Source organism: Shewanella sp. AC91-MNA-CIBAN-0169 (assembly GCF_040310165.1).
Taxonomy (GTDB): Bacteria; Pseudomonadota; Gammaproteobacteria; order Enterobacterales; family Shewanellaceae; genus Shewanella.
Genome location: NZ_JBEOPM010000034.1, coordinates 1 through 46,392, shown reverse-complemented (window position 1 = coordinate 46,392; position 46,392 = coordinate 1). Strand labels below are relative to the sequence as shown.

The following is a 46,392-nucleotide window of genomic DNA, read 5'->3' as shown; positions in this document are numbered from 1 at the left end:
CTGCTAGATTATCAAATGTCAGTGCATTAATGTTATTCCATCGCAGATTAATAGAAACCGGCCTGTCACGCCGGGGGTCGCGGGTTCACTGTTTCAACATCAGCGTCCGATCAGCCAAATAAGAAAAAGCCTCTACAGAAATATAGGGGCTTTTTTCTTATGAAAAATTACCAGAATTGGTGATTCAGCCTAGGATGCAATACCTGCTAGATTATCAAATGTCAGTGCATTAATGTTATTCCATCGCAGATTAATAGAAACCGGCCTGTCACGCCGGGGGGCGCGGGTTCACTGTTTCAACATCAGCGTCCGCTCAGCCAAATAAGAAAAAGCCTCTACAGAAATGTAGGGGCTTTTTTCTTATGAAAAATCAAAATATTTGGTGTTTTTACTTAGCCAGAAACCAGCCATATGAGCTAATGTTAGTGTATTTATGTAATTCCATCGCAGATCAATAGAATCCGGCCTGTCACGCCGGAGGTTGCGGGTTCACTGTTTCAACATCAGCGTCCGCTCCGCCAAATAAGAAAAAAGCCTCTACAGAAATGTAGGGGCCTTTTTCTGTCTTAACATCAGCAAAATTGCTGTTTTAGCCTAGCCAATAATGTGGTACACATTACTGGCCATATGCTTTATGACTTATAGCTGGTTAACTAGAACGCGTAACTGACATTTAATTCTAGTGAGCGACCCGCACCAGCGATTTGTTGAAAACGGTTACTGTTGTCAGCCTTATATTCAGCAATACTCACACCGCCAAGTGGCAGTTGATAATACTCATCCAGTAAATTTTTCACTGCTATAGTCATTGTGGCATTTTGCCATTGGATATTACTGCTTAAGTTAAGCAGTGTGTAACTGTCAGCTGTGTTTTCTAAATGCTGTTCATCCACGCGGTCTTTACTCGCAACCCATAGCCAACTGAGACTATTTTGCCAATCGCCTAGCTGTTGTTGTAAAGCTAGCTTAGTTTGCAAAGGTTTTATTTGATACAGCGCTTGGTCATTGTCATCTCTTTCGCCGCGCGTGGCACTGATATTAGCGTTAAGGAGCCATTTACCACTGCGGTTTTCTGTTATTTGATATTCAGCATCTATGCGTGCACCAAACAAGGTCGCGTCCACATTTGCAAACTGTAAAATATGACGACGATTACTATCGATGCTTGTGCGATTAAAGCTGCTGACCACATTAGCGTCAATATAATTATTGATGTCGCTATACCAAGCTGTTGCAGTAAATGCTAAATCATCTTGTACTCGCTTGTAAGCCATACTCAATGTATGTGCAGTTTCTGCACTAAGGTCTGGGTTACCTATGTAGCCGTTTGCATCGCCGTACCAGCCAATCATCGTTGTCGACATGGTGCTTTGGCCCCAACTGTATCGCTCATATAAATTTGGGGCGCGGTTCTTTCGGGCTAAACCAAGTTCTATCACTTCAGTATCACTGAGTTGATAGCGAGCTAGAAGGGTGGCATCGATGTTATTGTCATTGTGCTTTCGATATAGGCCATTAAATTCATCTGCGGCCATGGCATTAACATTGGTCATGCCCATCATACTCATAGTGTTATAAGGTTGAACCTCACCTGTGCTGGTTGATACGTATTCATAACGAACACCTGCAGACAGCCACCAACGAGTATTAAGTGTTTGTTGCCACTCGCCATAAAGTGCAGCACGTTGGCGTTTGCCATCATTGATATTGACGTAGTCATTGGGGCCCATCATGGTAGAACCTTCAATCGCTGGCCATGTATCATCAAGCTGATAAACATAATATTCTTGACCAATTAATAATGTACTGTCTGAACTGATTGGCAGCAGCCAATGCAGTTGGTAACTGTAATCTTTACCCTTAGTTTCCATTGGCATCATGCCGGTTTTTTCATCGCTAAAGAAACCCATTTCATGCTCGACATTGTGCCAGTTCGCTTGGGCAGTGAACTCGCCTTCGTTTTCAAGTGTTCGTTGATAGCGCACTAATGCGCCATAACTGTCATTATTCGTCATGTCCATATACTGGTTAGCGAAACCTTGAAAGGGGATATGTTGATGGGTCAATTTGACAGCAATTTGTTGGTTGTCATCTTGCCAAGCAGCAATTAATGCATGATTTTGTGATTGGTATAAGGTGTCTAGTACTTTATCGCCGTGGCCGTCGGTATAGCTGTTAGCGTCTTCAAATGATCCTTGGTAACTAAAGCTTAATGTTTTATTTGCAACAGTGGCATTTACACCTGCGAGAATAGCGTCGTTGGTACTTCGGTAACCACTAGATATGTTACCACTTTGCCATGTCACATTGTCGCTATCGGTAAATACAGGGGTTAAGCTATTGACGTTAATTACGCCAGCAATGTTATCGCCACCGGCGCTCACCGGAGATACTCCAGCAACCACTTGGGTCGAACTAATGTGATTGGCTGACACATATGAAAGTGGCGGGTTCATCTGGTTTGCACATGATGAGGTAATATCACTGCCATCAATGAGCACCTTAATGCGATCGCCCATCATGCCATTTAAAATGGGTAATGCCGATACGCCACCCGCTTCAGAAAAGTCTACTCCTTGCTTTTCAAGTAAGCTTTGGGCTGAGCCGAGTAAGTCTTTGTTAGTCGTGTTTTGTCCATGTACTTCAACCCGCTCAATGCCTTCACTATTTTGCTTATCGTACTGCTCAGCCATTACTTGAGGTGTAATAGCAAACATTACAGCCAATGAAATTGATGAGTAAACCCATGGGTAATTTGTATTTAATTTAATGGTTTGGATTGCTTTATTTGCCAACGTCATCACCTTTATTGTTATTTTTATCAACCTTTGATGAATATATTTCAAAGGTGTTTGTCAGTTTTTTGAAATTATAACCTGCTAATAAATATGATGAATGCGACATAGTGTCGCACCTTGATAAATACCTGTCTGAGGTGATGGATGAACCATGGGGATATCAATAACCTCATATTAGTTTCTGGTATGTGGATTGATGACTTTTGTATAAAATGATTATTTTAGTGCTTGTTATTTAGCGACAAGCTTGCTTATACTGCGTGACATCTTGTCGGAGTGCCATTATGGCTGAGACCGTTTATTCGGGATCCGTTGAACCTGATCAGGCTAGAACCTGCGAAGGAAACAAGCGTAATAATCATGATTGTTGGGAAGATAAATAACGTAGTAACAAGACCGTAAATGGACGTTTACCTCCGAGTTTTTTATCGGTTTATATATCCAGTTACGTTATTACTTTAGTATTTTTCTATGTGATTATTGACGTAAGCAATAGTATTTTTATTGTTTACTGCTGCTATCAACACCTCTCCAGACAAGCAACTCTACTCTTAATATTGAGGTTGCTAATGTCAAATCCAAACCGTCGTCAAACTCGAGCTAACGCTCAACAATTTATTGATACCCTTAAACCGTTACAACATCCTAATTCTGAAAAAGTCTATTTAACGGGTAGTCGAGCTGATATCAACGTCGCTATGCGTCAGGTTAATCAAACTGAAACCGTGATTGGCGGCACCGATGCAAAACCCATTAAACAAGCCAATCCGCCTATTATGGTCTACGACTGCGCGGGTGCTTATTCTGATCCCCTTGCTGATATCAATGTGCGTGAAGGCTTACCTAAAATCCGTCAAGCATGGATTGATGAGCGCCAAGATACAGAGCAATTAACGGGTGCAAGTTCGGGTTTTACCCAACAACGACTGGCCGACGATGGACTCGATCATTTACGATTTGACGCCCTTGTCGCGCCTAAACGTGCCAAGTCGGGCAAATGCGTGACCCAAATGTATTATGCACGCCAAGGTATTATTACCCCTGAAATGGAATACATTGCCATTCGTGAAAACATGGCTCGTGCTGAAGTAACCGACACCGTATTAACCCAAAAAGCGCCTGGAGAGGCTTTTGGTGCGCATATTGGTCAGCTGATCACACCTGAGTTTGTCCGTGATGAAGTCGCTCGAGGTCGAGCGATTATTCCGTTGAATATTAACCATCCTGAAACCGAACCTATGATTATTGGGCGTAATTTTTTGGTGAAGGTGAATGCCAATATTGGTAATTCAGCGGTGACATCTTCGATTGAAGAAGAAGTTGAAAAACTGGTGTGGTCAACCCGTTGGGGTGCTGATACGGTCATGGACTTGTCGACCGGACGTTATATCCATGAAACGCGTGAGTGGCTTATCCGTAATTCGCCAGTGCCAATTGGTACCGTGCCGATTTATCAAGCATTAGAAAAGGTTAATGGCGTTGCCGAAGACCTCAGTTGGGCGGTATTTAGAGATACATTGATTGAACAAGCCGAGCAGGGCGTAGATTATTTTACGATTCATGCTGGGGTGTTATTGCGTTATGTACCCATGACCGCTAAACGCCTTACCGGCATTGTGTCACGTGGCGGTTCAATTATGGCTAAGTGGTGTTTAAGCCACCATCAAGAAAGTTTCTTATATGAACATTTTCGTGATATTTGCCAGATTTGTGCCCAATACGATGTGTCATTGTCGTTAGGCGATGGTATGCGCCCCGGTTCAATTGCCGATGCCAATGATGAAGCGCAATTTGCGGAATTAGAAACCTTAGGTGAATTGGTCAAAATTGCATGGGAATATGATGTGCAAACCATCATCGAAGGCCCTGGTCATGTGCCAATGCAATTGATTAAAGTCAATATGGAAAAGCAATTGGCCCTTTGCGACGAAGCTCCATTTTATACCTTAGGCCCACAAACAACGGATATTGCGCCGGGCTATGATCACTTCACCTCTGGTATCGGCGCCGCCATGATGGCTTGGTACGGCGTGGCGATGTTGTGTTACGTCACCCCCAAAGAACACTTAGGTTTGCCAAATAAAGAAGATGTAAAACAAGGCTTAATTGCCTACAAGATTGCAGCTCATGCTGCTGATGTCGCTAAAGGTCATCCAGGTGCGCAAGTACGTGATAATGCGTTATCAAAAGCCCGCTTTGAATTCCGTTGGGAAGATCAATATAACCTAGGTCTTGATCCTGATACCGCTCGTGCTTACCACGACGAATCGTTACCACAAGAATCGGCCAAAGTGGCTCACTTTTGTTCAATGTGTGGGCCTAAATTCTGTTCGATGAAAATAACCCACGAAGTGCGTGAATATGCCGCGAATCTTGAACAAGCTGAAGCACTTAAGATTGAAGTCTCTTCCGCTAGTGCTTATCAAGCTCAACATACGGCTCAAGCCATAAATCCGGCGGAAGCGATGGCACAAAAGTCGGCAGAGTTCAAAGCGTCGGGATCGGCGCTTTATCATGACGTCAAATCTGTCGCACAAGTTGATACTGACTTAACGGTTGAGGTGGAATAATCGCCATGAATTCATCGACATTTGTCAGTGAATCCATAACGCAAACCCCACCCATTGTCTGGACCATAGCGGGTTCAGACAGTGGTGGTGGGGCGGGGATTCAAGCTGATTTACTCACCATACAAGACTTGTCGTGTCACGGGTGTAGCGTGATAACCACTTTAACCGCACAGAACTCAGTCAGTGTGAGTCTTGTTGAAACCGTTTCTGAATCCATGTTGTTGGCTCAGTTCAGCAGTTTACTTGTCGATCTGCCGCCAGTGGCGATTAAAATTGGCCTGTTGGCATCCCAAGCACAAGTAGACATATTAGCTGGCTGTTTAGCTCAAATGCGTGCTACTCAGATGATGGTACCTTTTGTGGTGCTTGATCCTGTCATGGTCGCCAGTAGTGGTGCGAATTTTAATCCTATCGATCTCGATTTTAGCTCTCTCATTGGCTTAATTGATTTACTAACGCCAAATCAGCACGAATTGAAACGTTTATGTTCTCAGTATGCGTTCGCGCAATATTGTGATGTCGATAACAAGGTTGCTCAGCAACAGCAAATGATCTGCGATGCCAAATTGTTATCCGATACATTTAAATGCAATGTTCTCGCTAAAGGCGGTGATGCTCAATGGCAGCAACAATATGCAATAGATGTATATGTGAGTAAAAACGTTAAAGGTGCCAGTATTACACACAGTAATGCGGTGTTTATGCTAAGTAGCCAGCGGATAGCAACCACCAATAATCATGGCAGTGGTTGCACATTATCATCTGCAATAGCGTGTTTTATTGCCCATGAGTTCGTGATTCATGATGCTATTGTGCTGGCAAAAGCCTACGTCAATAAGGGACTCACTTTAGGCGTAAGCCTTGGTCAAGGACCTGGTGTCTTAGCCCGTACTGGTTGGCCTGATGATTTAGGCATGATGCCATCAATCAAGTTGGTATCTTCTGAGCATCTCGCTGATGATTCGTGCAAGCAAGCTGCACCGAATGGTTTTAAATCGCTGCATCAACCCTTGGGGATTTATCCTGTTGTAGCTGATATAGATATGCTTAAAAAATTGTTAAAAGCGGGCTGTAAGACGGTTCAATATCGTGCCAAGTTAGCTATTAATATCGATACTGATGACAGCCATGTATTAGAACGATTAACACTCGAAGCCAATATCATTGAGGCCATCAAACTCGGTCGCGAATTTCATGCTCAGTTGTTTATTAATGATCATTGGCCACTGGCGATTAAACACGGTGCGTTTGGGGTTCATTTAGGCCAAGAAGATATGGCAACTGCAGATTTAACCGCGATAGCGGCAACAGGAATGGCGTTAGGGTTATCGAGTCACAGTTATTTTGAAGCCTTATTAGCCCACCAATGTTCGCCTTCATATATTGCTCTTGGGCATATTTTTGCTACCACGACCAAGCAAATGCCTTCCGCGCCTCAAGGGCTCAGTAAACTTAAACGTTATGCCAGTTTATTTGCGCGCCATTATCCTACCGTTGCTATTGGCGGGATCGATCTCAGTAATTTGGCGTTGATTGCTGCTACAGGCGTTGGTGATGCTGCCGTTGTAAGAGCGGTGACTACTGCTGACGATCCGGCGAAGGCTTATCGAACGTTGCATCATAAATGGTTGCAGCTTACCCGAGCTTTACCTAAAGCCAATTTATCTCAGGAGGGTGTATGAGTACTTTATCTGATCGGGATTATATTCAGTATTCGCGCACCATGTTACTGAGCGATATTGGAGAAGCAGGGCAGCTTGCCATTATGAATAGCGCTGCAGTGATCATCGGTGTTGGAGGTTTAGGGCATTTAGTGGCGCACTATTTAGCAGCCGCGGGTGTTCAGAAAATACTGTTAATTGATCATGATGTGGTTGAATTATCCAATCTACCAAGGCAACTCCTGTTCAGGGCCGCTGATATTGGCAAAGCCAAAGTCAGCATTGCAAAAAATGTGCTTAGTAGCGCTTACCCTGAAATCACCATCGATGTGTTAGCACAACGAGTTACATCAGCGCATTTTAATCAGCTTGTTAAACAATTTACCGTAAAACCTGTGGTGTTTGATTGCACTGATAATGTGAGTGCGAGGCAACTGATAAACCAAATGTGTGTACAGCATCAGTTAACCTTGGTTAGTGGTGCTATCAGTGCATATCAGGGGCAATTATTTTGTATCGATTTTTCCCACACACATTCGCATTCATACAGCGGTTGCTATTGTTGTTTATATCCACTTGATACCCCCATTATGCAAAATTGTACTCAAACTGGAGTGCTAGGGCCTGCTGTGGGTATTATCGCCAGTATGCAAGCGCTGGTGGGCCTTCAGCACATCTGCAATACCTTTACCCAATACGGTGTTCTACATCGATTTAATGGTAAGGATTTACGCTGGCAGCATGCCCAAATGAGTCAAGACCCACAATGTGAAGTATGTCATCAATATCCATTAACTGATCATCAGGAGCGGTCTAATGTCACAAACTGATCCCCTCGAGCTAATAACCCTGCACCTTAATGGTGTCGAGCAACATGTTCGGGCCAATTTGAATTTGGCTGAACTACTTCTACTCAGCGATTTACCCACTCAAGGAGTGGCTATCGTGGTCAACGATACTGTTGTGCCTCGAAGTCGTTGGATGCATATAGTGTGTCAAGCCGATGACAATATCACCGTCTTTTCTGCCGTTGCTGGAGGTTAATGATGTTAACGATAGCCGATCATCAATTTTCGTCTCGGTTACTCACCGGAACAGGAAAATTTTCAGATCACAATACAATGTTACAAGCGATAGCAAGTTCTGGGTCGCAGTTAGTCACCTTAGCGATGAAGCGGATTGATTTGACTCGCGGCCATGACAATTTACTCGGTCCTTTGCAAAGTATGGGGGTTAAATTATTACCCAATACCGCTGGTGCGCGTAATGCCAAAGAAGCCATTTTTGCTGCTGAACTCGCTTATGAAATGTTGGGCACTAAATGGATTAAACTTGAAATTCATCCCGATCCCAAATACCTCATGCCCGATCCAATTGAAACATTGATTGCGGCTCAATATTTATGCGAACAAGGCTATATTGTTATGCCTTATGTGCATGCCGATCCAGTATTGTGTCGGCGCTTAGAAGAAGTTGGTTGCGCTGCGGTTATGCCACTCGGCAGTCCAATAGGCAGTAATCAAGGCTTAGCGACGGAAACATTCTTAAGCATTATTATTGAACAGGCCAATATTCCGGTAATAGTAGATGCCGGCATTGGCGCACCTTCACAAGCTTGTAGAGCTATGGAAATGGGCGCAGCAGCAGTATTGGTAAATACCGCGATTGCAAGTAGTGCCAATCCCCAACAAATGGCTAAATGTTTTGCTGAGGCAGTTGCAACAGGAAGACAAGCATATCTTGCTGGATTAGGGGCAGTGAACAACCATGCTAACGCGACCAGTCCTTTGACCGGATTCTTGTCAGAACCATCAATCAATTCGCTTGCAAAGTCAGTGAATGGTAAGGGGGGCTAGCATGACGTATTCAAGCGTATTTTCGCAATTAGCCCCCGATGCGTTATCGATGAAGCTGTATTCGACTACCGCCAAAGACGTTGAGCGGGCTTTGAAAAATCCAAGCGGTAATCTTGATAGCTTGTTGGCATTATTATCTCCAGCCGCAATGGCATATATTGAACCGATGGCGCAGCAAGCCGCTCAGCTGACTCGGCAGCGATTTGGTGCCAATATCGGTCTTTTCTTACCCTTATATTTATCAAACTTATGCGCCAACGAGTGCGATTATTGTGGCTTTAGTATGAGTAACAAGCTCAAGCGTAAAACCCTTAATAGTGATGAACTAGCAGCCGAAATGGCGATTATTAAACAACGAGGCTTTGATTCGATATTATTAGTGTCTGGTGAGCATGAAACTAAAGTTGGAATGGGGTATTTTGAGTCGGTGTTACCACTCGTTAACACGGCTTTTAATTATGTAGCAATGGAAGTTCAACCATTAGAAACTGAACAGTATCAGCGTCTTGGGGAATTTGGCGTTGATGCCGTTATGGTATATCAAGAAACCTATCGTCCACATACTTACGCTCAACATCATACACGCGGTAAAAAACAAGATTTTATCTATCGTTTAGATACCCCAGACAGAGTTGCTCAAGCGGGAATTGATAAAATTGGCCTAGGTGTATTACTTGGGTTAGATGATTGGCGACTCGATGCATTGTTAATGGGGCATCATCTTGATTATTTAGAAAAAACCTATTGGCGCAGTCGCTATAGTATTTCATTACCTCGTTTACGTCCGTGTACTGGCGGTATTACACCAAAAGTTGAATTAACCGATGCAGGATTAGTGCAAATGATCTGTGCGTTTAGATTGTTTAACTCTCAACTTGAAATCAGTTTATCAACGCGTGAGCTGCCGTCGCTGAGGGATAATTTACTGCCATTAGGGATTACCCACATGAGTGCAGGAAGCTCAACTCAACCTGGTGGTTACATGGCACCTGACAGTCAACTTGATCAATTTGAAATCAGTGATAACCGCTCTGTTGAACAGGTTATTTCACAAATTAAATTACGAGGGATGAATCCAGTATGGAAAGATTGGGAGATGGGTTGGGTTAACGGCTAACTTTTGTTTGAAAACTGTACATATTAGTCGGTTTAGGCCATAATAAATCGACTTTTTTAAAATCAGGAGTAGTATTATGCAAGTTCAATCAGCCTATGCGTCAGGTATGCAGGGATTGCAAAGTGCTCAACAAGGTTTAGCGCAAGCAACAACATCTGTTGCGATGCCAGATCAACAAAAACCGGCTGTGTCTAATTCACCAAGCCAAGATACTGTGACCTTAAGTTCTCGTGCTGTTGGGCAAACTGACACCACATCAGCTTTAGTGTCTGCGACTGAATCATCCAACCAAGCTCAAGCATCTGCTAAAGTGATTGAAGTAGCTTCTGAGACTGTTGGCAGTTTGATTGATATTGAAGTGTAATCATGAATGCGGCGATGGTTTCTGCAAACACTGGGTCAGTTAATAATACTGCCCAACTTAACCACCGCAATTCATTGTCCACGCCGCAAGCTCAACCACATGCACAAGCAATCAATAGTGCTCAAACAACAAATAGCATTCAAGTCAGTAACCCTCGATCTGACCCCACTATTGCTGTAGACATTCAATCTGGAAATATCCAGTCAGGTTCAGTTAAAAACAGCTCGCTCAAATCCAGTTCATTTCAAACTACGGTCTCATCAACAGCGGCGTTTAAGGTACCGATAGACCTTAAACCCACTATAAGCACAGATACTCAGCATAACTCTACATCTAGCTTAACTGCGAGCAATGAAACCAAGTCTCAAAAAATCATTGTTGCTGATACATTCAATAGTTACAGCTTAAAAAGTGGTCCACTTAATCTTACTGGAGTATTAAATCGTTCACCTACTCCAATCCAAGCAAGTGATACCGTTGCTGGGACATTTGTGAGTACCGATACACCAGCCGCAACGAGTCATGGTGAAGCCGTTAATGCTCAACAGCCAGTAGTTAATATTTTTACTCAGCCATCTGATACTTCAGCTGCAGCAATAAATAGTACGGACCAAAATTCAACAGTGGATGATCCGTCAGTCAATGCAGAATCTCAAACATCAAACCGTCAAGCTGAAACAGCAGCTCAACAAGTTGAGCAACAGGTAAAAGACAAACAACAACAAATTGAACAAGCTGAAATTAAACAAATTGATCAACTGGCACAACGAGATACCGAAGTTAAAACCCACGAACAAGCCCACGCAGCAGTGGGAGGAAGTTTGGCACAAAGCCCGAGTTATCAATATGAAAAAGGCCCCGATGGACGTCGCTATGCGGTGGATGGTGAGGTCAATATCGATGTGTCTACTGTTGATGGTGATGCGCAAGCAACGTTAAGTAAAATGCAGAAAGTGTATGCCGCTGCGATGGCGCCAGTACAGCCGTCAATGGCTGATATTCGTGTGGCGGCGCAAGCATTACAAAACATGAATGAAGCAAAGAAAGAGTTAATAACAAGTAATTCAGATGCTTTGTCATCAACAACAACAACGAATACTTCCATATCGCAAAACAGTCAAACTTTAACCAATGATCCTCTTAATGCTGATGATTCAAACATGAGTTTATTGTCTCCAAATCGTTCATTATCAGCAGAACAGCGTCATTCTACTATGGCAAACGACACTGCAGCAGTTGACGATTCAACTAGTCAGTCTCTACCTTTCCCAGAACGTTATTCACAACAGCATCAATCCATCGAAATCTACGTGTAGTTTTTTTCGATGTCTCCGCAGTATGCATTCAACACTCACTAAATTCGATAATTTAGCGATGGTAAATTATCTGAACTCGATATTAACGACTTAATCAGAACTTGGCTGAACGCATCCTAGTATCGCAAGCCAAATCATAATGCCCTATGTATATTTTGCCAAATGAGCTAATTTATATGGATGCTAAGATGTTTAATTGAAAGTGCAGGGAACAATGATTTTTCAGCGATTTGTGCAAGATAAGGATTCACGAGCATGACAAAAATCATGTGTTATGTAGAAGCTGACTTGAATAAGTCGCCATATTGATTAAATATCTACAACACCAAATCTAAGTAAATTTTTTTATACTGATAATCAGCCATTAAAAGGTAAGTTATGCTGTTTTAAAATTAAGCTTTCTAATAACTTACAAGCAGGGCCTTGCTGATCGCGATTAGGGACAACCAGATTCAATATTGCTTTTCGATTATTACCTCCACGCAAATGAAGACGGATGAGTTGTTTATTTTGCAATTCTTGCTGCACAACAAAGTTCGGGATCCAACAAAAGCCAATGTTACGCGCTAAAATCGATTTTGCCTCATGAAAGTTTGATACCGTCCAACGTTGTTCCGCTTTAAGCCAACCAATATCATTGGTTGCATTTATTCCCGTATCTTTAATCACAATTTGTAAATGCTGGGCTAACTGCTTGTCATCATCAATGCGTTCTAATTGCGCAAGCGGATGGTCTGGATGACACACAAGTTCAAAATTTAATTCACATAATGGCTCTGCAATATGGCCTTTGGGTGGTGTAGCGCAAATAGCAATGTCGACTTCATTATTAAGCACAAGTTCATGAGTACCAGTGATCACCGAGTCGATAATCGTTACCCTTGTACCACGACTTTGAGGTAAAAATTCGTCTAGAGCTGCCACTAGAGTGTCCATCGGATAAATGATTTCTCTGGCAATGGTAAGGTTAGGTTCCCAACCTTGTCCTAAATTTGAGGCTAATTGTTCTAGCTCTTCAACCGATTGAGTTAAATGACGAGAACGACGTAATAACACTTCTCCTTGCTCGGTTAAATAGGCTTTGCGGCCTTTTACTTCGAGTAAGTTAATCCCCAGTTGATGCTGCAACTTGGCCACCGCATGGTTTAGTGACGATTGGCTCTTGTTGAGCTTTTCTGCAGCCTGAGCATAGCCTCCAAAATCAACGACAGCTTGGACAATTCGCCATTGTTCTAAGGTTGATTTAGCTCGGCTCATTAAGTGTTCTCTTTATTGTTGAGTAAAAATGACGGAAAATCATAGCTTTGTTTGAAATAAAAAAGGCAAATGCACTGCATTTGCCTCAAACGTATCACTGCTAATATTTAGTGTGATTTAGCATCGTTCATAGACGCTTTAGGCTTAACAAGTTTTGGTAAGTATTTCTTGGTACTAGAAATATTATTTAAATATGGTCCTTTATGTAACGTTTCAGGCCACTCTAATAACATCATTGCTAATACGTTTCTGTGTTCACCAGAAGATAATTCAACTTTGCCATGTGGTGAGGGGATCATCATTGTTTTAGGATCGTAAGCCGCAATCACATGCTTTTTCACTTTCTCTACAACTGGGTTATCGCCGTTACCAGTAATTAAGAAACTAATACCCACTTCAGTAATAATATCTTCAGTAGTATCGGTTAAAATGCGATCAATGTTGTTTTCAAAGTAATCTAAAATCCACTGATACTCTTTTGGATCGACTGGATGTTGATAATACTCGCTAGCTGAAAAAATAAAGTGAGTCATACCATAAACTTTGTTTTTATATTGGCCTTTTTTGAGCTTATCATCATTACTATCTGGATAGGTTTTAATGAAAGCTTGTTTGTAAGCTTGGTAATAGTCGCCAACACCGATTTGCTTGGCCCAATATACATAGTTGATTAACTGCGCGGCCCAAGCTTTGATCATTTTTGGATCAGTGAAAGCGGGTTCTAAATTAGCACTTTTTAGGGTTTTTATCATTAAATCATGACAAGGTCCGGTAAAGCCAAACTCATCGACTCGACTGGCATAGCGCAATAGCACATCGGTATATAACATAAAGTTAGGGTAAGGAGCGATGGCTTCCTTACGGGCGGTAGCCCGTGGGCCAGAGCCTAATTTATCCGCTTCAATTTTTGATTCACTTTTAATAAAACCGGGTTTATCCAGATTACAAGAATAGTATGCTTGGCGTTCTGCAATGGTGAGCAAATCGATTAATGAACCGTTAGCGTATTTTGCTTCCCCAGTCATACGGAATTGACGTATAGCATAATGGCCTTGTACACGAGGCGGTAATGAATAAAGATTAGTTTCTAAATTGGTTTTAATGCCTTGATAAACTTGGTCAGCAGTTAACTTATGTGGTGTTTTTTCAACGGACTCTTTTGCGAACGCCACACTACTAAACAACGTAGCTGATAATAGTAAGTACGAGAGTGTTTTACTCTTGCGTAGTTCCAGCATGTTTAAATCTCCTGATAAGTGAATGTGGGTCTATTGGTGGGCCAATAAGCTGCTCAAGTTGATCGTCTAAAGTTAAATGTGTTTCGTTTACAACCAATAAATTAAATATCGCGCGAGTCGATATATTGGTCGGTGTGTCAGCAATGATTAATTGAGTCAATGCGGTTTGCCATAAAGGAAGATAATGATTAATTCCTTCATTAGCAATAGCTTGATAACTATATATTGCGTCCGTTGCATTTGGCCATGGTAGGCCAAAGCTTTGCTCAAAAGCCACTGATAGTGGTTGATTATGACTTAACCAAATATCCTGCTGTGTACCTTTGAAATTACCTTTATATTGATAAAAAGCCAGTGAAATCTTTGTCCTAAATACCCATAATTGCTGTTGATATTGTGCTGCTAATTGGTGTCTTTTAGGCAATTGGGATAAGTTCAGCTGTTGTGTAATGTAGTGTGCTAACCACTGTGTTGCAATCGCATGGGCATCAGTGTTTTGTGCTCTATTGGTAATAAAATAAAACTGCCCACCTTGCGCCAAGGATACTATTGCTTGGCTTAATCTGTTAATTAATTTTTGTTGTTGTTTCACATGGATTAATTGCGATGGAAAACTTAGCGAATATTGGCCAAATTGATGACCGACAACAGTTTGTTTTATCAATTGACCATCTATATTTAATGGATTGTGCTGCTTATCTTGTGGGTAGGTGAAAATTTCACCCAGTAATCGCTGTTGGTGCCAAACGCGTATGAGGTGTGCCTCACTTAAGCTGCTATGTTGACTGTCTGCAAGCGATGTCGTTTTATTTATTTTAGGATCGTCTATTTTATCATCGTCTATTGTGATCAGTTCAAACTTGAGATCTAAAGCTTTAAGGCTTTCGAATATTTGCTGTAAAAATGCATCCGTAGTAATCGATTTTATAGCCGATGAATTACTTACCCGACTAAGGGCATGGGCAATATTCCATGGCGCGATACCAAGATTACTTGTTTGGCTGGCTAAGAATTGCTCTAACAACGGCGGGGTTAGCCCATGAGATGAGAGTTGTGCCTGTGCGCTATTATCATAGTCTTGAAGAATTGCGTGCTGCTGTTGTAATTGATGGATCAATGCAAGCGCTGGAGCTTGTTTGTCTTTTGCGCGAATTTGATAGGCAAGCCAAACCTGTTTTCTACAGTGTTCATTGGGTTGTGTAATTAAATATTTAGCAATACGAATATCAATATTAGTATTGCTGCTCTCTGAACTAAGTTCATTGGATATTACACAGTCTTGCTGATTAAATTGCATGCTGAAGAGTCGTTGAGACAATGCTTGATTATTACTTGCCTGGGCGCTGTGCAGTTTTGACTTTTCGATTAGCTCCCACTGTGATTGTCTTATGGCGACTAAGCGTTGTCCTAATTGATCATAAGGCGGTCGAAGCTGTAACAACTGATCAATTAAGCGTTGGGTATTGGCTGCTGTAGCTAACGCATAAAGTTCATCGGCAAGGTGTAATTGGCACCATAATAAGCCTTGCCTATTTAGGCTGTCGTTGGCGAAAGGGCGGTAATATTGAATTCTGTCGTTGATATTATTTAACGCAATTGTGCGCTTTTCAAATTCAACAGCTTGTTGTTCAACAGACTGAAAAGAAACAAGCTTGTCTTGTCCTAAATCAGGTTGATATTGTAAGCACTGTTCGACGAACAGTGCTAAGGGATTAGCCACAGCGCTTGCTGTGGCTAAAAGATTAAAAAATAGGGTTGCTACAAAAATGCTTTTTAGCATAAGCCACGCGTTCCTCAACTGACATTGTTGAGCTTTTCATCGCTTCTACATGCTTAAGTCGAGGTAAAATCCCTCTACCATTGGCAATTTGAATGGTTAGACCAGGACGGGCATTCAATTCAAGTAACAGTGGGCCTTTGTTTTTATCTAACACCATGTCAGTACCTAAATACCCGAGCTCACACATTTCATAGGCACTTGATGCTGTGTGGAGTAAGGTTTCCCAATGAGGAACTTTGATGTTCGACAGTGGAAAGTGAGTATCAGGATGCTTATCAACGGGTAAGTCAAATTGCACAGCATGCAAACTGTGTCCGGTAGCGATATCTAAGCCAACACCTACAGCGCCTTGGTGTAAGTTAGCTTTACCATCTGATGCTGCAGTTGATAAACGTAACATTCCCATGACAGGAAAGCCTTTAAACACAATTAAGCGGATGTCTGGGACACCCTCATAACTTAAGCCTTCAAAGACTGGGTCAAATTCAATTAACCCTTCAACAATTGCGACATCAGGCTTACCGCCGAGAGAGAATAAACCACTTAAAATATTAGATACATGGCGATAAATTTCGCTATGAGTCACTTCGTGGCCATTGGGCTTGTAATAACAGCCATTACTCACTCTGGTGATCACCATAATGCCTTTACCGCCAGAACCTTTTGCTGGCTTTATCACAAAACCGCTACGGTCGAGGACCATAGCTGGGATTTCTTGGATTTTATGTTGTTCATGAACAACCCCAATTAAATCGGGAACGGCTATGCCATTAGCAAGCGCAAGTTGCTTAGTAATTAGTTTGTCATCAACGCGTTTATAAAACTTACGCTGATTATAACGACCAATATAGCTAATATTGCGCCTGTTCATGTTGAGTACACCGCTACGGCTCAATTCCCAGGGCCAGGCGTACTTCATTATTGCTCTCCAACTAATGGTTTAAAGCGTTTTAATTCAGTTAAACGGTAACCTGTGTACTGTCCCATCACTAATACCAACGCTAAAATCACTAAGTGAATGCCTAAGAAGTTGAATACCCAATGCTGAACTAATTGGTTGTCCATGGCTAAGTACGCCAATGTGGCCACAAATAAGCTACCGCCACCTGATACAAAGACTTTCTTAGGGCCTTCTTCTTCCCACAGAATAGACATGCGCTCAATGGTCCACGCAAGAATGATCATCGGGAAGAAGGTAATCGTTAAGCCTTCACTTAAGCCTAATTTGAATGAAATTAAGGTAAATAAGCCGATAATAAAAATAACCACAATAATTACCGCCGATATTCGGGATATGAGCAGTAAGTTAAGCGTCGACAGATAGGAACGGATCATTAAACCAAAGGCAACAATAAGCAAAAAGCCAATTAAGCCGGTTAGTAGGGTCGTTTGAATAAACGCTAGAGCGATCAATACCGGCATAAAAGTACCAGATGTTTTGATGCCGACAATGACGCGTAAGAACACCACTACTAATACCCCAATTGGGATTAACAGAATGCCCTTAAATGTGCTTTGTTCTTCAAGCGGTAACTGATACAAAGAGAAATCCATTGCATCGTCATTCATCATCATGTCGATAGAGGTGGCTAATGCAGAACGAGTATCTTGCAGCATTGAGAAGTTAACTAATGAGCTAGTTCCTCCCATAACATCAAGTACTGAGTGGCCAGTGTATTCCCATAATACTAAAGTATTGTCACGGCCTTTTTTGTTGTTTGGAACGTCAAAAAGTTCCCATTGACCGTTATTGTAAACTTGAACGTATGATGTGAGCTGCTGACGACGTCGTTGATCTTCAAGTTGCAAACCGTTAACAATACGTGCAGGTACCCCTTTTGAGTGCAACATGTGCACAAACAAATTGGTTGAGGTGTTAGCCGATAATAACAACGCCATATTTTGGCTCTGATCATTATCGTTAATCAAATTCATTAACTGCTGAGCAAACGACAGGTTAGTAGCACTGCGAGCCCAGACTTCTTCAATGACTTGCTCTGCTGCTGATTTCTCTGTTGCAGGCCATGAATATAATTCTGGCGTGGCAGGTTCTTCGACGGCTTCAATATTAAGCTTGCCTGTGGGTACCAAAGTGACTCGGTAATACAATGCTTGTGAGCCAGAAGCCTCACGAATAGACCACACGGCGCGACGGTTATTAGTATCTTCTGAAATATTTAAGCCATAACCTGGTGATGATGCATTTTCAACTAAGATGTCAAATGCAGGATCGTTAGGTAATGAGAAATTGACCTCAGCAGGTTGATTCTTTCCATTAAAACTTATTTTGGCATCAACGGCCCAACTTTGTACCTGGTCCCCAGGTAAAAAAGGCACATTGTGTTCGATACCACGATATATGCTGGTGCTGATCCCGATGATAAATAGCAACGCAACGAATATGTAAAACGGTTTACGAGAATGCATTACGGATCCTACTTAATTAACGTGGTAATTTGGTTTTTGGCTTTACCATGAATGTAGATTTGGCCTACATCAACAATGGCAATATCTTTCATAAACTTGCGACCTAGTAATAAAGGATAATCTAGGTGGCTTCGATCCGTTAGGTTTAAATCTGTTTCGGCGGCATATTTACCTATTTTTAAATGGGCATGGATTACTGGACGACGATCATCAGCCGTATCTGCATCTTGTTTAATACGAACAAAGCGTTCAACTTTAGATTCAAAGGTGTTTGCAGGTTGTTCAGTGTTATTAGTTATCACATCATAGCGAACCCACTGTACGCCTTCTCGTTCAAATAATACGATATTGCGTGCGTCTAGAGATGATGACTCTGCACCAGTATCAATGCGTGTGGCAAACTTTAATTTTACTTCATCTATGTAGACACTTTCGACTTCACCAAGTAGAAACTTCTCACCAATAATGGCTTCAGGACATTGCTGTGGGACCGCCACAGGCTTTGGTGTAGGTGGTTGAACAATAATTGTTTTTGGTTTTTGACTCATTGCGGTGCTTACCTGAGTCTTCAACTTTCTAATTTCGTCAGAAAGCGCACTAATGTCATTTGTCTGCTGACTATTTTGTACATTGATGGCATCAATAATGACGGTTTGCGAAACTTGCAAACTGCTATTCAAATCAGCATTGGTCAGCGGTGGTGTTATTGTTTTTTGGGTGGCGGTACAACCCGATAATAGTGCCGCTGCAACGGATAGAGCAATTACCTGCTTTAACATGTCAATTCCTGTTGAATAGTAATATTTATACTAAATCGTGATTCGGTTGGTTCTTTGTTGCAATGATGATAGCCCTCTTAGGCGCGGGATAACCTTCTACGGTTAAACTCACATCATTTGGATCGAGATAATCGACTAGAGATTCATTTTTCATCCAGTGGGTGCTGCGTTGTTCTGCTAGTGAGGTGATATCGATATCTACACAACGAATATCAATAAACTCACATTTCTTTAACCATAACATTAAGGCTGCAACTGATGGTATAAACCAAACGTTGTTCATTTTGCCATATCTATCTTGTGGAACAAGTACCGCATTTTCATCGCCATCAATCACCAGTGTTTCAAGTACCAATTCACCACCCACTCTTAATTGGTCACGTAATTGTAGTAAATGATCTATCGGAGAGCGACGATGATAGAGTACGCCCATCGAGAATACGGTATCAAAGGCATCTAATGCGGGTAATTCCTCTATCCCTAATGGCAGCAAATATACCGGGTGCTGATTACCTGCAACTCGCTTGATAGCTTCAAATTGACATAAAAATAATGGCGAAGGGTCAATCCCTACAACACGAGTTGCACCATCACCTAACATCCGCCACATGTGGTAGCCACTACCGCAACCAACATCTAACACTGTGCGATTTTTTAACGGTGAAATAAAGTTTTTAACTCGGTCCCATTTCCAATCACTGCGCCATTCTGTATCAATTTGAATGCCATGAACGGAAAATGGACCTTTACGCCACGGTTGAAACACCGCCAGTAAATTAGTCAGTTTTTCGACTTGTCCTAGGCTGAGTTGTTCCCCGGTTCCAATTGTTACACTGCTGCTAAAATCTATTTTATCCGGTTGAGGATAATGTAATTTGTTGAGCACTTTTTCCCATTTAGGTAAATTGCCGTGTTTATGATCTCGTTGCCATTTACCTAAAATTGCCGGTAATGTTTCCAACCAGTGTTGTAGGTTTGAATCAGCAATGTCTTTATAAAAAGAGCTAAAATTGATCATTTAATGGCTACCATAGATGCAAAGTTAAAACATTGAAACCAGACTGAGAAGTGACTAAAGCCGTTTTCAGTTAAGCGTTGTTGGTGGACATTTAAGCTGTCTGGACGCATAACGTTTTCTAATGCACTGCGTTTTTGACTTATTTCGAGCTCACTATACCCATTTGCACGCTTAAAATCTAAATGCTGTTCATCTAATAACTGTTGAATTTGATTATCTTCAAAGAATAATTTTTCTGAAATGACTAAAATTCCACCGGGTAACATACCGTCGTAAATACGTTTTATTAGGGCGTCGCGATCATGGGTCGGTAGAAATTGTAGGGTAAAGTTGAGCACCACCATCGACGCATTCTGGATGTCGATATCTCTGATATCAGCACACAATAAATTGACTTGAATGTCGCTGACATACGCAGCAAGATTTTCAGTACAACGCTCAATCATAGACTGGCTATTGTCTACCGCATAAATTTGACATCCGCGCCCTTCAATTTGACGACGAATACTTAATGTAGCTGAGCCTAACGAACTACCGAGATCGTATATATTGCTTTGGGGCGTGACAAAGCGATTAGCAAAATCACCAATGGTATTGATAATTTGTGCGTACCCAGGAACAGAGCGGCGGATCATGTCATTAAATACACCAGCAACACGTTGATCAAATTGAAAATCAGTAATTTGGTCGGTCACATGAGCGTATATCTTATCTTGTTGAGAGTTCATCAGCTGTAATGTGGAAAAGTTAGAAATGTATTTTAGCTAATGATGGTGAACTGCAGCAAGTATCTAGCTAATAATTTGTGAGTTTTTTTTCAAATAGTTGACAATGTTGTTAATAGGACAGGTTTTGAATGCTTATGAATGCTGGTATTATGTGCATAAGCTTCAGAATATTAATTTCTATTCATAAAATTAGCATGACTCAAGACTGAATAATGATATTATTTATTCTTGTAACAAAGTAGCAACAAAGCTGTTTTTTAAGCCATTGCAATCATTTTTTTCTAACCGCTAAAATATTTATGGCTTGGAAAACGGTAGTTAATTTACCCCAAAATGGCAATGAACAAGCTTATTTAATAAATAAGTATAAAAAGTGAAAGTATTAGGGAAAAAACTTGAAATTTATACCTTGGATATTAGCAATATTATTTGCGTGGATATCATTACCTGCGCAGGCAATACATTCAGATAAAGCCAATACGTCAGTACGCCAACTTCCCTTAGTTATCGTGATGGGAGAAGATACTTATCCATTTGAATATTTGGATGAAACGGGAACTCCTGCAGGTATTTTGGTCGATTTGTGGCGCGAATGGTCCATTATTACTGATACCAAAGTGCAATTTGTGTCTCGGCATTGGCAACAGTCACTCGATCAGCTTGAACAGAAAAAAGCAGATGTCCACATTGGCATGTCTCAAAACCAAGCTAGGTTAAAAAAGTTTGATTTTGCCAAACCCTTTACTTCACTCAATACCTATTTATACATTCATAAGTCGCTCAGCAGTAAAAAACAAATTAGTGATTTAGTGCCCTATCAAATTGGTATCGTGAGTGGCTCATCCCATGAAGCAACATTATCAGCGCTAGAACCTAAGCTTAGTTTTAAGCGTTATCAAAATCGTGAACAATTATTACAAGCAGCCGTTAAAGGTGAGTTATTTGTTTTTGCCGGTATTGAAGGATATCAACGCAATTTAGCACTTGAACAAGACATTGCCGCCAATTTTTACAGCTCATCGCGCATACTCATCAAAAAAATCAACTTAGCCCCTGCGGTGGTCAAAGGAGATTTAGAGCTTCTCAACAAAATTAACCATGGTTTTGAATTAATGCCGGCGAAGGTTATTCAGCAAATAGAGCGGCGGTGGTTAGGCTATCATCGACAAACTGCGGGAGTCATTATTGCCATGCAAAATGGTGTCGAGCCTTATGCCGATATCGGCGCTGATGGCTTGCCACATGGAATGTTAGTTGATTTGTGGACTTTATGGTCTGAAAAAACCGGTATCAATATTGATTTTGTTGCGGGTGACATGAGCAGTTCCATTGATGATGTTAAACGTGGTGTTGCAGATGTTCATATTGGTTATCCTGAAAGCCAAGATATGCGCACTGGCTTAAAGCAAGCGTGGCATATTATTTCGGTTAAAAGTCGCTTTTTTAGTTCGAACTTAGCGTTAAGTAGCATTGAAAATACGGCTATGCGGATTGGGGTTTTCCCTACCGCGCCTTATATTAGTGATATTAAAAAAGCATTTCCCAAAGCGCAGTTACGTTTTTATGATTCATTAGACGGCATGGTTAAAGCGGCACGTAAAAATGAAATTAGCGGTTTTGTTTCATCTGCAGCAATGACGTCTCATTACTTATTAGCCAATAAGTTGTGGGCAGAGTTTCGTCAATATACCGATATCGAATTTTCAACAGATATGTATGTTTTAACGCGCATTGATGACAGTGGCTTAGCGGATCGGATTCAAGCTGGATTTAATTTGATTTCTGTCGAAGAACAAATTCAAGTTGAGCGTAAATGGTTAATTAACCCAGACGATCGTTTTTTTGCTAATTCTGCCAATAAAATCAAACTAACAACTCAACAAAAGCAATACGTTAGTAGTCTAGGGGCCATAAAAATGGGTTACCTGAAAAATTGGGCTCCTATGGAGTTTCAGGGTAAAAACGGTGAGTTTTTAGGGGTGAATGCAGACATCAAAAATTTATTGGTTACCCAACTCAATTTAACCATTATCCCGGTGGCTTACGATGATTTTGGCAACATGATGAGCGACCTGGTTAAAGGTGAAATTCATTTAGTAGCCAGTATGGCTAAAACGATTGAGCGCGAAAATACACTGGCATTCTCATTAGCATATTGGCCGTCACCTTGGGCGATAGTCACGTCGTTAACTCAGCCTCCCATTTTTAATATCTCCCAAGTTACCGGTAAACGATTGGCTGTTGTTGATGGCTATCACATTGTCGATCAGCTTCGCCAACAATACCCAGGTATAAAATTAGTGCCTGTTGCAGACACTAAGCAAGGTATGGCAGCGGTTATCACGGGTCGTGCGGATATGTTTGTTGAACAAGTAGCAACATTGGCGACTACGTTAAAAGGTGGCCAATATCCGAGTTTAAAAATGTCTTTATTAGCTGAGTTAACTGAGCAGCATAGCCATATAGGCTTATTTCCGGGCGTCAAAGGTTTAGTGCCTTTGATTGATAGAGTCATTGCGACCATTGATGAAACCGAACAACAGAACATGTATCAAAAATGGGTTTCGCTAGATCTTAATAGTGACACATTACGTTACCAACGTTGGTTGAAAATATTAGTGATTGGTTTGCTGATTATCACCTTAATTGCCATCGTGGTTTTAATGTCGAATCGACGTTTAAATGTCGAAATCCAAAAACGTCTTAAAGCTGAAGAGAACCTTCGATTTATGGCTAATCATGACAATGTTACGGCATTGCCAAATCGTAGTTTACTTGACGATAGATTAGCGCAAGCCACTTTGACTCATCATCGGGATAAATCGAAGTTTGCACTGTTATTTATTGATTTAGATGGTTTTAAAGCAATAAACGATCGGCATGGTCATCATGTGGGGGATAAGTTGCTACAACGTATCGCCTTATTATTAAGCCAACATGTGCGAGATTCTGACACGGTTGCCCGTTTTGGTGGTGATGAGTTTGTGGTGTTATTAAATCATATCGAAGCCAAAGAAAATGCTCGTCAAGTGGCTGAAAATATTTTATTGGGATTAAAGAAACCGTTACTAATCGATGATATCAATGTCACTATTTCGGCCAGCATCGGTATTGCTATTTTTCCTGATGATGCCGATACCGCTGCTTCATTATTGAAAAAATCAGATCAGTTAATGTATCAAGCTAAAAAAGTCGGTGGCCATCAACATAAAATGAGCTAGTTTTTGGTTGATGGTTTTTCCGTCAGTCGATTGAGTTTATTCGCTGTAGGTCTGGTTAATTGCTGCAATCTGATTGATACTTCAATGCATAAGTTTGAGTCACGGTATATAATGCCGTTTTTATCGTTTTCGATTTCCAAAATACCGCTTTGTGGATAAAGGATAGAGTTCAATGCGCAGTCATTATTGTGGAGACATTAATACGTCTCATCTAGGTCAAGAAGTTACTTTAGTTGGTTGGGTTAACCGTAGTCGCGATTTAGGCGGAGTTGTGTTTTTAGACTTACGCGATAGAGAAGGGCTAGTTCAAGTTGTTTTTGACCCAGATCTAAAAGACGTTTTTGATATAGCCAGCACATTGCGCAGTGAGTTTTGTGTTCAAATTAAAGGTGTTGTGCGCGCTCGTCCTGATAGCCAAGTCAATTCACAAATGAAAACTGGTGCGATTGAAATTTTAGGTACGCAACTGACAGTGATTAATGCTTCAGCGCCTTTACCTTTAAGCATGGATAATTATCAAAATAACAGTGAAGAACAACGCTTAAAATACCGTTATTTAGATTTACGTCGCCCAGAAATGGCCGAGCGTCTTATTTTTCGTGCAAAAGTGACCAGTTCTGTTCGTCGCTTCTTAGACACCAATGGCTTTTTAGATATCGAAACGCCTATTTTGACCAAAGCCACTCCAGAAGGTGCGCGTGACTATTTAGTCCCAAGTCGCACTTATAAAGGTCAATTTTTTGCTTTGCCTCAATCACCACAGCTGTTCAAACAGTTGCTCATGATGTCTGGTTTTGACCGCTACTATCAAATTGTTAAGTGTTTTCGCGATGAAGATTTACGTGCAGATCGCCAACCTGAATTTACTCAAATCGATATTGAAACCTCATTCATGTCTGCCGAACAAGTCATGGAAAAAACTGAGCAAATGATGCGCGGTTTGTTTCAAGATTTATTGAATGTTGATTTAGGTGATTTTCCTCGCATGACCTACGCCGAAGCAATGAAGCGTTATGGTTCTGATAAGCCTGATTTACGTAATCCACTTGAATTAGTTGATATTGCTGATTTGGTTAAAGATGTTGAGTTTGCGGTATTTAATGGCCCTGCAAATGATGTCGAAGGTCGCGTTGCGGCACTACGTATTCCAACAGGTGCGTCATTATCTCGTAAACAAATTGACGATTACACTAAATTTGCCGGCATTTATGGTGCTAAAGGTTTAGCGTGGATGAAAATAAATGACTTAGCTGCAGGCATGGATGGTATTCAGTCGCCTGTACTTAAGTTTTTAACTGAATCTATTGTTAACGACATCATCAGCCGTACAGGTGCACAAACCGGCGATATCATCCTATTTGGTGCAGACAAAGCCAATGTGGTTGCTGAAGCATTGGGCGCCTTGCGCTTAAAAGCTGGCGAAGATTTCAAGTTACTTGAAGGACAGTGGCGCCCAATGTGGGTTGTCGACTTCCCAATGTTTGAGAAAATTAACGGTGGATTCCACGCGGTTCATCATCCATTTACTGCGCCTCGTGGTATTAGTCCAGCAGAATTAGCAGCAGATCCAGCAGCAGCTATTTCAGATGCCTACGATATGGTATTGAATGGTTGTGAATTAGGTGGCGGCTCAGTGCGTATTCATAACGCCGAAATGCAAAGTACAGTATTCAGTATTTTAGGTATTGAAGCTGAAGAAGCACAAGAAAAGTTTGGCTTCTTACTTGAAGCGTTACGTTACGGTACACCTCCACACGCGGGTTTAGCGTTTGGTTTGGATCGTATTGTCATGTTGATGACCGGCGCAAGCTCGATTCGTGACGTAATGGCATTCCCTAAAACGACTACCGCGGCATGTCCATTAACTAACGCTCCTGGTTTTGCTAACCCAGTGCAGTTAACGGAATTGGGTATTGCGGTGATTGAAAAGGTTAAAACTGAAGAGTAAACATTATTGTTCAGCGTAATACGCTCTTAAATAGGGCACCACATACCGAGGCTGCTGCCTCGGTATGTTTTTGACAAGTATGGTTTTTTACTTGAATTATCCAATTGGATAAAGGAGCTTAAGATGGCAGGACACAGTAAATGGGCCAATATAAAACATCGTAAAGCCGCACAAGATGCTAAACGCGGTAAGTTGTTTACCAAATTTATTCGAGAGCTTACTGTAGCAGCTCGCGAAGGCGGTTCAGATGTTGATGCTAACCCCAGATTACGCGCTGCAGTTGATAAAGCCTTATCCAATAATATGACCCGTGATACCGTTGAACGCGCCATAAAACGCGGTGCCGGTGAGATAGATGGTCAGCAACTAGAAACCATTATTTATGAAGGCTATGGTCCAGGTGGTACTGCGGTCATGGTTGAAACGATGACAGACAATCGTAATCGCACCGTTTCTGGGGTGCGTAATGCGTTTAATAAGTCGGGTGGTAACTTGGGTACCGATGGTTCAGTGGCCTATTTATTTACTAAATCTGGCATTATTTCCTACGACACCGATATTGATGAAGATAGCCTAATCGACAGTGCATTAGACGCAGGCGCCGAAGATGTTATCACTCATGATGATGGTTCAATCGATGTATTCACCACTCCAGAGACCTTTGGCAAAGTCAAAGATGCACTTGATAGTGCTAGTTTTGGTTCTGTTCATGCTGAAGTGACTATGGTTGCATCCTTAAAAGCTGAACTTGATGCAGATACCGCCGAAAAATTTTTACGTTTAATCGATACCTTAGAAGACCATGATGATGTACAAGAGGTATATCATAATGCTGAGATATCAGATGACGTTATGCAAGCGTTAGACAACGCATGAGGCATCAATGGCCATTATTTTAGGAGTCGATCCCGGCTCCCGCATTACAGGCTACGGGGTGATCCAATGCCAAGGCCGTCAACAGATTTACCTTGGTAGCGGCTGTATTCGAACCTCTGCCGATGAATTACCACAACGATTACAACAAATTTATGCAGGCTTATGCGAAATCATTACCCAATATCAGCCGGATGAATTTGCTATTGAACGGGTATTTATGGCCAAAAATGCTGATTCAGCCTTAAAGCTTGGCCAAGCCAGAGGCGCGGCAATTGTTGCCGCTACGTGTGCTGGACTGCCCGTTGCGGAATATAGCGCAACCCAAATAAAAAGTGCTGTAGTGGGGACAGGCCGAGCTCAAAAAACGCAAGTTCAACATATGATTAAGCAACTACTCAAACTACCTGCTTCACCACAAGCTGACGCGGCTGATGCATTAGGAGTAGCAATATGCCATTTTCATACTTATCAAAGCCTTATCGCTATGGGTGGTAAAGCTAGCAGCAGAACATATGGAAGATACAAATGATAGGTCGTTTAAGCGGTATTTTAGTTGAAAAACAAGCGCCTGAAGTGGTGCTTGATGTCAATGGCGTTGGTTACGAATTACAAGTGCCGATGACCAGCTTTTATGAATTACCAGGGTTAAATCAAGCTGCGATGTTATTTACTCATTTTGTGGTGCGTGAAGATGCGCAGTTACTTTATGGTTTTATCACAAAACAAGAGCGTGCATTATTCCGATTATTGATTAAAACCAATGGCGTTGGGCCTAAACTGGCATTAACGATTTTGTCGGGTATGACTGCATCTGAGTTCGTGTCATGTGTTGAGCGAGATGACATTGCCACCTTAGTTAAACTGCCAGGTGTCGGTAAGAAAACCGCAGAGCGTTTAGTGATTGAAATGCGTGACAAGCTTAAAAGTTTACTTGAAGCTTCTGCAGGCTCGGAGCGCGAGTTTATGCTGCAAAGTAATTATACTCCAGCTGCCCCAGTTGATAGTGCAGAAGAAGATGCAATTTCAGCTTTATTGTCGTTAGGTTATAAGCCTGCTCAGGCCAGCAAATCGGTTTCTGCGGCTTTTAAAGAAGGCATGAGCTCAGAAACGCTAATTAAAGCTGCATTAAAATCAATGCTATAAATATGATATGCATAAACAGGGTACGTAAAAATGATTGAAGCTGATCGCCTAATCCAACCGCAGGTACAAGGTCAAGATGAACTGATTGATCGTGCTATGCGCCCTAAAATGTTGGATGAGTATACCGGTCAAGATGATACTCGAGCGCAGCTTAAGGTTTTTATTCAAGCAGCGATAAATCGCCGGGAAGCCCTTGATCACATGCTGATTTTCGGTCCTCCAGGATTAGGTAAAACAACGTTAGCGATGATTGTGGCTAATGAAATGGGCGTGAACATCAAATCCACTTCTGGCCCTGTGCTTGAAAAAGCCGGTGATTTAGCGGCATTGTTAACCAATCTTGAAGAAGGTGATGTGCTGTTTATCGATGAAATTCATCGTTTAAGCCCTGTAGTGGAAGAGATCCTTTATCCGGCGATGGAAGATTACCAACTGGATATTATGATTGGTGACGGCCCTGCAGCACGTTCAATTAAGTTAGATTTACCGCCATTCACGCTTATTGGGGCGACCACTCGTGCTGGAGCACTAACATCACCACTGCGGGCGCGTTTTGGTATTCCACTGCGTTTAGAGTTTTACAATGTCAAAGATCTTACCACTATCGTGACACGCTCAGCGAATGTGATGGAGCTTGAGATTGATCAGCAAGGTGCGATTGAAATCGCCAAACGTTCACGAGGCACCCCGCGAATTGCTAATCGTTTATTACGCCGCGTTCGCGACTATGCGGAAGTCAAACATGATGGTAAAGTCACCCAAAAAGTTGCCGAATATGCGCTTGATTTACTTGATGTTGATGAGCAAGGTTTCGATTATTTAGACCGTAAACTCTTGCTGGCAATTATTGATAAATTTATGGGTGGTCCAGTAGGATTAGATAACCTTGCCGCCGCGATAGGTGAAGATAGAGAAACGATTGAAGATGTATTGGAGCCTTTTTTAATTCAACAAGGCTTTATTCAGCGCACACCTAGAGGACGTATCGCTTCTCAAAGAGCCTACGATCATTTTAGTTTGGTTAGACCTGAAAAAGCGTAATCTGTTTATTAGCTATTTTAGTCCCACACTAATGACTTGTAGATATATAGCCTAGCGCAGTAAAATTTTGTACGAAATCTCTGTCATCAAAATGATAAAACCAGCTTTCGCTGGTTTTATCATATCTAACGAATCTAAAGTGTACTTTCAAGCGCACCTATTTTTGCTGCTTAGGCAATATTAGCCAAGTGCTTCAGTTGCTGATTTTTTTTGAATTAATTCGATTTTGTATCCGTCTGGATCTTCGACAAACGCAATTTCAGTTTTGCCGCCAGCAACAGGGCCAGGTGCTCGAGTGATTTTACCGCCAGCAGCAGCAATTGCTTCGCAGCGCGCATAAATATCGTCTTCGCCTATGGCCAAATGTCCAAAACCATTGCCTAAATCGTATGTATCGGTACCCCAGTTATAGGTTAATTCGATAACGGCTTGGCCTGTGGTTTCTTCACCAAAACCAACAAAGGCTAGGGTGTATTTATATTCTGAGTTTTCAGATTGACGCAGTAGTTTCATTCCCATCACTTGGGTATAAAATTGAATGCTGCGATCTAGGTTGCCTACACGGATCATCGTATGAAGTAATTGCGACATGATATGCTCTCTTATAAAAATTTATCTAAGTTTAACAAGTTCAGATGACAATGAAAATATTAGCGGTTGATACCAACAAAATTTTGCTTTAGCTCACATTTGTGAGGATATTTTTTGGGTTAAACGCTAAAAAGCGTTATTGTTGCCATATACACATTTGGAGGCAAGACAATGAATACAGAATTGAAAATGGCATTAGGCACTACAGTTATTATTGCGATTTGTTTTAGTGCATTTTTTGTGTCGTTGTTTTAGGCGTCATCAAAAATTAGATAGTCCCATTTGAGCCATCACTAAAGATGTATTGCATATTAATTGATGAGTTAATATACAATACATTAATATAAAACCCCTAAAGTGCCTTCGGTGCTTTGGGGGTTAATTTTCTGGGTATATCTTGTCTTTAAAATCACAAGTCTTCAATTATACAGCAGTCGCATCGTGGTTTTCTGGCTAAGCACCGTTCGCTGGTCTTGGTGTATTCGACTGTTTCAGATCCAAAAGTGACATTTCATCGGTTGTGATCTCGCCAATTTCTGTATGCCTAATTCAGTTTGAACTGGAATATAACGAAGAGAATGGTGTTAACCAAACTTGTTTTCATGATGTTTTAAGGTTAATTCTACCCGTTCCAATGCTGTCATGATCATCGCCGCAATTGATGGAGATTGGTTTTTAATAAATAATGTTGACGAATGAGCCGCACACAACACTTCAGCACCGCTCCATTGCTTCGCTATATCCGTGGCCCAAAGCCGAAAATCATCAGCAGCTCCTTTGCGTCGTTCCAATGTTTTCGACAGTGTCATATGAAAAGACAATTCTGGACTTTTTAAAAAACGAAGTATACCGGGTAATTGAAGGTACATTAATGTGTCGTCAACGTGAATGGTTTTTGATTCTTTGTGGTAAGCAAGCACCGATGAAAAATGTAGGCGCTCGTTTTTGGAAATAAAATCGACCCCTCGGGGCACTGAAAATTCAAAATCGTCTGAAAACAAAGCGGCAAACTCGTTTGAATTAGTTAACTCTGTTTGCCATGTTAGATTGGGCAATTTATCGATATGGCGCTGTGTGCCATAGAGTTTTGCGTTTGGATAATCCCCATGTATTTTTTCAATATGTACGGTGTGGAATGGATGCAAATTAATAATCGCTTCAATGTTGACTCCATTGTTGGTCAGCGAATCGATTTGCTGTTTAACGTCGTCTTGCATCTCATAAGCGTCAAGCAATACAAACTTGCCATTACCGCGCTTTACTAAAGAAGTGTGGGTGCCAATATTTAATAAACCGAAAACGTTAAACTCACCACGAATATTCCAAAACTTATCTGAAATTTTTAATATTTTGTCAGTCATAGTTGATACTCATCGTTTGTTTCACCTCAGGATAATTCGCCAAGTATAAAGAGAGTGAAGTAAATTTTTATTTACTTCACTCTGACGGCTTATGCCCTAGATGCTAGGCTCTTATCTCGTATCTAAAATTCCGACACAGAGACCGTAGAGCAAAATGGATTTGCTGAGAAATGACAACATAAGCACTCAGGCAACGGATCCTTCCGCTGTACCATTTGTTCTCTGGTCCGACAATCCGTTCGAACCCGCATTCTAAAAATGGCTCTCCAGTGTTGGCTTACAATTTAAGTGGTTCAACAGTAGACACTAAGCTGCTGTGATGCTGAACGTTGACCATGCCAGTTTGCATATTGCTCCTGTCCAATAGAGTGGCTGTCCGGTTAGAGCGGCTGCCTAGTGGGGCGGATGATAATCTCGTTGACATCAACATCTGTCGGCTGCTCAATGGCATAAGCAATTGCTCGCGCAATCGCATCAGGGTCAATGGCCATCTCGTACATTTCATCAACACCCTTGGCAGTATCGGGGTCGCTGATTTTACTGGTCAGCTCGGTCGCCACGGCCCCAGGCGAAATATTGGTGGAGCGGATTTCCCCATTGCCTTCCTGACGCATGCCTTCTGATATCGCCTTCACGGCAAACTTGGTAGCGGAATAAACGGCGGACGCGGGAAAGACCTTATGTCCGGCTATCGACGAGAGATTAATAATGTGGCCGACATGCTGCTCGCGCATGGTCGGCAGCACCGCGGCAATGCCGTAGAGCACGCCTTTGATATTGACGTCAATCATCTTCTCCCATTCGTCGACCTTGAGTTCATCGAGGGGCGATAGCGGCATCAGACCAGCGTTGTTGACCAGCACGTCGATGCGGCCGTAAGCTTCCTTCGCGGCCTTGGCCAGCGACTCGACCTGAGCGCGGTCAGTGACATCGGTAACTTGATAAATAGCTTCTCCACCTTGATCCTTAATCGTGTCACGCAGCTCCACAAGGCGTTCCTCGCGGCGAGCAGCAAGCACCAGTTTGGCGCCACCCTTTGCCAAGCGTAGTGCTGTGGCTCTACCCAGACCACTGCTGGCACCGGTAATGATAACGACTTTGCTATTGATCTCTGACATGGATTTTCTCCTGTTGAAATGAATGATTGAATTTTACAAGTTAACGGTCCAAGCCTGGTGTTACGCCAGTGACGCGACGGTCAGGCTGATTGCATATTCTGCACCATACCGTCGTAACGGCCTGTAGTAGCGGCCTCCACCAGTACATGGGCCACATCCGCTCGAGATGCTTTGGCCGATTTGTCGACGTCCTCACCTAGGATCACATCCGTGCCGCGGCTCTTGTTGGTCAATGCCACAGGGCGCAGGATCGAGTAGGTTACTCCGGAAGCCTTGAGGTATTCGTCTGCTTCGTGTTTGGCATTCAGGTAAGGGGCCATGTCGCCGGTGGGATTGGATTGATCTGCGCCGATCGAGCTGAGCATCACGAAACGCTTCACGCCAGATTCCTTCGCCAGATCAATCAGTCGCTTAGCGCCGTCCCGGTCCACTTTTTTGGTCATTTCAGGGCCCGTGCTTCCTCCCGAGCCAGCGGCAAAGATCACCGCGTCCATGCAGTCGCACAGGCCGGTTTCCAGGTCGGTCAGGTCACCATGGCGCAGGTCTACGCCTTGGGGCAGTAAACTGGTATCCGAACTTTCGCGAACCAGCGCTATCGGCTTATGGCCCTGTTCTATCAGGTACTGGGCCAGAAGCTGGCCCGTTTTGCCGGTGGCACCGGCGACAAGAATGTTCATGCTCATAGAGAAATCCTTAATGTTGGATGAAATGGGCGAAATTGTGGGTGTAAAGCGAGGTCAGGGGAGAAAAATTGACTTTACGTTGACGAATTCCTTCATACCAAAGCCACCGTGTTCACGTCCGTACCCAGAATTCTTGACCCCGCCAAATGGCATATTCGGATCAGCAGCCCCAAACGAATTAATACGGATCATGCCTGTGTCGAAGTCATCGCGCGCCAGTTTGAGGGCTCGCTCCTCGTCCTTTGAAAAGATCCCACCGCCGAGTCCATAGCGGCTGTCATTAGCCAGCCGCATGGCGTCCTCATCATCACTGGCGCGGATAATCGACGCGACAGGTCCGAAGATTTCATCGTCGTAGGCCGGCATTCCTGGCGTGAGGTCTGCTAGCACAGTGGCTGGATAATAGGCACCCGTGCGGTTTGGTATTTCACCACCGCAGAGGATTTTTGCACCCTTGGCGACGCTGGCATCCACCTGCTCCTTGACGGTGTCAAACTGCTCCTGGCTGGAAAGCGGGCCAAGCTGGGTATTCTTATCGGTGGGGTCACCCATGTTGATCTTTTGCATTTGGGCGACGAAAGCCTCGACAAAGTCGTCATAGACCTTATCGGTCACGATGAACCGCTTGGCAGAAACGCAGGTCTCTCCGTTGTTGTAAAGTCGACCCATTACCGAAAATTTTACGGCGGTTTCGATATCGGCATCCTCAAGCACCAGGTAAGCGTCATTCGAGCCAAGTTCGAGTACCGTCTTCTTTAATTCTTTGGCGGCCACAGCACCGATGTGTCGCCCAGCGCCATCGCTGCCGGTCATTGTGACACCACGGACCTTAGGGTGGGCTATCAGCTTGTCGCTGGTGTCGTGGTCAATCACCAAAACCTGGAACAGGTCCTCGGGCAAGCCGGCCTCAATGCACAATTCACGCAAACGTAGACCGGATCCGGTGCAGATGCTAGCGTGCTTCAGAATACAGCCATTACCAGCCATCAGATTGGATGCCAGTACACGAACCGGCTGGTAAAGGGGAAAGTTCCAAGGCTGAATTGAATAGATAACGCCGATGGGCTGATAACTGATGACGCCGCGTTTACCGTTGAGTGCTTGCTCACGATCTTCATCGGCCAGCACGTCGGGTCCATTTTCAGCGGTGTAATTAAAGATAGCTGCACAGAGTTCGACCTCAACGTGTCCATCCTTAAGGAGTTTGCCGGTTTCGTTGGTCATCAAAGCGGCCAATTCATCGGCATTGTCGAGCAACTTTTGAGCGATCATCTTGAGGTAGGGGGCCCGTTCCTGATGGGTCAGTTCGCGCCATTGCAGAAATGCCCCATGGCAGGACTCAAGCCGATCCGTCGCCTGCTTTTCGGTCATGATGTCGTAGGTATGGATTTCTTTTTCGGTCGCGGGATTAATGGTGGTGATTGTCGACATGGTTGCTCCTTCCTAGTCTGATAGGCTAACGCCGTTGACGCTAGCTAAGGTGGATTATCAGTCAATTGGCGGGATCTGTCTGTTCGCTTGCCAACACTACCACGTTGCAAACATCGCCGAGCTCCTGCTGGAAGTGGATAAATGGCCCAAAGAAAAAGTATAAAAAGAATAAACCACATGCTTGATCTATTCATCATGGTCTGATGTTGTTGGGTTGAGGGTCATTGAACCCACTGTTGGAACAAGTCAATGGATGAGGAAGTTAGGGATTGTTAGTGCTAGGTATCAATTTTATTCGATAAATCGACAAAAAAGTGCTAGGTAGGCATGTCGACTTCCCCCCCTTTTTGTAAGAATGCTTGTAAGAATACGGGACCAGTGAACAAATTTGATGGTGCTAATCCCCTAGGCGATATCTTGTTGTTAGGGGGCTCGGATTGACGACAGTAAATTGTCTGGCGCTGAAATGGGCGGTGGTATTGACCCACTTGCTGTAATGGCAGCAAAATAGTTTATCTTTGAACGCTTGATATGTTATTCCTGTATGGCAGGACATGATTAAGTGAACCACTGGACTCACGAAAGTATTTAGTCAATTATTATGCTATATGTCGGATCAGTAATGCTATATGTCGGATCAGTAATGCTACATGTCAGATCAGTGATGCTGTATGTGAGATCAGTGATGCCATCTGTGCGCATTCGATGAGTCAGAATAAGCGTATTCAAGCGGTGGTTATGCGCTTATATATATCAGAGAAAATTTGAACGTCGGCTAGCTAAGTGTTACCGACCTACAAGCTGCCTGGAACAATACGCGTACTAGTAGCAGAATGCCGATGGTTGGCTCTTTTTTCCAGAATTCCATGTCCGATCAGCCAACCTTCAAAAATGTTTTGATAGTCTAATTAAGTTAGACCAATGCGACAAAGCTGACGTTTAGTTCATGAAAGTTTCTCTGATCCCAGAGGTTACTTTTCATTTTCAGACGATGATGGCTTCTGTGAGTCTGCTGATTCTTCTTCTGACTTTTCTTCTGACTTTTTTTCCGGCAACATGGTATTGAGCTTCTCACCGCCTTTGGCGCCAAAATCCAATGTTCTGATAGGAAATGGAATTAAGATATCCGCTTTTTCTAGCGCTTTTTTAATTTCTACAACCGCCGTATGTCGAGCTTTCATAAAGCCAGTGTCACCTGGGTAATCGATCCAGAACCAGACTACTAAGTTTATACAGCTGTCTGCAAATCCCTCAGCAAACACGGCAGTTTGTTCTTTTTTGATAACAAAATCACAAGCGTTTATCGCTTCTTCAATAACTCCAGCTGCCTTCTCTGGGTCGTCTGCGTAAGAAATACCAACGGGTACTACGATGCGCCTGACCCCTGTAACCGTATAATTTGTGAGTACGTTTCGAAACAAGATTTTATTTGGAATAACTTCTATTTGGCCAAAAAACGTTTCGACTAATGTGTTACGCAAATTAATGGTTTTTACGGTGCCAAACACATCTCCTGCCTCAACCACATCGCCAATTTGAAATGGCTTACGAATACCCATCGCAATACCAGCAATAAGATTCTCTGCCATGTCTTGAAAAGCAAAACCAAGTGCTAGGCCAATAATACCTGCGCCAGCTAAGAGTGACGTTACAGTACCGGTTAATCCTAAAAACTCTAGGGCGATAAATAGCCCTGTCAACAGCACCAGCATCTTGATAATTGATGAAAGTAGATCGGCAATTTGTTCAGACTCTAAGGTTTTATGAAGCACTTTTCGAACGACTCTACCAACATATTTAGCCAGTAAGCCAAAAAACATGGCTAATAGAAAGGCGACTATAAAATTCGGCAAGTGTTTAATGCCAGCTTCTAGCCAGCCTTGTAATTTTTCGTCAATTAGCTGCCAGAATTTGTCTAATACAGAGAGGTCCATTAATATTATTCCCACTATTATTTATCATCGTTCTTCAATGCAGATTCAGCCCGTGTATTGAGCTTCTCTAGTGTCGAGGATAGGTAAAATAAAACGTCATTTTTCATAAAATGAAAATCCATGTAGCCTCATATTCTCCATACTAACATCTCTTTACTATCCTTGAGGGAGTGAAAGTCAGCGCACTGTTGTCTACTATTTAAAAAAGCTCAGCACATGCTGCGGACAACAGAGCTTTCTACACCGTCATCACCCGATGTTATTCGCTCAACGTTAAAGATGTCACAAGTTGACTTTACGCGGTGACTGGGGTAACGGTGGGAGCGTTGATCTTCCTCTATTGCCTCGGGATAATTTGGGACGATTTTTTAGCTAAAAATATGTGTATCAATGGCAATAGTGGGCTAGCCAAATATCGGAGTATCGCTGTTGATAAAACCAATTCTATCATTGCGAAAGAGTCGGTGAGTGCCATAAGCACAAATAGTTAAGTTAAGTTAAACCTAGCATTTTTGGTTCTTTTTCTTTATGCCTTTGCTTCTTGAGGCAGTCCAGTTTCGCGCAATGCTTTTGTATCTTTTAATGGATATGCACCAAAAAACGGCGGTATTCCCAACTGAATTGAGAGGGGCTCTCGTAGCCAACTTTGAATGTCGTTGTCACATCTAAGTTGTCGGTTAACATTAAACGACGAGCTTCGTTCAAACGTAAAATTTTCGAAATTGCAGAGGCGTCACTGAACGAAAATGACTGTAAGATAAGTATAGATACATGCCGATTTGGTGTTGGACTCTTACGCTCAGGGCGGCGAATTGTCAGTGAAATGGTGAACAATACACCATACCAATAGGTTTGGAACTTTTCCCTCTTTATCCCGCAACAGGACAAAAGAGAGAACAGACATGACACATATCGACGTCAACAAGGTGATAGACTATTCAGTTTTATCTTTAAATTCGCATAAATCTTCAATTATACAGCTGCCGCATCGTGGTTTTCGTGCTAAACAAGTATAACGTCCGTGTAGAATAAACCAATGATGTACATCCACTTTAAACTCGCTCGGCACCACTTTAAGCATATTCAGTTCAACTTGGTCGACATTTTTGCCAGGAGCAAACTTCGTTCGATTTGCTAGCCGAAAAATATGCGTATCAACGGCAATAGTGGGCCAGCCAAAGGCGGTATTGAGTACTACATTGGCCGTTTTTCGTCCCACTCCAGGTAAAGCTTCTAATGCTTCTCGATTCTCGGGTACTTCGCCACCATGTAAATCAACCAGCATTTTACAGGCGTTAATCACATTAACGGCTTTGTTATTGTATAAGCCAATTGTTTTGATGTATTGCTTAAGCCCATCAACGCCTAAGTCATAGATTGCTTGAGGCGTATTGGCAACAGGAAACAACTTATCAGTTGCCTTGTTGACACTGACATCGGTTGCTTGTGCTGATAGCGTGACAGCAACTAATAGCTCAAATGGACTAGAAAAGTTCAGTTCAGTTTCAGGCTTAGGATTATTGTCTCTTAATCTGTTGAGTATTTGTTGTCGCTTATCTTTATTCATAATAATCGGTCATTTTATCGTTAAGTTAACGGTCTCAGTAGTTTAACTGCAAAGTCTTGTTAGTTGACTTTAGTGATCCGCGCACGCGTTACGCTAACACTTTCTACCTTAGGTTGCAGGGCGTTAACTCGGCTATCGATGACATTTTTAAGGGCTATTAATAATCCCATGCCAATAAAAGCACCCGGCGGCAACATAGCCAATAAAAATGGCGTGTCCACATGCCATACATGAATGGTTAACACACTTGCCCAATCACCTAATAGTAAATCTGCACCGCCAAATAACGTTCCTTGGCCGAGCAATTCGCGGCTAGCACCTAAAACAACCAGTACAGCGGTAAAGCCTAAGCCCATCATTAATCCATCGAATGCCGAATGCGCTAATGAGTTACGCGAGGCAAATGCTTCTGCGCGGCCGATAATGACGCAGTTGGTTACAATCAGCGGTAAGAAAATACCCAATGACAAATATAAATTATAGGCATAAGCATTGATCAGTAATTGCACGCAAGTAACAAGCGCGGCAATGATCATGACAAACACGGGGATACGAATTTCTTTAGGCACAAAATCACGTACCAAGGAGACTAAAATATTGGATCCAACTAATACCAACAACGTCGCGACGCCCAAACCCAATGCATTGGTGATTGTTGCGGTAACGGCTAGTAGCGGACATAACCCTAATAATTGTACTAATCCCGGGTTATTTTTCCATAGTCCTTGAGCTGCAATTTCACTATATTTACTCATGGTTGGCCTCACAGACATAATGACTTTGATAAAGTGCTTGGCGATGTTGTTCAACAAATGTCAGTGCATTGGCAATCGCTTTAACGTAAGCGCGTGGAGTAATAGTGGCACCCGTAAATTGGTCAAATTGACCACCATCTTTCTTTACTTTCCACATATTGGTGTTGTCTTTAAATAACTTACCACTGAAATGAGTGACCCAATCCGATTTTCTCAGTTCAATTTTATCACCAAGCCCCGGGGTTTCTTGATGGGAAAGGGTACGAACACCTAATATTTTACCTTGGTTATCTACACCAATAATGAGTTTTATTTCTCCGTTATAACCATCTGGTGCAATAGCTTCAATCGCGATGGCTACGGGGAGTTCATTTTTATAAGCAAGGTATGCTGGTAAGTCAGCTTTAGTGCCTAACAGTTCCGGGGAGTTAACCAAAATGCATTGTTCACTGAGTACATTATCGTATAACTCAGTCGGCACAATTTGGTTAAGCGTTAAGGTTAATTGTTTTTGTTGTTGCAATAATATGGTGTCACTGGTTAACGCGTTCACTAACGCAACTAGGCCAGTGCAACATAAGGCAAATAGGCCAAGTAATAGGCCATTTTTAATCATCGGGTTAGTTGTTAAAATAGACATTATTAATTTCCTACTCGATGACCATAACTGCGTGGACGAACATAATAATCGATAAATGGCGCGCACATATTGGCTAATAAAACGGCGAAAGCGACGGCGTCAGGATAACCACCAAATGTTCGTATTAAGTATATGAGTAAGCCGATCATGGCACCAAATATAAGTCGACCTCTAGGACTTGCTGCTGCGGTAACGGGATCTGTGGCAATGAAAAATGCCGCCAGCATGGTTCCTCCTGAAAATAAATGCATCACAGGGCTAACGAAGGTATCTGGGCTGATCAAAAAACCAATACTGGCACAGACAAACAAAGTCAGCACAATAGCGCCGCTAATATGCCAGCGTATCACCTTAAGCTTTAGCATCACTAGGCCACCAACAAAATAGGCCATATTGACCCAAAACCAACCTTCGCCGACACTGCCAGAGAAGATGGTTTTAGTCATACTTTCTGTTGTGGTAAGCCCCATAGAAAGGTCTGTTTTTAATGTGTCGAGTGGCGTTGCCATGGTGGTGCCATCAATCGCCAAATGGAAAAAATCTGCAGCATATCCCGTGTTTAATTCAAAGATACTGTTGAAGGTATGCAACATATCTGCGTAATTGACGGTTAAGGTTTGAGGGGCAACCCATGAGGTCATTTGTACCGGAAATGAAATCAGCAGCAGTACATAAGCGGCCATTGCAGGATTAAAGACGTTATTACCTAACCCACCATAGAGTTGTTTAACAATAACGATAGCAAATAATGTTCCGATGACAATTAACCACCAAGGTGCTAATGGCGGGATCGCGACCGCAAGTAAGCTTGCGGTAACCAATGCGCTATTATCAGTTAAGGTGGCGACAATATTTTTATTGCGCAGTTTCATTACTGCAGCTTCTGCTAAATAAGCCACCGTAATTGCGAGTAATAATTGAACTAACGTGCCGTAACCAAAATAATAGCTTTGTACTGCAATACCTGGAATAAGGCATAGTGCCACACGCTTCATTACCGTATTGGTGTGCAATGTTGTGCTGACATGTGGAGATGAGGCAATTTTAAATGCCATAGTTATAGTTCCTCTTGCTTAGCACTGTTAGCGAGTTTCTTGGCTTTCGCTTTGGCAACCGCGGCAGCAATTTTAGCTTTTTTGTCATCGACAGGGATTGCTGCAATGGTTATATCAATTTCGATTGCTGGGTTCACTTCGTTTGCGGTATCGCGAGTCTGATCGCCGTCTACGTCATTTGTCGGGCTAGAATCACCAGCTAATGCCGCTTTCTTGGCTTTCGCTTTGGCAACCGCGGCAGCAATTTTAGCTTTTTTGTCATCGACAGGGCTTGCTGCAATGGTTGTATCTGAATTAACTTCGTTTGCGGTATCGCGAGACTGATCGGCGCTCACATCATCTGCCACAGCAGATTCATTGGCTAATGCTGCTTTCTTGGCTTTTGCTTTGGCTACGGCGGCAGCAATTTTAGCTTTTTTGTCATCGACAGGGCTTGCTGCAATGGTTGTATCTGTTTGGCTTGCTGGATTAACTTCGTTTGCGGTATCGCGAGCCTTATCGCCGCTCACATCATCTGCCACGCCAGACACATTGGTTAATGCTGCTTTCTTGGCTTTAGCTCTAGCAACTGCAGCAGCAATTTGTGCTTTTTTATCATTGCCGGTGTCAATGTTCTCGTTAGTTATATCCGTTGTGACCGCAGCTACATCACTTTGATTATCTACTTTAGACTGAGCTGCAAAGGCGGCTTTTTTAGCTTTCGCACGTTCAATAGCGGCATTAACTGCTGTTTTCTTCGCGCTGGTACTGTCTATTGCTGCTTTTGGTGCATCAGTATCAGATGTTGTTACAGCAGTATCAGCAGTATCAGCAGTTATGCCTTCTGCAGCCTGGGATTTTTTAGCGGCGATACGTGCCATAGCAGCGGCTACCGCATCTTTATCACCCGACTTCATATTTGCTTGGCGTTTGGCAGCTGCTTGTTTTGACTTTTCTTCTCGAGCATTTTTTTCATCTTCAAGTCGTTGTAAGCGTGTTTCGAAACGAATTTTTGCTTTTTCAGCTTGTAGTTTTTCTTCTGCGGTATTCTTCAACGCTGATTTCGCGACCCGATAATATTCAACTAAAGGAATGTCACTTGGGCATACGTAGCTGCAACAACCGCATTCAATACAATCTTTTAAGTTAAAACTTGCCGCTTTGTCGTATTCCTCCGCTTTGGCGTGCCAGAATAGCTGTTGCGGTAACAATAACGCGGGGCAGGCGACTGCACACTCACCACAACGAATACAGGCTTTCTCATCTGGATCAGGAGCTATTTCTGCTTGGCTTGGTGCCAATAAACAGTTGGTTCCTTTTGATATTGGCACATCAAGATCACTCAACGCGTATCCCATCATCGGACCGCCGACAATGACTTTTTGTAAACTCTGCGGTTCAAAACCGACTTGGCTGAGGGCATCAGCTACTGTAGTGCCAATTCTCAGCCAATAGTTTCCAGGTTTACCGATGGATTCACCGGTTAACGTCACTACGCGTTCAATGAGTGGTTTACCCTGTAATACCGCTTCTTGAATGGCATAGGCGGTACCGACGTTATGCATAACAATACCAAGTTGAGCAGGAATGGCGCCACTGGGCACTTCTTTGCCGGTAATAATTTGAATAAGTTGTTTTTCGCCGCCTGACGGGTACTTTGTCGGAATAACGGTGACACGGATCATATCGTTAGGTAATGAGCTGCGACGAATAGCAGACTCCATTGCTTGAGCCGCTTCAGGTTTATTATCTTCAATAGCGATAATAATACGTTGTGCGTTAAGCAAATGCTGAATGATACTAATACCAGTTAATATTTCATCACTGTATTCACGCATTAATCGATCATCAGCACTAATGTAAGGTTCGCACTCCACCCCATTAATAATGATTAAATCGATTTCACTCGCGGGGTTGAGTTTTACATGACTGGGAAACGCTGCGCCGCCCATTCCTGCAATACCTGCTTGCCTTATTTTGGCTAAAATATCGGCTTTGGACAGTTGTTCAATCTGATTTGAGGTAAGTTCACACCAAGTATCATGTCCATCGGCTTCGATAATGCAACTCAGCACAGGCAATGAAGAGGGATGATTGCTACCGTGTTGCTCTATCGCGACAACGGTCCCGGAAGTAGGGGCATGGACGGGTAAATAAATAAAACCAGCACCTTCAGTGAGTGGTTGTCCTTTTAATACCTGGTCTCCGACCTTGACACTCAAGGTCGCTTGTTGACCAACAAGAGGAACCGGTATCACAAATCGCGATTGCAGTGGCAAAGGTGATATGGTGCTTTGGTTGGAAAGTGATTTAAGTTCAGGTGGATGGATCCCGCCAGGAGAGCGCCACAAAGTACCTTTATCTAATTGCTCTAATAACGTTAGCACCGTTTGTCCTCTTGCTCTGTATTGATCACGTTGATAGGGATCGCGCGTAATTTCCAATCCCAATTTTGTATTGTGGTTTCAACTGGGATCATATCAATGCAATCGACAGGGCAAGGCTCAACACATAAGTCACAGCCGGTACAATCTTTGGCAATAACGGTATGCATTAATTTACCAGCACCTAAAATGGCATCAACTGGGCAGGCTTGAATACATTTGGTACAACCAATACATTCATCTTCACGGATATAAGCTACTTTTTTAATACTGGCTTGTGCTTCTTCGCCTAATGCTTCAGGTTCAACCCCCATAAGCTCGGCAATCTTTTCCATGGTAGCAGTACCACCAGGAGGGCATTTATTGATTTTGTCGCCGTTAGCGATAGCCTCAGCATAGGGGCGACAACCAGGATAACCACACTGACCGCATTGAGTTTGCGGAAGCAGGGTTTCAACTTGATCAATAATAGGATTACCTTCAACTTTGAATTTTTTTGAAGCAAAACCTAAAATGACGCCAAACACTAATGCTAAAACGCTTAATACAGCAACAGCAATTAATATATTCGATACCATTAGCTAACTAGCCCCGCAAACCCCATGAAGGCTAATGACATTAAACCGGCGGTGATCATGGCAATTGCGCCACCTTTAAAAGGCAAGGGCACGTCTGCAGCGGCTAATCGCTCGCGCATGGCCGAAAACAAAATTAACACTAATGAGAAGCCAACTGCAGCACCAAAACCATAAATAGCTGATTGAATAAAGTTATGGTCTTCATTGACGTTAAGTAAAGCGACGCCTAATACAGCACAGTTAGTCGTGATAAGTGGCAAGTAAATGCCCAGAGCACGATGTAAAGATGCACTGGTTTTTTGCACAACCATCTCGGTAAATTGCACTACGACGGCAATAACCAAAATAAAGCTCATTGTACGTAAGTAGTTGAGGTCAAATGGCTGCAGTAAAAATTCATTGGTGAGATAACTCAGAATAGAGGCTAGGGTCAACACAAACGTGGTTGCCATCGACATGCCAATTGCTGACGCCAATTTGCTCGACACCCCCATAAAAGGGCATAGACCTAAGAATTTTACCAGAACGAAGTTATTCACCAGCACTGTGCCGATCAACAAGAGAAGATACTCTGTCATTGCTACAATTTTTTGACTAATACATCCTAGTATTATCTTAGGTTTGGCGCCGATAAACAACGGATAAAAAATAAGGTTAAACATAAAATGTTTAACCTTGACATAAAATCGTTATTTTTACCGTTTGTTAACGTTGTTTTTACTGTTTAGTTAACAATACTTCAGGTTTAGCAATATAATATCCTTGTAGTCCATCCACTAAAAGTTTTTCAAGGGTGAGTTTTTCATCTTGTTTTTCAACACCCGTGGCAATGACTCGAATACTAATGCGTTTGGCGATATCAACAATCATCCGGATAAAGAATTTATTGTTGTTATCCTGTTCAATATTATCACTATAACTGCTGTCCAATTTGATAAAGTCAGGACGGACCTCGCGGAAAAATTTAAATGAGGTAAAACCTAGACCAAAGCGTTCGACAGCGACTTTTGCGCCAACTTTATGGATCTCTGTGACAAATTTATGACTAGACTCTAAGTTAGCCTGCATTCCAGACTCATTGAGTTCAAACACTAATCTAGCCGCAGTACCACGGTGTTTAGATAATATATCCTTCAACCACACGGTAAAACTCTCTTGCAGAGCAGAAGAAGCACTAATGTTTACCCCCATTTGGCCTGAAATACTGGGGTTTTCACTTAACACTTTAATGGTTTGAGTGACTATCATTTTATCGAGTTCCACACTCATACCATAACGCTCAGCCATCGCAATCACAGTGGTTGTGGGTAAAGGTTTACCTTCGGAGTTATAAAATCGAGCCAAAAGTTCACGGTAAACTTCGGTGTCATTATTACAGGGCTGAATAGGTTGTTGATAAAATTTAATACTTCGACGGTTAATTAAGTCGTCAATGGTCACTTTCCAATGGTTATTACCAAATTGTTCATTCGCTGATAATTTTTCTAATTGATAGTAGCGATTGGGTCCGAGCGTTTGTGCCACGCTGACAGCGGTATCGGCTAATGCCATCAATGCTAATGGTTCATTTCCTTGTTGATAAGGCACCATACCCGCATGAGCAATAGAGTCACTCTTGATACTCTGGGCATATTCATCAAGATGACGCTTAAGTTGCTCTAAAAATCGTTCACCCTCTTTAAGAGTAATACTTTCAATGAAAACAGCAAAATCACCGCTAGATACCCGAAAACACTCACTCAATCCGAGGTTTGTAACTGACTTTCGAATACAAGTAGCCAGTTTAGCTAAATAATCATCACCAGCAGCACGCCCATGTAGTTGGTTAATCGTTGCCAGTTCTGCGGCCTTAATAACAACGAGGACACCATGCTGTTGTTTATCTGTTTTGCTTATAGTGTCAATATGTTGTGTAAAGCGTTGTCGAGTAGAAAAGCCACTCACGGGATCTTGATATGCCGCTTTAGTTAATTGTTCATTTTCTTTGCGTACGCGATCTAAACTGAGTTTTAATTGGCTACGACATGTTTCTAATGCTTTGCCGATGGGATGGAGCACACCTGGGAAGCGAGATTTCTCAATGGCTAGGAACGATAAGTCTGGAATATGAGTAATGTATTCGGCGGCATAGTTAATTCTTTTACGATGTAATTGCATTAACACCGCAAATAACAACATCAAAGCAATATAAGCGGTAATCAATAACGTCGCAGTTTGCTCTAAGTCATTAAAACTAGGGGACAACACACTCGCGGTGTCTAATCTAACTTGTAAACGCCCGTCAGGAAAATCATGCACATGGCCTAATTCAATATTAAAAATCTCGCTGGCAAAATCATCAGAAGGGCGAAGTAAACTGCCATGAGTATAATTTTCATTGCTGTCAGTATTATGGATATATTGGAAAAATTGAAAAGAAAACGCTGTAGACATACGTTGGTATAGCGCTTCTCCGCTACCCTGCCATTGATCAATGGTTTGCACGTATTGCTGGTAATTAGCTCGTGCTATTTCACCTTGTTCTTGTACTTCGTTGTTTTCGACCGTGTAAATTCGAAAAATTAATAAACCGAACACGATAAAAAGGACAAGCTGAAAGGATTTCGATAAGCCCATAAAACAACAATTCCTATGAGTGTATGGCTAAATTTGCTCGGTCTTGCACAAATGTCGTGCTGTAGATGTTCGACCGTGGTATTTAATCAATAATATAATGCTTTAAGTAATAATGCTTTAAATAGTTTATATAATAACCAATATCATCATAGCAGAAATGAGATTAAATGATTACTAATCTAAGGTATTATTTATAATAGAAAAACTAGCGATTTAGTACTAACTAATACCGATGAATAAGCGATTATAGTTAAGGTAAATTAAACTATTGATTAAAATATTGAAATTATAGGGTAGGTTGAGCAAGAGTGTGTTTTGCAGATGATAACGTTGCGGGATTTCTGTGGATATTGTTGCGTTTAATGTTGCGTTTAATAATGGCTCCCCAGACTGGACTCGAACCAGTGACATACGGATTAACAGTCCGCCGTTCTACCAACTGAACTACTGGGGAATTAATTATTACTATAAATACTTAATTTGAAATGGCTCCCCAAACTGGACTCGAACCAGTGACATACGGATTAACAGTCCGCCGTTCTACCAACTGAACTATTGGGGA

Annotated in this window: 37 protein-coding genes, 2 tRNA genes and 1 riboswitch; of the genes, 14 read left to right on the top strand and 25 right to left on the bottom strand. The window is 42.4% G+C overall.

Annotation, left to right across the window (positions count from 1 at the left end):
* Positions 1–653: 653 nt before the first annotated feature.
* On the bottom strand, positions 654–2,801 hold the full coding sequence (locus tag AAEY98_RS20440) for a TonB-dependent receptor plug domain-containing protein (protein ID WP_351019204.1): 2,148 nt from the start codon (positions 2,799–2,801) through the stop codon (positions 654–656).
* Positions 2,802–3,060: 259 nt separating this feature from the next.
* A riboswitch (TPP riboswitch) is annotated at positions 3,061–3,160 on the top strand.
* 207 nt (positions 3,161–3,367) lie between these two features.
* Between AAEY98_RS20440 and thiC the strand changes: the two genes are divergently transcribed.
* From thiC to AAEY98_RS20400, 8 genes are all read left to right on the top strand, one after another.
* Positions 3,368–5,368, top strand: a complete 2,001-nt coding sequence (gene thiC / locus AAEY98_RS20435; protein ID WP_162023267.1) for a phosphomethylpyrimidine synthase ThiC — start codon at positions 3,368–3,370, stop codon at positions 5,366–5,368.
* Between the two features lie 5 nt (positions 5,369–5,373).
* A complete protein-coding gene (locus AAEY98_RS20430; RefSeq protein ID WP_351019201.1) occupies positions 5,374–7,050 on the top strand; it encodes a bifunctional hydroxymethylpyrimidine kinase/phosphomethylpyrimidine kinase in 1,677 nt (558 codons plus the stop codon).
* Positions 7,047–7,859, top strand: coding sequence for a HesA/MoeB/ThiF family protein (locus AAEY98_RS20425; protein WP_351019198.1), 813 nt, complete (start codon positions 7,047–7,049; stop codon positions 7,857–7,859). Before AAEY98_RS20430 ends, AAEY98_RS20425 begins: the two co-directional genes overlap by 4 nt.
* Positions 7,846–8,073, top strand: a complete 228-nt coding sequence (thiS, locus tag AAEY98_RS20420) for a sulfur carrier protein ThiS (RefSeq protein ID WP_192115025.1) — start codon at positions 7,846–7,848, stop codon at positions 8,071–8,073. Before AAEY98_RS20425 ends, thiS begins: the two co-directional genes overlap by 14 nt.
* Positions 8,074–8,075: 2 nt before the next feature.
* Positions 8,076–8,885 carry a thiazole synthase gene (locus AAEY98_RS20415; RefSeq protein ID WP_351019207.1) on the top strand — a complete coding sequence of 270 codons (810 nt, stop codon included), beginning with the start codon at positions 8,076–8,078 and terminating at the stop codon, positions 8,883–8,885.
* 1 nt (position 8,886) lies between these two features.
* Positions 8,887–10,002 (top strand): 2-iminoacetate synthase ThiH, encoded by a 1,116-nt coding sequence (thiH, locus tag AAEY98_RS20410; protein WP_351019195.1) that lies wholly within the window; start codon positions 8,887–8,889, stop codon positions 10,000–10,002.
* 76 nt (positions 10,003–10,078) lie between these two features.
* Positions 10,079–10,366, top strand: a complete 288-nt coding sequence (locus AAEY98_RS20405) for a chemotaxis protein (RefSeq protein ID WP_182743759.1) — start codon at positions 10,079–10,081, stop codon at positions 10,364–10,366.
* A gap of 2 nt (positions 10,367–10,368) precedes the next feature.
* On the top strand, positions 10,369–11,682 hold the full coding sequence (locus AAEY98_RS20400; RefSeq protein ID WP_351019192.1) for a putative metalloprotease CJM1_0395 family protein: 1,314 nt from the start codon (positions 10,369–10,371) through the stop codon (positions 11,680–11,682).
* Positions 11,683–12,039: 357 nt separating this feature from the next.
* On the opposite strand, the gene AAEY98_RS20395 is transcribed toward AAEY98_RS20400, so the two are convergent.
* From AAEY98_RS20395 to cmoA, 8 genes are all read right to left on the bottom strand, one after another.
* Complete coding sequence (locus AAEY98_RS20395) at positions 12,040–12,939, bottom strand: LysR family transcriptional regulator (protein WP_101087015.1); 900 nt, start codon at positions 12,937–12,939, stop codon at positions 12,040–12,042.
* A 107-nt stretch (positions 12,940–13,046) separates the two neighbouring features.
* Entirely contained in the window at positions 13,047–14,177 is a 1,131-nt protein-coding gene (locus AAEY98_RS20390) for a DUF3541 domain-containing protein (RefSeq protein ID WP_350979753.1), read from the bottom strand.
* Complete coding sequence (locus tag AAEY98_RS20385) at positions 14,155–15,957, bottom strand: hypothetical protein (protein ID WP_351019189.1); 1,803 nt, start codon at positions 15,955–15,957, stop codon at positions 14,155–14,157. Before AAEY98_RS20385 ends, AAEY98_RS20390 begins: the two co-directional genes overlap by 23 nt.
* Entirely contained in the window at positions 15,920–16,876 is a 957-nt protein-coding gene (locus AAEY98_RS20380; RefSeq protein ID WP_101087018.1) for an alpha-L-glutamate ligase-like protein, read from the bottom strand. Before AAEY98_RS20380 ends, AAEY98_RS20385 begins: the two co-directional genes overlap by 38 nt.
* Positions 16,876–18,384, bottom strand: a complete 1,509-nt coding sequence (locus AAEY98_RS20375) for an inactive transglutaminase family protein (RefSeq protein WP_101087019.1) — start codon at positions 18,382–18,384, stop codon at positions 16,876–16,878. The genes AAEY98_RS20380 and AAEY98_RS20375 overlap by 1 nt, the downstream gene beginning before the upstream one ends.
* Before the next feature lie 8 nt (positions 18,385–18,392).
* Positions 18,393–19,163, bottom strand: coding sequence for an ATP-dependent zinc protease family protein (locus AAEY98_RS20370; RefSeq protein WP_101087020.1), 771 nt, complete (start codon positions 19,161–19,163; stop codon positions 18,393–18,395).
* A 25-nt stretch (positions 19,164–19,188) separates the two neighbouring features.
* A complete protein-coding gene (gene cmoB, locus AAEY98_RS20365; RefSeq protein ID WP_350979750.1) occupies positions 19,189–20,181 on the bottom strand; it encodes a tRNA 5-methoxyuridine(34)/uridine 5-oxyacetic acid(34) synthase CmoB in 993 nt (330 codons plus the stop codon).
* Positions 20,178–20,909 carry a carboxy-S-adenosyl-L-methionine synthase CmoA gene (gene cmoA, locus AAEY98_RS20360; RefSeq protein WP_351019186.1) on the bottom strand — a complete coding sequence of 244 codons (732 nt, stop codon included), beginning with the start codon at positions 20,907–20,909 and terminating at the stop codon, positions 20,178–20,180. Before cmoA ends, cmoB begins: the two co-directional genes overlap by 4 nt.
* 395 nt (positions 20,910–21,304) lie before the next feature.
* On the opposite strand from cmoA, the gene AAEY98_RS20355 reads away from it, so the two are divergent.
* From AAEY98_RS20355 to ruvB, 6 genes are all read left to right on the top strand, one after another.
* Positions 21,305–24,130 carry a diguanylate cyclase domain-containing protein gene (locus AAEY98_RS20355; RefSeq protein ID WP_182743755.1) on the top strand — a complete coding sequence of 942 codons (2,826 nt, stop codon included), beginning with the start codon at positions 21,305–21,307 and terminating at the stop codon, positions 24,128–24,130.
* 172 nt (positions 24,131–24,302) lie between these two features.
* Positions 24,303–26,078: an aspartate--tRNA ligase gene (gene aspS / locus AAEY98_RS20350; protein WP_101087024.1), complete on the top strand. Its 1,776-nt coding sequence runs from the start codon at positions 24,303–24,305 to the stop codon at positions 26,076–26,078.
* A 123-nt stretch (positions 26,079–26,201) separates the two neighbouring features.
* Positions 26,202–26,954, top strand: a complete 753-nt coding sequence (locus tag AAEY98_RS20345; protein WP_101087025.1) for a YebC/PmpR family DNA-binding transcriptional regulator — start codon at positions 26,202–26,204, stop codon at positions 26,952–26,954.
* 7 nt (positions 26,955–26,961) lie between these two features.
* Positions 26,962–27,483, top strand: coding sequence for a crossover junction endodeoxyribonuclease RuvC (gene ruvC, locus AAEY98_RS20340; RefSeq protein ID WP_101087026.1), 522 nt, complete (start codon positions 26,962–26,964; stop codon positions 27,481–27,483).
* Positions 27,480–28,097: a Holliday junction branch migration protein RuvA gene (gene ruvA, locus AAEY98_RS20335; RefSeq protein ID WP_101087027.1), complete on the top strand. Its 618-nt coding sequence runs from the start codon at positions 27,480–27,482 to the stop codon at positions 28,095–28,097. Before ruvC ends, ruvA begins: the two co-directional genes overlap by 4 nt.
* Before the next feature lie 30 nt (positions 28,098–28,127).
* Entirely contained in the window at positions 28,128–29,138 is a 1,011-nt protein-coding gene (gene ruvB, locus AAEY98_RS20330; protein ID WP_101087028.1) for a Holliday junction branch migration DNA helicase RuvB, read from the top strand.
* A 180-nt stretch (positions 29,139–29,318) separates the two neighbouring features.
* Here ruvB and gloA read toward each other — a convergent pair whose 3' ends face one another.
* The 16 genes from gloA to AAEY98_RS20250 all read right to left on the bottom strand — a co-directional run bounded on the left by gloA (position 29,319) and on the right by AAEY98_RS20250 (position 46,392).
* Positions 29,319–29,729 carry a lactoylglutathione lyase gene (gloA, locus tag AAEY98_RS20325; protein ID WP_162023257.1) on the bottom strand — a complete coding sequence of 137 codons (411 nt, stop codon included), beginning with the start codon at positions 29,727–29,729 and terminating at the stop codon, positions 29,319–29,321.
* A 584-nt stretch (positions 29,730–30,313) separates the two neighbouring features.
* Positions 30,314–31,090 (bottom strand): hypothetical protein, encoded by a 777-nt coding sequence (locus AAEY98_RS20320; RefSeq protein ID WP_351019181.1) that lies wholly within the window; start codon positions 31,088–31,090, stop codon positions 30,314–30,316.
* 380 nt (positions 31,091–31,470) lie between these two features.
* Positions 31,471–32,208: an SDR family oxidoreductase gene (locus AAEY98_RS20315; protein ID WP_101087030.1), complete on the bottom strand. Its 738-nt coding sequence runs from the start codon at positions 32,206–32,208 to the stop codon at positions 31,471–31,473.
* Between the two features lie 80 nt (positions 32,209–32,288).
* Entirely contained in the window at positions 32,289–32,891 is a 603-nt protein-coding gene (locus AAEY98_RS20310) for an SDR family oxidoreductase (protein WP_351019178.1), read from the bottom strand.
* A 54-nt stretch (positions 32,892–32,945) separates the two neighbouring features.
* Positions 32,946–34,322: an NAD-dependent succinate-semialdehyde dehydrogenase gene (locus tag AAEY98_RS20305; RefSeq protein WP_351019175.1), complete on the bottom strand. Its 1,377-nt coding sequence runs from the start codon at positions 34,320–34,322 to the stop codon at positions 32,946–32,948.
* Positions 34,323–35,293: 971 nt separating this feature from the next.
* Positions 35,294–36,256: a mechanosensitive ion channel family protein gene (locus AAEY98_RS20300; RefSeq protein WP_101087032.1), complete on the bottom strand. Its 963-nt coding sequence runs from the start codon at positions 36,254–36,256 to the stop codon at positions 35,294–35,296.
* Positions 36,257–37,190: 934 nt separating this feature from the next.
* A complete protein-coding gene (nth, locus tag AAEY98_RS20295; RefSeq protein ID WP_101087033.1) occupies positions 37,191–37,823 on the bottom strand; it encodes an endonuclease III in 633 nt (210 codons plus the stop codon).
* Between the two features lie 59 nt (positions 37,824–37,882).
* Positions 37,883–38,578 (bottom strand): electron transport complex subunit E, encoded by a 696-nt coding sequence (locus AAEY98_RS20290; RefSeq protein ID WP_101087034.1) that lies wholly within the window; start codon positions 38,576–38,578, stop codon positions 37,883–37,885.
* Positions 38,571–39,218, bottom strand: coding sequence for an electron transport complex subunit RsxG (rsxG, locus tag AAEY98_RS20285; RefSeq protein ID WP_101087035.1), 648 nt, complete (start codon positions 39,216–39,218; stop codon positions 38,571–38,573). Before rsxG ends, AAEY98_RS20290 begins: the two co-directional genes overlap by 8 nt.
* A gap of 2 nt (positions 39,219–39,220) precedes the next feature.
* The gene (gene rsxD, locus AAEY98_RS20280) at positions 39,221–40,273 is read right to left on the bottom strand and encodes an electron transport complex subunit RsxD (RefSeq protein ID WP_162023254.1); all 1,053 of its coding nucleotides are present in this window, start codon (positions 40,271–40,273) and stop codon (positions 39,221–39,223) included.
* Positions 40,274–40,275: 2 nt separating this feature from the next.
* Complete coding sequence (rsxC, locus tag AAEY98_RS20275; protein WP_351019173.1) at positions 40,276–42,639, bottom strand: electron transport complex subunit RsxC; 2,364 nt, start codon at positions 42,637–42,639, stop codon at positions 40,276–40,278.
* Complete coding sequence (gene rsxB, locus AAEY98_RS20270) at positions 42,633–43,214, bottom strand: electron transport complex subunit RsxB (RefSeq protein ID WP_101087038.1); 582 nt, start codon at positions 43,212–43,214, stop codon at positions 42,633–42,635. The genes rsxC and rsxB overlap by 7 nt, the downstream gene beginning before the upstream one ends.
* Positions 43,214–43,792, bottom strand: a complete 579-nt coding sequence (rsxA, locus tag AAEY98_RS20265) for an electron transport complex subunit RsxA (RefSeq protein WP_101087227.1) — start codon at positions 43,790–43,792, stop codon at positions 43,214–43,216. The genes rsxB and rsxA overlap by 1 nt, the downstream gene beginning before the upstream one ends.
* A 139-nt stretch (positions 43,793–43,931) precedes the next feature.
* A complete protein-coding gene (locus AAEY98_RS20260; protein WP_101087039.1) occupies positions 43,932–45,830 on the bottom strand; it encodes an EAL domain-containing protein in 1,899 nt (632 codons plus the stop codon).
* A 378-nt stretch (positions 45,831–46,208) separates the two neighbouring features.
* Positions 46,209–46,284, bottom strand: a tRNA-Asn gene (locus AAEY98_RS20255).
* A gap of 32 nt (positions 46,285–46,316) precedes the next feature.
* Positions 46,317–46,392, bottom strand: a tRNA-Asn gene (locus tag AAEY98_RS20250).

Bases quoted from the DNA above. Each gene is read 5' to 3' on its own strand.
- ruvB (WP_101087028.1), top strand. From the start codon at position 28,128: ATGATTGAAGCTGATCGCCTAATCCAACCGCAGGTACAAGGTCAAGAT.
- AAEY98_RS20395 (WP_101087015.1), bottom strand. From the start codon at position 12,939: ATGAGCCGAGCTAAATCAACCTTAGAACAATGGCGAATTGTCCAAGCT.
- AAEY98_RS20300 (WP_101087032.1), bottom strand. From the start codon at position 36,256: ATGGACCTCTCTGTATTAGACAAATTCTGGCAGCTAATTGACGAAAAA.
- AAEY98_RS20385 (WP_351019189.1), bottom strand. From the start codon at position 15,957: ATGCTAAAAAGCATTTTTGTAGCAACCCTATTTTTTAATCTTTTAGCC.
- AAEY98_RS20290 (WP_101087034.1), bottom strand. From the start codon at position 38,578: ATGAGTAAATATAGTGAAATTGCAGCTCAAGGACTATGGAAAAATAAC.
- AAEY98_RS20400 (WP_351019192.1), top strand. From the start codon at position 10,369: ATGAATGCGGCGATGGTTTCTGCAAACACTGGGTCAGTTAATAATACT.
- nth (WP_101087033.1), bottom strand. From the start codon at position 37,823: ATGAATAAAGATAAGCGACAACAAATACTCAACAGATTAAGAGACAAT.
- AAEY98_RS20415 (WP_351019207.1), top strand. From the start codon at position 8,076: ATGTTAACGATAGCCGATCATCAATTTTCGTCTCGGTTACTCACCGGA.
- cmoA (WP_351019186.1), bottom strand. From the start codon at position 20,909: ATGAACTCTCAACAAGATAAGATATACGCTCATGTGACCGACCAAATT.
- rsxA (WP_101087227.1), bottom strand. From the start codon at position 43,792: ATGACAGAGTATCTTCTCTTGTTGATCGGCACAGTGCTGGTGAATAAC.
- ruvC (WP_101087026.1), top strand. From the start codon at position 26,962: ATGGCCATTATTTTAGGAGTCGATCCCGGCTCCCGCATTACAGGCTAC.
- rsxB (WP_101087038.1), bottom strand. From the start codon at position 43,214: ATGGTATCGAATATATTAATTGCTGTTGCTGTATTAAGCGTTTTAGCA.
- AAEY98_RS20370 (WP_101087020.1), bottom strand. From the start codon at position 19,163: ATGTTAAAGCAGGTAATTGCTCTATCCGTTGCAGCGGCACTATTATCG.
- AAEY98_RS20260 (WP_101087039.1), bottom strand. From the start codon at position 45,830: ATGGGCTTATCGAAATCCTTTCAGCTTGTCCTTTTTATCGTGTTCGGT.
- AAEY98_RS20320 (WP_351019181.1), bottom strand. From the start codon at position 31,090: ATGACTGACAAAATATTAAAAATTTCAGATAAGTTTTGGAATATTCGT.
- AAEY98_RS20390 (WP_350979753.1), bottom strand. From the start codon at position 14,177: ATGCTGGAACTACGCAAGAGTAAAACACTCTCGTACTTACTATTATCA.
- thiH (WP_351019195.1), top strand. From the start codon at position 8,887: ATGACGTATTCAAGCGTATTTTCGCAATTAGCCCCCGATGCGTTATCG.
- AAEY98_RS20430 (WP_351019201.1), top strand. From the start codon at position 5,374: ATGAATTCATCGACATTTGTCAGTGAATCCATAACGCAAACCCCACCC.
- AAEY98_RS20345 (WP_101087025.1), top strand. From the start codon at position 26,202: ATGGCAGGACACAGTAAATGGGCCAATATAAAACATCGTAAAGCCGCA.
- rsxG (WP_101087035.1), bottom strand. From the start codon at position 39,218: ATGTCTATTTTAACAACTAACCCGATGATTAAAAATGGCCTATTACTT.
- rsxD (WP_162023254.1), bottom strand. From the start codon at position 40,273: ATGGCATTTAAAATTGCCTCATCTCCACATGTCAGCACAACATTGCAC.
- aspS (WP_101087024.1), top strand. From the start codon at position 24,303: ATGCGCAGTCATTATTGTGGAGACATTAATACGTCTCATCTAGGTCAA.
- AAEY98_RS20305 (WP_351019175.1), bottom strand. From the start codon at position 34,322: ATGTCGACAATCACCACCATTAATCCCGCGACCGAAAAAGAAATCCAT.
- thiC (WP_162023267.1), top strand. From the start codon at position 3,368: ATGTCAAATCCAAACCGTCGTCAAACTCGAGCTAACGCTCAACAATTT.
- AAEY98_RS20315 (WP_101087030.1), bottom strand. From the start codon at position 32,208: ATGTCAGAGATCAATAGCAAAGTCGTTATCATTACCGGTGCCAGCAGT.
- AAEY98_RS20380 (WP_101087018.1), bottom strand. From the start codon at position 16,876: ATGAAGTACGCCTGGCCCTGGGAATTGAGCCGTAGCGGTGTACTCAAC.
- ruvA (WP_101087027.1), top strand. From the start codon at position 27,480: ATGATAGGTCGTTTAAGCGGTATTTTAGTTGAAAAACAAGCGCCTGAA.
- AAEY98_RS20375 (WP_101087019.1), bottom strand. From the start codon at position 18,384: ATGCATTCTCGTAAACCGTTTTACATATTCGTTGCGTTGCTATTTATC.
- thiS (WP_192115025.1), top strand. From the start codon at position 7,846: ATGTCACAAACTGATCCCCTCGAGCTAATAACCCTGCACCTTAATGGT.
- AAEY98_RS20425 (WP_351019198.1), top strand. From the start codon at position 7,047: ATGAGTACTTTATCTGATCGGGATTATATTCAGTATTCGCGCACCATG.
- AAEY98_RS20440 (WP_351019204.1), bottom strand. From the start codon at position 2,801: ATGACGTTGGCAAATAAAGCAATCCAAACCATTAAATTAAATACAAAT.
- cmoB (WP_350979750.1), bottom strand. From the start codon at position 20,181: ATGATCAATTTTAGCTCTTTTTATAAAGACATTGCTGATTCAAACCTA.
- AAEY98_RS20310 (WP_351019178.1), bottom strand. From the start codon at position 32,891: ATGAGCATGAACATTCTTGTCGCCGGTGCCACCGGCAAAACGGGCCAG.
- gloA (WP_162023257.1), bottom strand. From the start codon at position 29,729: ATGTCGCAATTACTTCATACGATGATCCGTGTAGGCAACCTAGATCGC.
- AAEY98_RS20405 (WP_182743759.1), top strand. From the start codon at position 10,079: ATGCAAGTTCAATCAGCCTATGCGTCAGGTATGCAGGGATTGCAAAGT.